Genomic DNA, 45,624 nt, shown 5'->3' with positions numbered 1-45,624 from the left:
CCCCCCCCCCCCCCCCCCCCCCCCCCCCCCCCCCCCCCCCCCCCCCCCCCCCCCCCCCCCCCCCCCCCCCCCGCTCCTACAGGAGGCGGGTTGGTCTGAGGTGCAAGCCATCCTCGACAGCCTGCGCGACGTGGTCGCGCCAAGGCTGGACGCCTGCGGTCCGGCGGAAATGCGCGGATTGCTCGATGCGCTTGGCGGTCGCTTCGTCCCGGCCGGTCCCAGCGGCGCGCCCAGTCGCGGTCGTCTTGACGTGCTGCCCACCGGGCGCAACTTCTATTCGGTGGATGTACGCAACCTGCCGACCACCACGGCGTGGCGCATCGGGTTCCAGTCGGCCAACCTTATTCTCGAACGGCACCTGCAAGACCACGGCGATCATTTGCGCCAGCTCGGCTTGTCGGTGTGGGGTACCGCAACCATGCGCACCGGTGGCGATGACATCGCCCAGGCGATGGCGCTGATGGGCGTGCGCCCGGTCTGGGCCACCGGTAGCCAGCGGGTCGATGATTTCGAGATTCTGCCGTTGAGTTTGCTCGACCGCCCGCGGGTGGACGTGACCTTGCGTGTGTCCGGTTTCTTCCGTGATGCCTTCGCCAATCTGATTCGTTTGTTCGACGCGGCGGTGCAAGCGGTGGCCGATCTCGATGAGCCGGACGACCTGAACCCGTTGGCGGCCAAGGTACGCGCCGAGCGTGCAGCCTTGCTGCAGGCGGGGCTCGATGAAGACACAGCGCGACGTCAGGCCGGCTGGCGGATATTCGGGGCCAAACCCGGTGCCTACGGCGCGGGTGTGCAGGGCGCCATCGACGGTCGCCTGTGGCAGAGCCGCGAGGACCTGGCCGAGGTCTACCTCAACTGGGGTGGCTACGCTTACGGCGGTTCCGACGAAGGCACCGCCGCCCGGGAACAGTTCAGCCAGCGCCTGAGCCAGGTACAGGCGGTGCTGCAAAACCAGGATAACCGCGAGCACGATCTGCTCGACTCCAACGATTACTACCAGTTCCAGGGCGGCATGCTCGCGGCGGTGGAAAGCCTGAAAGGCGAGGCGGCGGCCAGCTATCATGGCGACCACAGCCAGCCGGACCTGCCGAAGATTCGCACCTTGAAGGAAGAGCTGAACCGTGTGATCCGCTCCCGGGCGGCCAACCCGAAGTGGCTCGAAGGCGTTAAACGTCACGGCTACAAAGGTGCGTTCGAAATGGCTGCGACGGTCGACAACCTTTTCGCCTTCGACGCCACCACGCAGTTGATCGACGATCACCAGTACGCGTTGCTGGCCGATGCCTATTTGCTCGATCCGGGCACCCGGGATTTTGTCCGCGAACACAATCCCCATGCCTTGCGCGATATGACCGAACGCATGCTCGAGGCGCAACAACGGGGAATGTGGAAGGAGCCCGGCGAGTACCGCGAGGCGCTGGAGAATCTTTTGCTGGATATAGAAGAAGATGGCTGACGCACTTAAACCTGTGGGAGCGAGCTTGCTCGCGATGACATGCGTTCAGTCGACAAAAATGTTGCCTGACATTCCGCCATCGCGAGCAAGCTCGCTCCCACAGGGATTGGGGTGCCTGTGAAGATTACCGACCATGACCGAGATAGAACAATGACCGACACCCCGCATTTCCCGCTCTGCGCCGTGGTCGGCGCCGACGATTTGAAGCTGGCCCTGTGCCTGACCGCCATCGACCCGAAAATCGGCGGCGTCCTGATCGAAGGCCCGCGGGGCATGGCCAAGTCGACGCTGGCCCGCGGTCTGGCGGATCTGCTGGCCAGCGGTCAGTTCGTCACCTTGCCGCTGGGCGCCACTGAGGAGCGGCTGGTCGGCACCCTCGATCTCGATGCGGCACTGGGCGAAGGTCGCGCACAGTTTTCCCCCGGCGTACTGGCCAAGGCTGACGGTGGCGTGCTCTATGTCGACGAGGTCAATCTGTTGTCCGATCATCTCGTTGACCTGCTGCTCGATGTGGCCGCCAGCGGCACCAATCTGGTGGAGCGTGACGGCATTTCCCATAGGCATTCGGCAAAATTCGTGCTGATTGGCACCATGAACCCGGAAGAGGGAGAACTGCGTCCGCAATTGCTTGACCGTTTCGGTTTGAACGTCGCCCTCGGTGGTCACACCGCGCCGGTCGAGCGTGGTCAGATCATCCGTCGTCGCCTGGATTTCGACGCCGACCCGCAAGGTTTCTGCGCCGAATGGGAATCCGCACAGGCGACTCTGCGTGACCGTTGCCAGAACGCACGCAATGCACTGGCAAGCATTCCCCTCGACGACCAGGCGCTGGCACACATCACCGAACGTTGCTTCGCCGCTGGCGTCGATGGTTTGCGCGCCGATCTGGTCTGGCTGCGCGCTGCCCGGGCTCACGCTGCCTGGCGCGGGGCGAACGCCATCGCCGAGGAAGATATCGACGCAGTCGCCGAGTTCGCCTTGCGCCATCGCCGTCGCGAACATTGCGCACCGACGCCTCAGTCATCCCAGGCGACGCAACACTCGGTGCCGCAGCACGCCAACCCGGGCGAAGGGCAGGGCCAGTGGGGCGAGTTGCCTGCCCAGCCGCTGGCGGTCGGTGCACGACGTGAAGTGCCGAGCTGGCCAAAAAAGCCCTAGGCATTCGCCCACGCTCCGATGCGGGGGCGAATGCCAGACCCCGAGCCGGGCGGCTGGACCACGGCAAACAGGGTAAGCGTCATACGGCCCGTAGCGGCTCGGTCAACTGGCCTGGCACATTGCTCAATGGCCGACCGCGTCAGCGCGACGACCTGTTGTTTCAGCTGCGCACTCGCTCGCCCCACGAACTGTGGCTGGTGATCGTTGATGCCTCTGCATCGACCCGCCGTCATCAGGCATTGAGCGATGCCAAGGGCTTGCTGGCGCAGTTGTTCGACGATGCCTATCGCCAGCGTGCGCGTCTGGCGCTGCTCACAGCCAGCGGTGCTACACCGAAGTGGCAGGTGCAGGGATTGAAGGCCTCGACCGGGTTGCGCCATTGGCTCGATGGCCTTGGCGCCGGGGGCGGCACGCCGTTACTGGCCGCGTTGGGCGAAGCGGGGCGATGGCTTGGTGCACGGCAAAAGCGTTTTCCGGCAGAGCAGCAGCGGTTGTTGCTGGTGACCGATGGACGGCTGAAGGACTGGCCGTTGTTGCCCGTGCTGGAGTGCCCGGGGGTGCTGATCGACATCGAGCGCGGGCCGATCCGGCTCGGGCGCAGCAGGGTGTTGGCGACGCAGTTGCAGGCCGAGTATCGGCACATTGACGAGCTGCTTCCTGGCTGAAGTTTACTTTGTCTGCACGGGCCTCATCGCGAGCAATCTCGCTCCCACATTGGTCCGGGTGAACACAAAGTCTGTGAACACCGAATGATCCCTGTGGGAGCGAGCTTGCTCGCGAAAGCGGTGGGTCAGCCACCACCAACTTCGGATTACTTGCCCATCGCCTGCCGATACTGCCGGGTGCGCTTGCCAATGTATAACCGGTCGAGAATCAACGCCCACAACGCCGAGACTTCAGGCCGGGTTTTGCGTCCACGGCTCAAGCGATGCAGCTGGAATTTGACCACCGCCATGCTCGCCAGCGCCGCCAGGGGCTTGCGCTTCCAGCGGATCGGCGGCAGTTGCGGATGGCTGTCCTGGCCTTCGCGCCAGTGCTTGACCAGGTGTGGTTCCACAGCGAGCGCGGTGCCGATGCCGGCCATGGCAAGGCCGCTGTCGAGGACCTGTTCGACGATTGCCAGACGCCGGATCCCGCCGGTCACCATCACCGGCATCCGCGCCACGCTGGCCAGTTCGCCGGCCATTTCCAGAAAGTACGCCTCCCGCGCCAGGGTTCGGCCGTCGCGTGCCTCGCCTTGCATGGCAGGTGCTTCGTAACTGCCACCGGAGAGTTCCAGCAGGTCGATCGGTTGTTCGTTGAGCCACTGGATCACTTGCCGCGCATCATCGGCATCGAAACCACCGCGCTGGAAATCTGCTGAGTTGAGTTTTACCGACACACAAAATTGCGGCGACACCGCTTGGCGAACCGCCTCGACGACGGACAACAGCAGTCGCGCACGATTTTCCAGGGATCCGCCCCATTGATCGGTGCGCCGATTGGTCAGCGGCGAAAGGAACTGGCTGATCAGGTAGCCGTGGGCGGCGTGGATCTGCACGCCGGTAAAACCGGCTTTCTCGGCCAGTGCGGCGCTGGTGGCGAAGCGTCGGATCACCTCCTGGATGTCGTCCGCGTTCATGGGTTTGGGTTCGGCGAACATCTTCGAGAACGGGCCCAGATCCAGCGCAACCGCCGACGGCGCCAGAGCTTGCTGGCCAAGGTTGGCCATGGTCTGGCGGCCAGGATGGTTGAGCTGCACCCAGAAATGCGCACCGCCGGCCCGACCGACGCTGGCCCACTGGCGGAAGCGCTCCAGGTGACGCTCGTCTTCCAGCGCTACACCGCCGGGACCGGTCATGGCGCGACGGTCGATCATTACATTGCCGGTCAGCAACAAGCCGGCCTCGCCCTCGGCCCAGGCCTGATACAGGCGAAGCAGTGCCTTGTCGGGTACTTGATCGGTATTGGCGAGGTTCTCTTCCATCGCGGCTTTGGCAATGCGATTGCCGATGGTCTGGCCGTTGGGCAAATTCAACGCTTGAAAGGGCGACATGCTTGGCTCCTCGTAGTGATGAGCAGAGGCTAACCTTAAAGTTAACTTTAATGTCAAGCAGATAAATTGGGCTGCAATGAAGATCGGTGAATTGGCGCAGTTGAGCGGGTTGACCGCATCGCGGATGACCCATGGCAAGGCGCAGTTGCCGGGCTGGATCGACACCCTCCAGGCCCGGCCCGAAGGGGATTTTTACTATTGAGCGGGCAAAACAGTTTGAGTGACAGGGTAGGCAAAAGACTCAGTGTTATCGATAGTCGCAAAAACGGTTTGCTCCTCTCCCGGCCTTATGGGAGCAGAAACGTTTCGTAAGAAGCTGATGTATCGGTCTGGCCTCCAGCGGGTTGTACTTAAACCCATGAAAGACGGGAGCAAGGTAGCCCCAGTATAAAATTCCCCAGGTAAAACAGAGAAAATGGTGGTAACGGAGGTTTTGATTGGAAAAAAGATCGCGCCGGGATAAGTGCCACATAACGGATAGTTCGGAGCTCCTTGTGAACATTTTGACGGTGGCTCCTGGCCGACTACCAGTTTGGTGGGCGGTGAACTTACACCCGTTACCACAACCGAAAATGAAATGCCCTTGCCTGGCAGGTTTTGCAGATTCAATTGTGACATCGTGAAGTTACCGTTAGACAGCGTGGATACCTGCTTCAAAATGACGTCATCGCTGGTTTTCGCCGTTACCATGAACGGGCCTGTAGCCGTGGTCCCAACGATCGTGCCCGAGATGGATGTGGCACTTTTTGAAAGCGGTGTCGTAATGCAAACTTCAGGGCCATTCTGGCCGATGTACTTTCCATTGACCAAGCTGCTGCACTCTTCGCTGACCGTGGAAACAGTCGCGTCCGGATCAATATTGCAACCCGTTAAACCCATCCCCAGCGTCGCGCAAACAAATAAAGTTCTCGCCGTATTCATGTTCGATCCCCTTTGGTTTCGATAGTCAGATGCGGCGCCAGTATTTCCTTGCCTACTCAGAAGCGTCTACTGTCATATTTGACAGTAGCAAGCAGATTGGTCGGGTTTAAACAGATCTTTTTTCGATGGCACACATCGCTCGGTTTGCGATGAGGAGGCGCTTTGCAGTAGGTGGGATAGATAGCTTTATTGATGAAATGTGTAGCGATCCTTCCCGGTATGTTTTGACTCATACAAGGCCGCATCGGCCTTGATCAGCGCCTGGTTCAGTGTGTCACCGTCGAGCACCCGGGCCAGGCCGATACTGATGGTCACCGGGTGTCGAGTGGGTTGCTCGCGTACCACCCGACACAGGTCGCCGGCCAGCGTCTCGACGTCTTCGCGGCTAACCCCGGCCAGGTAAATCGCGAACTCCTCGCCACCCAATCGCGCATATTCGTGGTGGGCCGTCACCGACTTGATGTCCTGCGCGATGCGCTTGAGCACCTCATCGCCAATGTCGTGGCCGTAGACGTCGTTGACCTTCTTGAAGTTGTCGATGTCGATCATCGCCAGGTAGTGGTCGTTTTCCCGGGGCACGCTGTTCAACTGCAGGCTTGCGCGGGTCATGAACGAACGGCGATTGGGGATTTCGGTGAGGGTGTCGATGTAGGCCTGGTCCAGCAGCAGCCTGGACATGATGAAGTTGTTGAGCTTGGCCTTGTGCAGCGTCAGGAAGCTGTAGAGGGTCAGGCCGCAGATAAATGTCGTGTAACTGAGGGCCATCACGCCCCCCAGTTCAAACTGTTCGATACCGGTGTTGTAGAAGGGATTGAGAAACCACCAGGTCACCAACTGCGCGGCAAAGAATGACCAGCGGCTCAGCGGCAACACCGAGGCTGTGAACAGGGTGGTCGAAGCCGCCAGCAACAGCCAGGCCGGTTGGTGGTCGTTTCCCAGGCCTTCGATGAGCAGCCGCGTGCCGAAGGCAATGGTGAGCACAAACAGCAGGTTGAGTTTCTGGAAGTGCCGGGCGTCGCGGATAAACAGCAGAATGATGACGAGAATGGTGAAGACACCGAAGAACACCAGCGAACGCCAGGTGAATGGCTGCCCGCCGATGAAACTCAGGATCAGGTCGTAAGCAACCCAGACCACGATGCTGGCGATGTAGATCAGTACGCAAAATGTGTGCAGCCGATCGAATTCATGTTGGAGGAACTCGGCCTTGAGCTCAGCCGGCGCCGATTTTTTCAGCACTTCGTCTTCAATGGTTTTGTACATCGCCGACCTTGCCCTTGTGCTGGTTGTCGAGAATCACCTTGCCCCAGGGTCGGTAGCGCAGGGAGAAAACCGATGTCGGGTGGCAACCCGGTGAAGAGGTTTGTGGCGGCATCGGTTCGGCACGGAAGGGTTGTCCGGCAGCGCTGACTTGCCGGAAGGCTTCCCTGACGATGCCGATGGAGCAGGGCAGCGCATTGGCGTAGCCATTGCGAATCAATGGTGGCAAGCGTCCGGTGCCGGCACCGTCTTGCCACCACACCTGGATTCCGGCGTTCGCCAATTCCCCCAGCCATTGGCCATTCACTTGTGGCGCGAGTTTGCCGACGTTGAACACGCTGATGTGCAATGGCGCGTCGAGCTTGCCGGAAAAATCCTTGAGCTGGCGTTGCAATCTTTGTCGGCGATCCAGTGCCAGAAAGTGCAGGTCATCCAGTTCCATGGGCAGATACCAGCCGCTTACGGGGAGTTTCCAGTCCTTGCGCAGTTTCTGCTGCCGGGCCAGCGACTGCCCCAGTTGCGTCTGCCAGTACGTTGCCAGCCCGGCACTGTCAAGCTCATTGATACGCTGGTAATAGGCCGGGTCCATGTACAGGCCCAGCACCAGTTTCAGGCCTTGGGCCTGGGCCTGTTTCAGGCTGCGGGCAAGCCAGCCGTCGGCACCGCCGAAGTCCGAATCGCCGTAGGCCGTCCACTGTACGATCACCGTGTGCACGCCCTGGCGGGCGCTGTCCTGCCAGATCCGCTGCCATTGCGCCTGGCTCAGGTTGGCATCGACATTGAGCGGTTGATAGAAAATCCGTTCGTCGGCATGGGTCGCCGCGGCGCCCAGCAACAGGCACAAAGCCAAAAGAAGTCGCTTCATCAGAAATTCAACTCCACGCCCACCAGCACGCCGTTGCCGCCTTCATACAGATTGCCACCCAACGCTTGTTGATACTCGGTGCGCACCGTCAAGTGCGCGCGATAGGCGTTGTAGACATCGTCGTCGAACCACCATTGCCAACGCAGGCCCAGACCGGTGCGCAGATCCTGGCGCCAGTCGTTGCTCGGGTCCTGGGTCGCGAATTCGAGAAAGCCGTACGGCATGATCGTTTGTGCGCCGTTGAACGGAAGTTTCCAGGTGTGCCCTTGCTGGAAGCGCGACAACCATTGATGGTCGCCGGCCTTGGTCCACCACGCCGCGTCGAGGTAGAGGAAACGCTCCTCCCAATCGCTTTCATCGACCCGCCAATCGTTGCGGAATCGACCCTGATCAAGGAACGACGCGGTTGTCCGCAGCAGGTAGTCGGTGGTGGTGTGGCCATCATCGCGGTGATCCTCGGCCTGATCGGACACCTTGTCGGGGACCAGCATCTGGCCGAGGCTCAGGCCATGGTTGTCCTGATCATCGAACTGGCTTTGTTTGTAGATTTCGCCATAGAAGTTGATGTTGGCGGTGCCCCAGGGCTTGTAGCGCAGGCCGACGCCGGTACCCAGGGATTCGGCATAGCTCGACCTGCCCACGCCGCCAAGCAACACGCGGCCATAGACCGACAGCGTGCTGCCGGCGCGGCTGGGTTCATCGCCCAGTGCGTGGTCCCACATGGCCAGTTGCACGTTCTGTGAACTGGAGCGTCGCTGTGTGCCGATGCTGTCGTCGGGACGCAGGATGTCGTTGGTCGATATCCCGGCCGGTGACCAGGTGCTGGCGATGGTGACTGTGTCGCGACGGGACAGGCTTTCGTGGGCGCGACGCTGGCGATAGCGGCGCGCTTCCATGCTGCCATCCTCGTCATCGGCGGCCACCGGGTTCTGCTCCAGATCGATCACCCGGCGCAGTTCCTTGCGCGCCGAAGCGCTGTCTTCGACCTCGTCATAACGCCAGGCCAGGGTTTCGCCGAGGCGATAGTCTTCCGGGAAATCCTGGGTGGCGCGTTGCAGATACGGGATGGAACCGGCGCGTGCTGCCTTGGTCTCGGCACCGGCCAGGCGCACGCCGTAGTCGGCCCGATAACGGGGATTGTCCGGTTCGCGGCGCGCCGCTTCGGCAAGCCATTCGGTACTTTGTTGCAGGTCGCCGGCCTTTTGCGCCGTGACCGAGGCCGCATAGTAATGCTCGGCATCCGGTACCAGCTGCAGGGCGGACCGCTGGCGTTGCAGCGCGAGGGTGTGATCGCCCTGGGCATCGGCAATCGCCGCGCCCAAGGTCCACTCATTGGCACCACGGGTGCGGCTTAGTTGCCAGTAGCGTTCAGCTGTTTGCGTGTCGCCGATATTCAGGGCGCCGCGGCTGGCGGTGAGGTGGGCATTGTCGCTGAGTTCGGCATCTGGAATGCTGCGCCAGATGGCCAGGGCACCGGCCGAGTCTCCGGCCGCCTCCAGGGCGTAGGCGAGTGGCAGGCGAGTGTTCTGGTCACCCATTTTTTCGGCGGTCTGGTAATACACCACTGCTTCGCCGGGGCGCTCGGGCATTGCACAACGGCCGAGGGCGCGGTAGTCGCCCGCAGCTTGCGGGAGATCACCGATGGCCTGTTGAACCGCGCCGCACTGGCCGTTTTCCGCCAGTTGCGCCAGCAGTTGCCCGCGAGTGGCGGGGTCGACGCGCTTGAGCAGCGAAACAATGCGTTGCTGTTGTGCCGCGGTCGGTGTCGACGCGGCATACAACCCCGCCAACCTTTGCAGCAGGGGCGTCGGCAGCTTGCCGCCGTGGCGGTCGAAGGCGCTCTCGAGCAACTGTTGCGCATGTTCACGATGGCCGGCATTCAGCGCCAGGTAGGTAGCCTGGTTGAGCGAATCGAGGTTGCCGGTCTGCTGGTAATGCCGCTCCCAGAATGCCGCCGCTTCGGTATCGTGATCCGATGCCTGGAGCAGTTCAGCGCGGCGTTTGACCACGTCGGCGGTCTGCGGCTGGCTGGCGAGGTAGGCCATGACTTTGTCGCTGCGGCCTTCCTCCTGCCAGACGTCGAGCAGGTGTTCGCGGCGTCGCGTGTCCCAAGGCTCCGGTAGACGGGTCGTTTGCAGCAGGTCGGTGGCTTGCAGGCGCTGGGCGAGGACCAGCCAGGCCTGCGGGTTTTCTTCGGGTTGGCAACTTTTCAATTGGCTCAGCGCAGCTTGCGGATCACGACGCGACAGCCAGTCGGCGGTCTCCAGGCATGGCCGCTGCAACTCACCACTCAAGCGTTGTACCGTGGCGCTGTCGCCGGTTTGCCGCGCCAGTTCCCACAGACGCTGGCGTTGCGCCGGGTCGGCAAGATCGGCAGGCGGCAGCGATTGCATCCAGCGCTGCGCCTGCTGGACCTGGCCCATGGCAATCGCCCGGTCGACCATGGCCAGCCGGGTCTTGCGCGCGGCTTCCGGGCTTGGCGCTGTTTGCAGCAGTTGCTGCAAGGATTGCTCGTCGAGGCGTTGCACGTAGGCGTTGGCCAGGCGTTGCCAGCTTTGGGCATCGAGTTGTTGGTTAGCGGCCAGTGGCGCCAGTTCCTTGATGGTGCCATCCCAATCGCGCAGTTGCTCGGACCAGTTGGCCCGGGCCTGTTGCAGCGCTTGCTCATCACCCTTGGGTGGCAGTTGCGCCAGCCAGTCATGGGCCGAGGCCGCGCCGCCGCGCTTGGCCAGGCTCGCGCTGTAGGCCTGCCACAGGCGCACGCGATGCTCCAGATTGCTGGAGGCTATCCATTGCTCCACCTGTTTTCTGTCCGGCGGATCCTGTTCGATCCAGGCCAGGCGCAAGTTGAGCAGGCTATCGCTGTTGGACGGGGTATCCGGCAGCGCTTGCAGGGCATCTTCGTAGCGTTGCTGCTTGACCAGCGATTGCACCAGTAACGCCCGTGCTTCATCGTTTTGCGGCACTTTGCTCAGCAGGTGGCGCATCAGCCGTTCGACTTCCTTCCAGTTGCCGTTTTTCGCTTCGCGGTAACTGCGGTCCATATAGGGGTAACTGCGGAACTGATCGAAATCGGTCAAGGGTTCGGCTTGCACCCACGCCGTCGTGTTCAGACAGAGCAACAGGCTACCGGCCATCAAGGTCTGACGATGGACAGGCTTCATGCGGCCTCCCGGGCAATGCAGTACGCTGCGTGCTGCTCGCTCGTCTGATCGACCAGGGCCTGCTCGAGGATTTCCTGTGTGATCATGCCGCGTTCAATCAAGTGTTCACCGAGAGACATTTTTTCCGCATCGAAATCGATCAGCGCCTGATTGAACAGGGTTGGCGGCACCATGCCGCGTACTTGCAACAGATTGCCCAGCAACACTTGGTGATGGCTGACGCGCTCAATCAGGTCTTCGTCGTCCTGATTTTGCTCAAGCACCTCAAGCATCTGATGCACTTCCTCGCTTTGACGAGGGCTGGCGTACCAGTAGCGGATCCCCAGCGTCACCCGGCCTTGTGGTGCAAGGCGGCAACGCACCGGGCGTTTCAGTTGACGGCTGATGGCGCCCAGGGACACCTGGCTCACCGGACCTTCGGAGGCCAGCACCAGGGTTTCGTTCTCCTCGGCGACCGGCAACACGCCGTAGTGTGTAGCGATTTTGCGCGGCACGGCGTCGATCAGGCGTTTGTCGAGCTTGAACGGATTGAGTGGCGCCCATTCCAGGTCCAGTTGTTCGGCCAGGGCCTGCACCAGTTGCGTGGTGTCGATGTGCCCGCGCAGCAGCAGTTCCTGACCCAGGCGTCGGCGTACCGGGTTGGTGATCGCGGCTTCGAGTTGATCTTCAGACAGCAGGCCTTTTTCCACCAGGCGATGGCCCAGCGGGGTGCGCTGGGCTTCAGCCAGGGCCGGAAACTCATGGGTGGTCTTGTCCCAGGCGACGCGACGGGAATCGCCCATTTCCATCACCTGGCGCAACGCCCGAACGTTGGCGAAAAAATTCACGAAATTGCTCCACACCATCCGGGGCGCCGACAGCAGTCCTTCGCCGAGTCCGTAAAAACGGGTGACAAACCAACCGCGCTGGAATAGCCGGTTGAGCAGCATGAAGCCATTGAGCCACAGCAGGCCCGCCAACAACGTGCTGTCAGAGAGGATCGACGGGAACCGCCAGGCGGTCGGCGCGATCACGGTGACCAGCCACATCGCCAGCAACACCACCAGCAGTATGTTCACCAGGAAGCTCAACAGGTACGCAATCAGGCCACGGCGGTCGCGCCACAGAAAATAATTGAGCAGGCCTTTGCTGCTCCAGCCCAGATTCTTGGTGCCCTGGAACACGATGCCGACGATCCAGCGCGACTTCTGCCGGATCGCGTACTGCAAGTCCCGGGGAAAGTGCTCGCGCACACAGATCACCTGGGAAAAGGCGCGGTCCATGCCGAACACCCATGGTTGTTCCAGTGCCAGTTTCGGGTCGGTCACCGAATAACGGGCAAAGATGCACTTCATGCCTTTTTGCTTGAGGCGGAAACCGATGTCGTAGTCTTCGGTGAGGCTCTGCACGTCGAAGGCGATACCGTCACCGTCTTCGAGCAGGGCACTGATGGCCTTACGGCTGAAACAGGTGCCGACCCCGGCGCTGGGCACTTGCCCGGTCAGTGCTTCACGCACGATGACGTCCTTGCCATGGTTCTCGGCGAACTCGTCGACGTAGTGCCCGGCAGTGAAGCCATGCCATTCCGGCGCGTAGGGATAGACCGGAATCTGGATCAGGTCCTTGGCCGGCAGCAGGTAGTTGAACAGGCGCAACTCCATGGGTGAAATCACGTCCTCGGCATCGTGCAGGATGAAGCCGGCGAACTGGATCTTTGCATCGTTTTCAAAGCGCAGGATGGCGTCGATCACGTTGTTCAGGCAGTCAGCCTTGCTGGTAGGACCGGGACGGGCGCACACCACTTTGTGCACGTTGGGATAATGCAGGCACACCGCATCGACGTCGGCCTGGGTCTCGGCGTCGTTGGGGTAGGTGCCGACGAAAATCTGATAGTTCTCGTAGTCGATGGTCGAGGCGGCCAGGCGCGCCATTTCACCGACCACGCCGACTTCGTTCCACGCCGGCACCATGATCGCCAGGGGTTTTTCGCCGATGGAATACAGCCGTTGCTCATCGGCTCGGTCGAATTTTTCATAGATCCGCCAGCGCCGGATCAGCTTGCGGGTCCAGTACACCAGGTCGATGAACAGGTCATCGAGGCCGAGTATGAACATCAGCAGGGCCAGGGTAATCGCGAGGTATTTGAGACCGAACAACACATAGGCAAAGAAGTCGACAAACACCAGGCTCATACGGCTTTACCCGCCGTGCGGTGTTTGAGCCAGATGCCGAGGCGATTGGCGATGCGTTCGCTGGCGTGTCCGTCGCCATAGGGGCTATGGACCCGGCTCATTCGCTGGAAGGTGGCTTCATCATCGAACAACAGGCTCGATTCCCTGACGATGCGGTCGGTGTCGGTGCCCACCAGCACCACGGTTCCGCCTTCGAGCGCCGATGGCCGCTCCGTGACATCGCGCAGCACCAGAAGCGGCTTGCCAATGGCTGGTGCTTCCTCCTGGATGCCACCGGAATCGGTGAGAATGAAATAGGCGCGGTCCATCAGCCAGACGAAATGCTGGTAATCCTGCGGTGCCACCAGATAGATATTGGGTTTGTCCGAGAGGACGCTGTAGACCGCCTTTTGCACCTGCGGATTGAGGTGCACCGGGTAGACGAATTGCGCATCGGGATAACGTTCGGCAAGGGTGGCCAGAGCCAGGCAGATGTTGCGAAAGCCGCCGCCGAAATTCTCCCGGCGATGCCCGGTGATCAGCACCATGCGCCTGTTGTCGTCGAGCACCGCCAGCGGCGAGTCGGCGGCCGGGTGCCAGTGGATTTCCTGCTGGTGTTTGCGCATCCATACCAGCGCATCGATCACCGTGTTACCGGTGACCTCGATGTTGGCCTTGGACACACCTTCGCGCAGCAGGTTGTCCTGGCTGATGGTGGTCGGCGCGAAATGCAGGTCGGCGATGACACCGGTCAGGTGCCGGTTGGCTTCCTCAGGCCAGGGTGCACGCAAGTTACCGGTACGCAAACCTGCCTCGACGTGGCCGATGGGTATCTGGCGATTGAAGGCGGCGAGGGCGGCAATGAAGCTGGTGGTGGTGTCGCCGTGTACCAGCACGATATCCGGATGCACCCGCTCGTAGGCTTTGTCGAGATGCCCCAGCAATTGTTCGGAGAGACCGTTGAGGGTCTGGCCCTGGGTCATCACCTGCAAGTCTTCATCGACCGTCAGCTCGAACGAGTCGAGGACCTGCTTGAGCATTTCCCGGTGCTGGCCTGTGGAGCAGATGTTCAGGGTTATACCTGGCCAATTGCGCAGGACCCGTGCCAGGGGGGCCATCTTGATGGCCTCCGGACGCGTACCGAAAACCATCATGACTTTAAATGACATCAACCCTCCTGGGACCGCGCACGCCGAACACGTCGCGGCTGCTAAAACCGGTAATTTCCTGAACATAGAATAAAGCAGTCGGGTGGGCGGTTGTCCAATGAAGCTGCTCTGAGTCGCGGGTGTTGCTTCGAGTGGGGTCATGTGCACCCAATTGAGAACCAGATACCCGTCCCTCTGATTCAAAACAAATTTCAATCCCTCTCACATTCCCTCCACATCCTGTGGCACACTTTCTGCCGCTTATTCCGTTATTGCACAATTAATTCCGCTATAGCGGAACAATAACTTCCAGTCAGGAGAAACACCCATGAGCATTACTCGTTACGGCACCGGCAGCACCGCCGGCGGCGGTCAGCCTCGTCCATTCGCCCGCGCTGTCGAAGCCGATGGCTGGCTGCACGTGTCCGGCCAGGTGCCGGCGCTGGATGGCGAGATCATTGTCGGTGGTATCGTCGAGCAGACTCACCAGACCATGAAGAACCTGATCGCTATCCTTGAAGAGGCCGGTTATGGCCTCGAAGACGTGGTGCGCACTGGCGTGTGGCTGGAAGACCCGCGGGATTTCTGGAGCTTCAACAAGGTGTTCTCCGAGTACTTCAAGCCTGAACATGCCCCGGCGCGGGCCTGCGTGCAGGCGAACATGATGGTCGACTGCAAGGTCGAGATCGACTGCATTGCGTACAAGAAAAAGGCTTGAACCGAGTCGCGCCCATCGCGGGCAAGCCACGCTCCCACAGGTTTGTGTGCTGCCACAGATTGCAGACACACCACCATTCCCTGTGGGAGCGGGCTTGCCCGCGAAGGCGGCCTAACGGTGAGCGCGGCACACTGGGTAAACTCCAGGCGACCATGAATGGGAACCACTGAAATGACCGAAGACACCATCAAGCGCCGGGCACGCGGGCTGGACCGGGCGTTCGATATCCTCGATTTCCTCAAGGAGATCGGCCAGCCCCTGCGTCCGAACGACATCGCCAGCGGCATCGGCAGCCCCAAATCCACGGTCTACGAACTGGTGGCCTCGCTGCTGGAACGACGCATCCTGGAGCCGGTGGGCAAGGATGGTCATGTCTACCTCGGTCGCCAGTTGTACTTTCTCGGGCAGGCACACCTGCGACATTTCGACCTGACTCGCGAGGCCGATCACGCCTTGCAGGAAATCGTCAGCCAGACCCGTGAAACGGCGCAGATGTGCCTGCTCAACGGGCGCAAGTACACCGTTGCGCTGATGAAGGAGGGGGAGCGGCATTTCCGCATTTCCTCGGACATCGGTGAAAACGCGCCCATCCCCTGGACCGCATCCGGGCGCTTGCTGCTGGCGCACCTGAGCGACCAGGCAATCGTCGACCTGATCGACCACGACGACTTCATCCTGCCCAACGGCGAACGCTTGGAACTTGCGCAGTTTCTCAAGGAAATCCGTCAGGCCGGAATCGATGGTTTCTTTTCCTTCGATAGCGTCGCCGACACCTTTACCCATTGCTTCGCCGCACCGGTCAAAGACCCCAACGGCGTGGCCATCGCGACCCTGTGCATCGTCGCCCCCCGGGCCGATGCCAAGAACAACTACAACGACTACCGCCGGGTGCTGATCGAAAGCGCCAATAGCCTGGCCCGTCGCATCAACGAATAACAGCGGCTGCCTGCGGCCGCGTGAACGAGGAGTTCGACCATGTCTTCTGCCCCCAATACCGCCGCCGTGGAAAAAGGCACCGCACCCAAGGGTGCCAGCCTGGTGCGTGACGTCAGCCTGCCTGCGCTGGTACTGCACCGCGAGGCGCTGGAACACAACATTCGCTGGATGCAGGCGTTCGTCAGCGACAGCGGAGCGGAACTCGCGCCCCATGGCAAAACCAGCATGACCCCGGCGCTGTTCCGGCGCCAACTGGACGCCGGTGCCTGGGGCATCACCCTGGCCAGTGCCACCCAAACCCGTGCGGCCTACGCTCATGGTGTGCGCCGGGTGCTGATGGCCAACCAGTTGGTCGGTACGCCGAACATGGCGCTGATTGCCGACCTGCTGGCCGACCCGACGTTCGACTTCTATTGCATGGTCGATCACCCGGACAACGTCGCCGACCTCGGTGCCTATTTCGCCTCCCGTGGCGTGCGTTTGAACGTCATGATCGAATACGGCGTTGTCGGTGGTCGCTGCGGTTGCCGCAGCGAGCAGCAAGTGCTCGACCTGGCCAAGGCCATCGCCGCGCAACCGGCGCTGGCCCTGACCGGGATCGAAGGCTACGAAGGGGTGATCCACGGCGATCACGCGGTGACCGGTATCCGCGATTTCGCCGCGTCACTGGTGCGCCTGGCGGTGCAGTTGCAGGACAGCGGTGCCTTCGCCATCCCCAAGCCGATCATCACCGCGTCGGGTTCGGCCTGGTATGACCTGATTGCCGAGTCGTTTGAAGCGCAGAACGCCGCCGGGCGTTTCCTCAGTGTTCTGCGTCCCGGCAGTTACGTGGCCCATGATCATGGCATCTACAAGGAAGCGCAGTGCTGCGTGCTCGACCGTCGCAGCGACCTGCACGAAGGCCTGCGTCCGGCGCTGGAGGTGTGGGCGCACGTGCAGTCGCTGCCGGAGCCGGGGTTTGCGGTGATTGCCCTGGGCAAGCGCGACGTGGCCTACGACGCCGGTTTGCCGGTGCCATTGCTGCGTTACAAGGCGGGCGCCGTGCCGGCCAAAGGCGATGATGTGAGCGTCTGCAAGGTGACTGCGGTGATGGACCAGCATGCGTTCATGACCGTGCCACCGGGGGTTGATCTGCGGGTGGGCGACATCATTTCGTTTGGCACTTCGCACCCGTGCCTGACGTTCGACAAGTGGCGTGTCGGTTGCCTGGTGGATGAGCAACTGAACGTCATCGAGACGATGGAAACCTGTTTCTAAGGGTTTGAGATCGAGTTGCGGCCATCGCGAGCAAGCTCGCTCCCACATTGGATCTATGGCGTTTACAAAATCCCTGTGGGAGCGAGCTTGCTCGCGATGGCGGCCGACCAGACAACACCGAAATACCAGAGACCCCACAACAATGAACACCATCAACACCCTGGGCCCCAACACTCCACGCATCGCCCTGATCGGCGAGTGCATGATCGAGTTGCAGCATCGCGCCGACGGCAGCCTGCAACAGAGCTTCGGCGGCGACACATTGAACACGGCCGTGTACCTGTCCCGGGAACTGGGAGAGGACGGCTCCGTGGACTACGTCACCGCCCTGGGCGATGACAGTTTCAGCGACGCGATGTGCCAGAGTTGGGCGGCGGAAAATATCGGGCTCGCCATGGTCCAGCGTCTGCCCGGACGCCTGCCGGGTTTGTATTGCATCCAGACTGACACCGCCGGTGAGCGACGCTTTCTGTACTGGCGCAACGAAGCGGCCGTCCGCGATTGCTTCACCACCCCGGCCGCCGCGCCGATTCTCACCGCGCTGCCGGATTATGATGTGCTGTACTTCAGCGGCATCACCCTGGCGGTACTCGGAGCGCAAGGTCGGGAAAAACTGCTGGAAACCCTGATCGAAGCCCGCCAGCGCGATGCGCGGATCGTGTTCGACAACAACTACCGGCCACGGCTGTGGGCATCGGTCGAAGACGCCCGGGCGGCATATCGCAGTGTGCTGGCGTATGTCGACCTGGCGTTGCTGACGGTGGATGACGAACAGGCGTTGTTTGGTTATGCCGATGGTGACGCGGTGTTTGCCGCGTATGAGCAGATCGGTACGCCGGAAGTGGTGCTCAAGCGCGGCGCACAAGCGTGCCTGATTCGTTGTGATGGAGAGTCGTTCGAAGTGCCCGCGCAGAAGGTCGAGCGGGTGGTGGACACCACGGCGGCGGGGGATTCGTTCAGCGCGGCGTATCTGGCTTCGCGACTCAAGGGCGGCAGCCCTTCGCAAGCCGCCGAGGCCGGGCATCGGTTGGCGAGCCGGGTGATTCAGGTGCCGGGGGCGCTGATTCCCAGAGATTGAAATGCATTAACTGGGGCGAGGGGGGCTTTGTGGCGAGGGGGCTTGCCCCCGTTGGGCTGCGAAGCAGCCCCAAACCCTGTCTACCGGATTTATCTGACATGCCGAGTGCAGCGAACTCACGAGTGCTGCGCACTCGAACGGGGGCAAGCCCCCTCGCCACAGGGGCCTGACCAGCCACTCAATCCCGGTAAAACACCTGCACCAGGTGATACCCGAACTTGCTCTTGATCGGCCCATGCACCACCCGCAGCGGTTTCTTGAAGATCACCGCATCAATCACGCCGACCATCTGTCCCGGCCGCACTTCACCGAGATCGCCGCCGCGCTTGCCCGATGGGCAGGTCGAATACTTCTTGGCCAGCACGTCGAACGCTTCGCCCTTGGCGATGCGTTGTTTGAGCTGCTCGGCTTCTTCCGAGGTTTTCACCAGAATATGGCGGGCTTGAGCTTTCATTGGCGGTACCTTGCAACGGTGGTGGCTATGTGGGCGGCAGTGGGGGCGCGCGATTATGCCTCAACTCAGTCCGATTGACTGATCATCGTGCGAATCTTGTTGGCCAGCAGATCGATGGAAAACGGCTTGGCTACCATGTCCATGCCCTCTTCGAGAAAACCCTGGCGCTCGGCGGCGATCTCGGCGTAACCGGTCATGAACAGCACTTTCAGTTCGGGACGATGCTGACGGGCGATTTCCGCCAGTTGGCGGCCGTTCATGCCCGGCAACCCGACGTCCGTCACCAGCAGGTCCACCCGCAGGTCCGACTCCAGCAGCGGCAGGGCGCCCTTGGCATCTTCGGCTTCATGGGCGCGGTAACCGAGCTCATTGAGCAGGTCCAATACCAGCATGCGCACCGCCGCATCGTCCTCGACCAGCATCACGGTTTCGCCGGCAATGGCCGCCGGTGCCTCGCCGATGACGGGCGACAAAACTTTTTCCGACTCGGTCGAATGCAGGCGCGGCAGGTACAAGCGCACGCTGGTGCCCCGTCCCGGCAGGCTGAACAGACTGACGTGGCCCCCCGATTGCTGGGCGAAACCGTAAATCATCGACAAGCCCAAACCGGTGCCCTGGCCGATGGGCTTGGTGGTGAAGAAGGGGTCGAATGCCTTGGCCAGCACCGAGGGCGTCATGCCGGTGCCGTTGTCGCTGACGGCAATCATCACGTAGTCACCGGCCTTGACCGGTTCCAGGGTCGTCATGTCACTGCCGTCGAGGTACACGTTGGCCGTTTCGATCTGCAACTCGCCGCCATCGGGCATGGCGTCCCGGGCGTTGATCACCAGGTTGAGCAGGGCGTTTTCCAGTTGGCTGACATCGGTGTTGACCCGCCAGATGTTCTCGGCCAGTTGCAGGTCGAGCTCGATATGGTCGCCCTTGGTGCGCCTGAACAAGTCTTCCAGAGAGTGGATCAGCTCGTTGGGGTTGAGCGGCTTGCGATTGAGTGATTGGCGGCGGGAGAACGCCAGCAAGCGATGGGTGAGGGCGGCGGCGCGGTTGGCCGAGGACACGGCCGCTTCGGTGAATCGACCGATCTCGCTGGCGCGGCCGTCGGCAATGTAGCGTTGCATCAGGTCGAGGCTGCCGATGATGCCGGTGAGCATGTTGTTGAAGTCATGGGCGATGCCGCCGGTAAGCTGGCCGACCGCTTCCATTTTCTGCGCATGGCGCAAGGCGTCTTCGGCACGTTCGCGCTCGAACATCTCGTTTTGCAGGCGCTCGTTGGCTTCGGCCAGTTGGCGGGTGCGGGCGGCAACCCGTTCTTCAAGGGTTTCGTTGAGGTTACGCAGGGCTTCTTCGGTCTTTTTGCGCTCGGTTTCGTCGATCACGAAGATGTAGAAACCGTTCACGGCGCCATCCGCGCCGTGGCGTGGCAGGTAATTCATCAAGGCCTGACGGATGCTGCCGTCGCGGTGTGGCGTGCTGATGCTGAAACAGCAGGGCCGGCCGGACAGCGCCTCCTTGATGTGCGGAGCGCGCAGCGCATAGGCTTCTTCGCCGAGCACCTCAAGAATGGTTCGCCCGTAAAGCTCTTGCGGCGTCAGCCCGTACCAGTCGAGGTACGCCGCATTGTTCAGGCGAAAGCGTTCTTCGCGGTCGACGTAGCTGATCAGGACCGGCATGGCGTTGATGATCAGTTGCAGCTCGGTCTGGCTCTGGCGCAGGGCCTGTTCGGTGTGTTTGCGCTCGGTCAGGTCCAGGGCGGCGCCGAGGAAGCGCACTGGCCGGCCATGGTGATCCTTGTAGCAGCGACCGCGGGCAAATACCCAGCGCATCTGGCCGTCGGTTTGCAGCAGGCGATACTCCTCGGCGTATTCGGTGCCATGGGTGATGCAATGCTTGATGCTGCGGGCGATCAGGGCGCGGTCTTCGGGGTGTACGCCGTGCAGGTATTCACTGATCGGCAATTGACTGGCCATGGCCGGGTCGATGCCATGCAGTTGGGCAAAATGCGCATCGGCGATGAAGCGGTCCTCGCTGATGTCCCAGTCCCAGGTACCGACCGCATCGGTGGCGGCGAGGGCCAGTTGCAGGCGTTCCTCGGTTTCACGCTGGGCCTTGAGGCTGGCCGCCGAGCGCTGTTCGAGTTCGAGGGCGATGCGCCGGCGTTCGTTGGTTTCGATGGCGGTGACCAGGATCCCGGACACCCGGGCACCTTCGTCGCGGATCGGGCTGTAGGTCAGGTCGAGCCAGAAGTCAGACTCCCGGTCCCCGCGTTGCAGGGTAAAGCGCTGCTCGCTGTAGCTGCGCACCTGACCTTGCAGGACGGCGCTGTAGATCGGGTCGGTGAAGTCTTGCAACTCTGGCCAGATCAGGTGTGTCGGTTGTCCGAAAGCGTGCGGATGTTTGCTCCCGGCGAGCAGGGCGAAGCCGTCGTTGTAGATTTGCGTCAGTTGCGGGCCCCATAACAGCAGCATCGGCATCGGTGAATGAATGACGATGTCCACGGCGGTTCGCAGGCTTTGTGGCCAAGTGCTGGCAGCGCCCAGCGGGCTGCTTGCCCAGTCGATTCGGGCGATCAAGGCCTGGGCATCGCTGGCGGTTGGTATTGCGTTCATCAAGGAGTCCTGCACATGAGTCGCTTTGGCTGGGACTATTCTTGCACAGGTGATAGGTGCAGGTTGATTCGAAGGCTTGAGCGGTTACTGTGGGAGCGAGCAAGCTCGCGATGGCGTCGGGTCACGTTGCATTGATGTCAACTGACACTCCGCTATCGCGAGCAAGCTCGCTCCCACAGGTAATCCCATTTCAATCCATCAGTTCGGGCCGGTCACGAAATTGCTCCAGTGCCTCGGGATTGGCCAAGGCATCAGTGTTCTTCACTTTCTGCCCATGCACCACATTGCGCACCGCCAGCTCAACGACCTTGCCGCTGATGGTCCGGGGAATGTCCGTCACTGCCACAATCTTCGCCGGCACATGACGCGGCGTGGTATTGGCGCGAATCACCTGGCGGATCTGCTGTTGCAGGGCCTCGTCCAGTTCGAGCCCGTCGCGCAAGCGCACGAACAGCACCACCCGCACGTCGTCCTGCCACTGCTGACCGATCGCCACGCAGTCGAGCACCTGGGGGACTTTCTCCACCTGGCGATAGATTTCCGCCGTGCCGATGCGCACGCCGCCGGGGTTGAGCACGGCATCGGAGCGACCGTGGATCATCATTGCGCCATGGGGCAGTTGTTCGGCGTAATCACCTTGGGCCCAGACGCAGGGGAACAGGCTGAAATAGGATTTGTGCAGTTTTTCGCCATCAGGATCGTTCCACAGGCCAATGGGCATCGCCGGGAAATGCCGGGTGCAGACCAGTTCGCCTTTTTCACCGATCACCGGGTGGCCTTCGTCGTTCCACACTTCAACGGCCATGCCCAGGCTCTTGCCCATGATTTCGCCGCGCCGCACGGGCGACATCGGGTTGCCGTTGACGAAGCACGAGACGATGTCGGTGCCGCCGGACATCGAAGCCAGGCACACGTCAGCCTTGAAGTCGCGATAGACGAAGTCGTAACTGTGCGGCGACAGTGCCGAGCCGGTGCAAAGCAACGTCTTGAGGCTGCCCAGATCATGACTTTCACGGGGCTTGATACCGCTGCTTTCCAGGGTAGCGAGGTATTTGGGGCTGGTGCCGAAGACGCTGATGCGTTCGTCGTCGATCAGGTCGATCAAGCGTTGTGGCTCGGGCTGGAACGGTGAGCCATCGTACAGCACCACGGAGCTGCCGGTGGCCAGTGCCGACACCAACCAGTTCCACATCATCCAGCCGCAGGTGGTGTAGTAGAACAGCCGTTCACCGGGGCCTAGATCGCCATGCAGGCCGTGTTCCTTGACGTGTTGCAGCAACACGCCGCCGGTGCTGTGGATGATGCATTTGGGCACGCCGGTGGTGCCGCTGGAGTAGAGGATGTACAGCGGATGGGCGAAGGGCACGGGGACGAAATCCGGCTCGCCGCCGGGTTCGTAGAAATCGTCCCACAGCGTCACGTTGGCCTGGGTGTGGAATTCTTCGATGTGCGCCTGTGGCCGGGCGTAAGGCACGACGATCAGCTGTTGCAGCGAAGGCAGACGCTGGAGGATCTCGTTGACCTTGGCGGTCTGGTCGATCTCCTTGCCGGCATAGCGGTAGCCGGCGCAGGTCACCAGTACTTTCGGTTCGATCTGACCGAAACGGTCAACCACCCCTTGGGTGCCGAAGTCCGGTGAGGAGCAGGACCAGATAGCGCCAAGGCTGGTGGTGGCGAGCATGGCCACCAGTGTCTGCCAGGTGTTGGGCATGCACGCGGCGACCCGGTCACCCACACCGACGCCGGCGGCGATCAAGCCATTCTGAAAACCGGCGACCTGCTCGGCGAGTTCAGCCCAGGTCAAATGTTCACGCTGACCGTTTTCGCCGACGGCTATCACGGCGATCGCATCGTCGCGACGCTGTAGCAGGTGTTCGGCAAAGTTCAGCGTTGCACCGGGGAACCATTGGGCGCTGGGCATCCGGGGGCCTTCGAGCAGCACGGCGTCGGGCTGATCGTGGAAGCGGATGTCGAAGAAATCGACGATGGCCTGCCAGAAGTCCGGGCGTTGATCGATGGACCACTGGTGCAGGGCAGGGTAGTCGTCGATCTTGAGGTGGTGTCGCTGATTGATGAAGCGGCGAAAGGCTTCCATGCGGGTCTTGCCAATGCGTTTGGCGTCGGGTTGCCAGAGGATGTCGGACATGGTTTGCCTCTTCTTTTTTATGCCTTCACACAGGCTGATGTGGCGCCGGCTTTTGTGGCGAGGGAGCTTGTGTGGCGAGGGGGCTTGCCCCCGTTCGGCTGCGAAGCAGTCGTGAATCAGACAACCTGAATCGTCTGTGAGTTTTTGGGGCGGCTTCGCCACCCAACGGGGGCAAGCCCCCTCGCCACAAGGGTCTATCAGCCAGTCACTGCGCCAACCACCCACCATCAACATTCCACGCCGCGCCCCGCACCTGGCTGCCGGCTTCGCTGCACAGGAACAGCACCAGTTCACCCAGTTGCGGCGGTGTCACGAATTCCAGCGATGGCTGCTTTTCAGCGAGCAAATCGTGCTGCGCCTGCTGCGGGTCAACTCCACTGGCGGCACGATCATCAATCTGCTTTTGCACCAGCGGCGTCAATACCCAGCCTGGGCAGATCGCGTTGCAGGTGACTTGGGTGGTTGCGGTTTCCAGCGCGACCACTTTGGTCAAGCCGATCACCCCATGCTTGGCGGCGACATAGGCAGCCTTGCCCACCGAACCGACCAGGCCATGCACCGAGGCAATGTTGATCACCCGGCCCCAGCCCTTGGCGCGCATGCCCGGCAGGCTCAAGCGGGTGCTGTGGAACACCGACGACAGGTTGATGGCGATGATCGAATCCCAACGCTCCACCGGAAACTCATCCACCGCTGCCACGTGTTGAATGCCAGCGTTGTTGACCAGAATGTCGACGCCGCCGAACTCGCGCTCGGCGTAGGCGATCATGTCGGCAATTTGCGCCGGATCGCTGACATCGGCCGGGTGATGGCCGACCTTGCCGCCAAACTGTTGCACCTGGGCGATCACTTGGGAGGCATCGCCAAAGCCATTGAGGATCAGGTTGGCCCCGGCCTTGGCCAGGCTGAGGGCGATCCCCAGGCCGATGCCGCTGGTGGAGCCGGTGACCAGTGCGGTCTTGCCCGAAAGAGTCGTCATGAATACCTCACACAATGCCAGTGGCGTAGAAAGTGCCGATCACCACGAAAACCGCCAGGGTCTTGATCAGCGTAATACAGAAAATATCTTTGTAAGCTTCGCGGTGGGTCAGCCCGGTGACCGCCAGCAGGGTAATCACCGCGCCATTGTGCGGCAGGGTGTCCATGCCGCCGCTGGCCATCGCGGCGACCCGGTGCAGCACTTCCAGCGGAATGTTCGCCGCATGGGCTGCGCTGATGAACTGCTCGGACATCGCCGCCAGCGCGATGCTCATGCCGCCCGAGGCGGAACCGGTGATGCCGGCCAGCAGGGTCACGGTAATCGCTTCGTTGACCAGTGGGTTGGGAATGCTCTTGAGCCAGTCGGCCAGTACCAGGAAACCCGGCAGGGACGCGATCACCGCGCCGAAACCGTATTCCGAGGCCGTATTCATCGCCGCCAGCAAGGCACCGCTGACCGCACTTTTACTGCCTTCGGCCAGCTTGCGGCTGATCGCCTTGTAGCCGAACACCAGCACCATGAGGATGCCGACCAGCAAGGCTGCCTGTACCGCCCAGATCGCCGTGAGCTTGGCGATTTCCGTGGTCACCGGCGTGGCCATGCCCGGCAGCGCGAGGCTGTGGGTCTTGCCGTACACCTGTGGAATCCAGTGGGTGAACAGCAGGTTCATGATGCCCACCGCCAGCAGTGGCGACAGCGCCAGCCACGGGTTGGGCAGCTTCAGGTCGGCGGCGGTTTCCGGCTCGTTGCGCAGGTCCGAACCATAGCCTTCACCGGTACGCTGGGCCTTGTTGCGCTGGCGCTGGAGAAACAGCATGCCGGCGCAGAACACGAAGATCGTGCCGATCACGCCCAGCCACGGCGCCGCCCAGGCGGTGGTGTTGAAGAAGGTGCTGGGGATGATGTTCTGGATCTGTGGCGTGCCGGGCAGGGCGTCCATGGTGAACGAGAAGGCGCCCAGCGCAATGGTCGCCGGGATCAGTCGCTTGGGGATGTTGCTCTGGCGGAACATTTCAGCGGCAAACGGATAGACCGCGAACACCACCACAAACAACGATACGCCGCCGTAGGTCAGCAAGGCGCAGACCAGCACGATCACCAGCATCGCCTGGCGGGTGCCGAGCAGGCGAATGGCTGCAGCGACGATGGAGCGCGAGAAACCGGACAGTTCGATCAGCTTGCCGAACACCGCGCCGAGCAGGAACACCGGGAAATACAGCTTGATGAAGCCGACCATTTTTTCCATGAACACCCCGGTGAAAGCGGGGGCGACGGCAGACGGGTCAGTCAGCAGGACAGCGCCGAGGGCGGCAATCGGGGCAAAAAGGATAACGCTGTAGCCACGGTAGGCAGCCAGCATCAGCAGCGCGAGGGCTGCCAAGGCAATGATCACACTCATGGTGTGTCTCCTGGGTTGTTATTTTTGTTGGGTGAAGCCTGGTGGGAGAGGCGTATAGCGAGTTTTGTGCCATCTTGTTAAGTTGTTGAAATATAAGAATATATTTTATTTATGAGGGTTGAGTTCGAATGCTTTATCTCTAATTAGAGACTTTTGGCGGTGGTGCTGGCCTCATCGCGAGCAAGCTCGCTCCCACAGTGGGACGGAGTAGTTCAGTAGAACGCGGTCTACTGTAGGAGCGAGCTTGCTCGCGATGGTTTGTCTAGCAATTGAGACTAATGTCTCTTTATTGAGACTCTGCAATCCCCAGTGCCGCCATTTTCTTGTACAGCGTCGACCGCCCAAGCCCCAGCCGTGCCGCTGCATCAGGCACCTTGCCCCCGCATTGCGCGAGGGTGGTTTCGATCAATTGCCGGTCAAATCGCTCCCGCGCCACACTGAACGTCTCTTGGGCAAGCGGTTCGATGGTCAAGGGCGCCACGCGTTCCACCGGTATGAATGTACCGATCGCCCCGCGGATGTCCGCCACCGTCAGGCGCAAATCATCACTGAGCAGCGCGGCCCGCTCCAACACATTGCGCAGCTCCCGGATGTTCCCCGGCCAGGCGTGTTGCCCCAGCAGTTCCAGGGCTTCGTGGTGCAATTCATGCTGGCTGCGCAGTTCCTCGAGAATGGCCTCACTGAGCGCCGGCACGTCATCGAGGCGGTCACGCAGGGGCGGAACCTGGATCGGCAGCACGTTGAGCCGGTAGTACAAGTCGGCGCGGAATTCGCCGCGCTTGATCGCGGCTTCCAGGTCCGTAGAGGTCGCGGCGATCACCCGCACATCGCTCTGGATCACTTCGTTGGAGCCCACCGGCTCGAATTCCTTTTCCTGCAGCACACGCAGCAGTTTGCTTTGCAGGGGCAGCGGCATGTCGCCGATTTCGTCGAGGAACAGCGTGCCGCCCTGAGCGATCTGCAATTTGCCGGCGCGGCCCTTGCGGTCGGCACCGGTAAACGCACCGGGGGCAGTGCCGAAGAATTCGGCCTCCAGCAGCGATTCGGGAATCGCCGCGCTGTTGATACTGACAAACGCCTTGTGCGCGCGGGGCGAGGCGTTGTGGATCGCCTGGGCCAGCAACTCCTTGCCGGTGCCGGTCTCGCCGAGCAGCAATACCGGCGATTCGGTGCTCGCACTGCGCCGGGCGCGGCGTTTGACTTCCAGGCTGGCGGCGCTGGTGCCGATGAAGTGGGCGAAGTTGTATCTGGTCTGCCGCGCCCGCAGCAGCGAGCGGGTGGAGGCCAGTTCTTCCTGCATGCTCATGTAGCGCTTGAGCATCGGCGACAGGCTACGCAACTCGTCGAACAGGGCGAAACCGATGGCGCCGATGACTACGCCGGCATCGTCGTGAATCGGCAGGCGCATGACCACCAGCGGTTCTTTGGAGGTGTCTTGCATATCCAGCAGAATCGGCCGGCCGGTGCGCACCACCTCACGCAGCAGGCTGCCGGGGATCACGCTTTCGCAGGGCTTGCCGATCGCGACTTCGGCCGATGGCAGGCCGAAGCGCCGGGCATAGCGCTCATTCATCCAGACGATGTTGGCATCGCGGTCGACAATCACCGTGCCCTCGCTTGATTGTTCGATGATTTCGAACAGCGAACGGATCGCCAGCAAGCGAACGCGCTGGTAGTCCTTGAGGCTTTCGGTGGTGTTCATGGGGGGCTGATCCTGATTGTGTATTGCCTGTGGTGGCCTCATCGCGAGCAAGCTCGCTCCCACAGTTGATCTGTGTCGTTCACAAATCCCCTGTGGGAGCGAGCTTGCTCCGGGCGGCGTTCCGACGATGGCCGCGATGCGGTCTAACGGCCAGATTATGCCTGCCCCAACATCGCCGCCGCCAATAGCTCCTTGGTGTACGGATGCTGCGGTGAGTCAAACACCTCATGGCTGGCGCCGCGTTCCACCACTTTTCCGTCCTTGATCACGATCATGTCGTGGGCCAGGGCGCGCACCACTGCCAGATCATGACTGATGAACAGATAGGTCAATCCGTACTTTTCCTGAAGCTGACGGAGCAGGGCGACCACTTGTTTTTGCACCGTGCGGTCCAGCGCCGAGGTTGGTTCGTCGAGCAGGATCAGTGCCGGTTTCAGCACCAGCGCCCGGGCGATGGCGATACGTTGACGCTGCCCGCCAGAGAACTCGTGGGGATAGCGATGGCGACTTTGGGGGTCAAGGCCGACTTCGTTCAGTGCCCGGATCACTTCGGCATTGCACTCTTCAGTGCTCAACTGGCTGTGCACTTCCAGGCCTTCGCTGATGATCTGTGCGACCGACATCCGCGGGCTGAGGCTGCCGAAAGGGTCCTGGAACACCACCTGCATCTTTTTGCGCCACGGCCGTAGCTGTTTTTGCGTCAGGCCGTCCAGCGCCTGGCCTTGAAAGCGAATACCGCCTTCGGAGTCGAGCAAACGCAGGATCGCCTGGCCAAGGGTGGACTTTCCCGAACCGGACTCGCCGACGATACCCAGGGTCTTGCCGCGTTGGATATTCAGGCTGATGCCATCCACTGCACGCAGCCAGGTCTTGCGCTGAAACAGGCCACCACCGACAGGAAACCGCACCTGCAGGTTGTCCACCTCCAGTACGTTTTCGCGCTCGTCCCGGGGCAAGGCTTCGCCCTCGGGTTCGGCGTGCAGCAGTATGCAGCTATAAGGGTGCCTGGGTTCGGTGAACAGGGTTTCGCACGGCGCCTGCTCGACGATTTCCCCGGCCTTCATCACGCACACGCGCTGGGCGATGCTGCGCACCAGATTGAGGTCATGGCTGATCAGTAGCAGCGACATGCCCAGCCGCTGTTGCAGGGATTTGAGCAGCAGCAGGATTTTGCGCTGCACCGTCACATCCAGCGCGGTGGTCGGTTCGTCGGCAATCAGCAGTTCCGGTTCACACGCCAGGGCCATGGCGATCATCACCCGCTGGCGCTGTCCGCCAGACAATTGATGGGGATAGGCCTTGAGGCGCTCTTCGGGTTTCTGGATGCCTACCAGATGCAACAATTCGAGGATCCGCGCTTGCGCCGCCTTGCCCGCCAGGCCTTTGTGCACCAGCAAGGTTTCACCGATCTGTTTTTCGATGCTGTGCAGCGGGTTGAGGGAGGTCATCGGTTCCTGGAAGATCATCGCGATGCGATTGCCGCGCAGTTTGCGCAACTTGCCGGCATCGGCGCCCACCAGTTCCTGGCCGCGATAGCGGATGCTGCCTGTCGTCTCGGTATCGGTTTGCGGCAGCAGTTGCAGGATTGAGTGGGCCGTCACCGACTTGCCCGAGCCCGATTCGCCCACCAGCGCCAGGCATTCGCCGGGGCGGATGTCCAGGCACAGATTGCGCACCACGGTCTGGCCACTGAAGGCCACGCTGAGGTCACGGATTTCGATCAGGTTGGTCATATCAACATCCGCATCAAGATCGAGGGTCAAGACCGAGGATCAAAAGCGTCGCGCAGTGCTTCGCCAATGAACACCAGTAAAGAAAGAATCAGCGCCAGGGTGAAGAACGCCGTCAGTCCCAGCCATGGCGCTTGCAGGTTCTGCTTGCCCTGGCCAATCAGTTCACCCAGGGAAGCGCTGCCCGCGGGCATGCCGAAGCCGAGGAAGTCCAGCGCCGTCAGGGTGGAAATCGCCCCGGTCAGAATGAACGGCAAGTAGCTCAAGGTCGCGTTCATGGCGTTGGGCAGAATGTGCCGCACGATGACTTTGCGGTCGGTCAGGCCCAGCGCGCGCGCGGCCTTGACGTATTCCAGGTTGCGCCCGCGCAGGAACTCGGCGCGCACCACGTCCACCAGGGCCAGCCATGAAAACAGCGCCATGATTCCCAGCAGCCACCAGAAATTCGGTTCGACGAAGCCCGACAGGATGATCAGCAGGTACAGCACCGGCAACCCGGACCACACCTCCAGCAGACGCTGGCCGAGCAAATCCACCCAGCCGCCGTAATAGCCTTGCAGGGCTCCGGCCGCGATGCCGATCAGGGCGCTGACAAAGGTCAGCATCAAGGCAAACAGGATCGACACCCGGGCACCGAAGATCACCCGGGCCAGAACGTCCCGTGCCTGGTCGTCGGTGCCCAGCCAATTGACGCTGGAGGGTGGGCTGGGGGCAGGCTTGTTCAGGTCGTAGTTGGGGGTGTCGTCACTGAACGGAATCGGTGGAAACAGCAACCAGCCGCCATCCTTCTTGATCAGTTTCTGCACGTAGTCGCTGCGGTAGTCGGCCTGGAACGGCAGTTGCCCGCCGAAGGCCTGTTCGGTGTGGCGCTTGAAGACCGGGAAGTACCACTGGCCTTGATAGCTGACCACTAACGGTTTGTCGTTGGCGATCAGTTCGCCGCCCAGGGTCATCAGGAACAGGCCGACAAACAACCAGAGCGACCACCAGCCCCGACGGTTTTTCTTGAAGCGCTCGAAGCGGCGACGCGCCAGCGGTGAAAGCTTGAGCATCAGGCGTTCCTCGCAGCGAAGTCGATACGCGGGTCGACCAGGGTGTAGCAGAGGTCGCCGACCAGTTTTATCAGAAGGCCAAACAGGGTGAAGATGAACAGCGAGCCGAACACCACCGGATAGTCCCGGGACACTGCCGCTTCGTAGCTCATGCGGCCGAGGCCGTCGAGGGAGAAGATCACCTCGATCAGCAGGGAACCGGCAAAAAACACACTGATGAACGCCTGGGGAATGCCCGACACCACCAGCAGCATGGCGTTGCGGAACACGTGCCCGTAGAGCACCCGTCGTTCACTCAAGCCCTTGGCCCTGGCGGTGACTACGTACTGGCGGGTGATTTCATTGAGGAACGAGTTCTTGGTCAGGATGGTTAGCGTGGCGAATCCGCCGATCACCAGGGCAGTCACGGGCAACACCAGATGCCAGAAGTAGTCGGCCACCTTGCCAAGGGTCGACAGCGATTCGAAGTTGTCCGAGACCAGCCCGCGGACCGGAAACCAGTTCAGCGAAGTGCCACCGGCAAAGATCACGATCAGAAACATCGCAAACAGGAACGCCGGCATGGCATAGCCAATGATGATCGCGGTACTGCTCCAGATGTCGAATTGGCTGCCATGGTGCACGGCCTTGCGGATGCCCAGGGGAATCGACACCAGGTAGGTGATCAGCGTCGCCCAGAGCCCGAGGGAAATGGTCACGGGCATTTTTTCGAGGATCAGGTCGGTGACGGTGGCGCCGCGGAAGAAACTCTTGCCAAAGTCCAGGCGCGCGTAGCTGGTGAGCATTAGCCAGAGGCGTTCGTGGGCCGGTTTGTCGAAGCCGTACTGTTTTTCAATGTCCTTGATCAGCTGCGGGTCGAGCCCGCGACTGGCACGGGACTTGCCGCTCACGGACTCGCCGGAACCGCCGCCGACCGCGGCGCCGCCAATGCCTTGCAGGTGCGCGATGGCCTGTTCGACTGGCCCGCCCGGCGCGGCCTGGACGATGACAAAGTTGACCAGGAGAATAATCACCAGCGTCGGAATGATCAGCAGCAGGCGCCGCAATATGTAAGCCCACATCAGTGCGGCCCTCCGGGTTTGCCTCGGCTGATACGCTCGGCCGTCATCTGTTGGTTGGTCAATGGCGTGGTGCTCATCTCCCACCAACTCTCGATGGCTTCGTCATTACTCGCTTGCACGTTCGGGATGCCGAAGCGGTTCCACCACACCGTTGAGGTGCCCGGCGGGTAATAGTTGGGAATCCAGTAGTAATTCCATTGCAGCACCCGGTCCAGGGCATGGGCGTAATGCAACATGTCAGCCTGGGTATTGGCGCGGATCAGCCCGGTGATCAGGGTGTCCACCGCCGGGTTCTTCAGCACCATGTAGTTGTTGGAGCCAGGGTCGGTGGCCGCCTCCGAACCGAAGTAATTGACCAGTTCGCCCCCCGGAGAGGTGGTGACCGGGTAGCCGGTGACGATCATGTCGTAGTCGCGGCTCATCAGGCGATTGACGTACTGGGACGAGTCGATGCGGCGGATGTTCAGGTCGATGCCGATCTGTTTCAGCGTGCGTTTATAGGGCAACAGGAGGCGGTCCATGCCGTTTTGACTGACCAGGAACGTGAAGCTCAGCGGTTCGCCGTGGGCATTGACCAGTTGGTCGCCATCGGGTTTCCAGCCGGCCTGTTCGAGCAAGTCCAGGGCCTGCAACTGCTTGTCACGAATCACGCCGCTGCCATCGGTCTTCGGCGCCTCGAACACTTTGGTGAAGACTTCGTCGGGAATCTGCCCGCGCAGCGGTTCGAGAATCGCCAACTCACCGGCATCCGGCAGTTGCCGGGCCGCGAGATCGGTATTGGAAAAAAAGCTCTGCTGGCGGATGTACATGTCGCGCATCATCTGCCGGTTGCTCCACTCGAAGTCCCACAGCATCACCAGCGCCTGGCGCACGCGACGGTCCTGGAACAGGGGCTTTTGCAGATTGAACACAAAACCCTGGGCCGGTTGCGGCGCCTCGGTGGCGAGGTGGGCTTTTTGCAGGCGACCATCGCTCAGGGCCGGGCTTTCGTAGCCGATGGAGTAAGCGGTGGCGGAAAATTCCCGGTTGTAGTCATAGGCGCCCCCGCGCAGGACCTGGCGCGCCACGTCGGTATCGCCGAAGTACTCGATGCTGAAATGATCGAAGTTGTACAGGCCACGGCTGACCGGCAGATCCTTGCCCCACCAGTCGGGATTGCGTTCGAACGTGATGCTGCGCCCCGAATCGATCTTGCCTACTTTGTAGGGGCCGCTGCCCAACGGCGCTTCATAGCCGCCGCCACCGGCGAAATCGCGGCTCTTCCACCAGTGTTCGGGAAACACCGGCAAGGTTGCGATATCGAGGGGCAGGGTGCGATTTTCGTTGTTCTTGAAATCAAAGCGGATGGTCAGTGGCGATTCCACTTCGACGCTTTTGACGTCGGCGAATTGGGTTCGGTAGCGCAGGCTGCCCTGGGTCATCAGCAGGTCGAAGGTGTAGCGCACGTCTTGGGCGGTAATCGGTTTGCCATCGGCAAAACGCGCCTTGGGGTTGAGGTAAAAGCGCAGGGACAGGCCGTCCTCTGAACGCTCCATCTTCTCAGCCACCAGACCGTAAACGGTATAAGGCTCGTCCAGCGAGCGTTGGGCCAGTGGCGAGTAGATCAAGCCGTCAATCTGTGTAACGCCGATGCCTTTGTCGATGTAAGGCAAAACATGATCGAACTGACCGATTTCGATCGCCGATCGCCGCATCGTGCCACCCTTGGGGGCCTGCGGGTTGGTGTAGGCGAAATGACTGAAGCCGGGAGGGTATTTCGCCGGTTCGCCGTACACGGTCATTGCCGGTTGCGGTGCCGCATGCACGCCCCAGGCACCCATCAGCAGGGCCACGGCCGTGAACAGCAAAGTAGGGAAAGCCAGTCGCATTGTCAGCCTTAGAACCGGGAGGTCGTTAACGACAATTTGTACGCTAGCGGCGCGTCCCTCGCCAGCCGTATTGCGCGTTGAAAACACAACGGCCCACCAATAGGCGGGCCGTTGAGTGAATAGCTCAAGCGTCGATCAGTCCTGACGGCTGGTCACTTCCAGAAGGTGGAAACCGAACTGGGTCTTGACCGGGCCCTGGACCACGTTGAGCGGTGCGCTGAAGACCACGGTGTCGAATTCCTTGACCATCTGGCCCGGACCGAACGAACCCAGGTCACCGCCCTGGCGGCTGGAAGGGCAGGTGGAGTTTGCCTTGGCAACTTCGGCGAAATCGGCGCCAGCCTCGATTTGGGCCTTGAGTTCGTTGCACTTGGTTTCGGAGGCAACAAGGATGTGACGGGCAGTGGCTTTAGCCATGGGAAAATACTCCTTTCAATACTCGATAAAGTGCTGAGCCTACCGGATTCAGTGAGCTATTTCTCCTCAAAGTTCCGTTCCACGCAGGATCCGCGGCAGTCGCACCTCAGAGGCCGGCGTCCCTCAAGCGCCTGGCGTGCTGGACATACAGTTCAATCGGGTTGACACCTTTACGCAGTTGACCGGCTGGCTGGCCAATGGTGTCCAGATGATCCAGTGAATAGTCGGACCGGATAACCGTTCCCAGATGGGAGCTGAAACGACCGACCAAACCGTCGTTCTGCTCGCTTTCCGTGACGAAATAACCGGAAAGGGCTCGACAGAAGACGTTGAACGGATCGAGCGCAAAAAGCCCTTCTTGGAGTGCATTCGGCGGCAGCACGCCGCTCCACGAGTAGTAATGAACACCGTTGACCCGTTCGCACCCCTTGCCACCCCAGGTGGCAGGCAGTCCTTGTGGGTATTTGTCGTTGAATGCGCCTACGCCTTCGGTGGTCAGCGCGTTGAGGGCGGCAATGGCGTTCCGCGGTAGATACTGATTGTCGCTTAATGCCGCGAGGAAGTCGGCGAACAGGGTCACCACTGTCTCGGCCACATGTTCCGGCAGGCAGCCCGGTGTCAATGCCTTGCGCAGGAAGTCGGCCAGTTCCGAACCATGGTTCGGCCCGCTGACAGAAGTGACCGATGCCACGCTGTGTGGCGCAATCGCCGCGGCATAACGTGCGGTCAGTGCGCCCTGGCTATGACCTATGAGGTTGACTTTGTGTGCACCGGTTCCTTCCAGTACCCGCTCGATCTGTGCGAGCAATTGGTCTCCGCGTACCTCGTTGTCATGGATGGCCGACAAGTGGGGAACGAACACCCTGGCTCCGGCGTTCCTCAGCGCCTGTCTGATGTCGTGAAAGAGCTCGAACTTGCCGATTCTTTCGAAGCCGAAAAGGCCGTGGACCAGCAGTATTGGGTAACAAGTGCTTGCATTCCTTTGCATGTTCATACCTTTACGCAGAAGTTCATTGGGACTGCATGGCGCTTCACTCTAAAACACTCGAGGTTGGCGCGATGTATGAAAAGTCCGGCGAAACTTGCGGAAAACGGAATAGAACAAGTGCGAATACCCAAGAGTGGCTGAAGCCTTGGTCGGAATCGTTTGAGGACTTTTCGCTGCAATCAGCTTGCTGCTGATCAAAGACCTACTTTGCATGTATCGACTTTCCGAGTGGGTCAGCGTTTGAGGCCGACATCGCGATTGATTGCCATGGGGTTAAATAACCGTCCAGAGCCGGCCACCTGTCCGGTGTCTATTCCAGGGAATGGAGCGAATGAATGACTGCTTATGAACCCGATACCTTGAATCTCGTGCAGCAACCATTACCACCTCCCATGCTGGAGCAGGCGCAAAACGGTGTTCTGAACCCTTCTGACAAAAAAGCCGTCATCAGGGTCCAGCCGTATCCAGGCATGACCTGCGGCGACAAATTACTATTGAGTTGGGCGGGGCTGGATGCCGATGGCTTCGCCTGCAAGCATCAGGTGGCGCGTTTTGTCAGTGAGGAACGGGTCGGCGAGGACATCATCTTTGCCGTAGGTAGTGCACATATCGCGGCGCTTGAGGGTGGCTCACTGGAAATCGGTTACTCACTCACGAGCACCCGATTTGCCGAGCCCGTGCATTCCCATCGTCTGCAGCTGAGTGTCGGTGACGTGCAATGCGACCTGTTGCCCGCGACGGTGAACGATGCGGTGGGTACAACGCTTGATCCGGATAGGGTGAAAGAAGGGGCGATCGTTACGATCAAACCCTATGCGCGCATGGCGGCGGGCGACTGGGTGTTGCTGACCTGGGCGGGCGTTTCGGTCGACTCAAGTTTCAGTGATGCACTCAAGGTCGAGTCCTTCGCGGTGGGGGACGAACTGTCGTTCTGGGTCAGTCCGGAGTGCATTACGCTGAATTTGGGCTCCTCAGTGTCCGTCGATTATTGCGTCAAGCAAGCAGGGCAGGGGCCTCGCTATTCTGAAGTAACGGCACTGATGATTGGCATCCTGGAGCGCCGACCACTGCAAGCACCCACTGTGCTGGAAGCCGACGAAGGTTGGGTGGACCTGCATGATGCGCAGGATGGCGTGACCGTCGTCATCGAGAACGCCAGCGCTGAAAAAGGAGAACGGATTTACCTGGAGTGCGACGGGGAGAAACTCAATCACCATGACGACCGCGAAATAACCAGGGACACCGTTGGCGAGCCGTTGGTGTTCATCGTTCCCTACCCGTTCTGGAGGGAACATCGAGATTCGGCGATCCGTGTTTCCTATTCAGTCGAGCGCCTTGACGGCACCCGACAGCAATCGGGGGTGACGCTGGTTCAAGTGCAGTCCCTGATGGGACATTGATTGCCATTTGCCCTCCAGTCTTTCCATGAAGACCGGAGGGCAGACGGATGATGTCGATTATCAGGCGTTGTTTGACGCTCGCAGCCGATCTGCCGCTTCAAGCAACAACTGTTCTGTCCCGGCCCAACCGAGGCAACCATCGGTCACCGACACACCGTATTTCAATGACGAACTCAATGGCTGGCAGCCTTCGAACAAATGGCTCTCGATCATCATGCCGATCAGCGAACGATCACCTTGCAGGCGTTGTTCAAGCACATCGTTGAAAACGGCTGGCTGGCGCAACGGGTCTTTGCCACTGTTGGCATGACTGCAATCGACCATGATTCGAGCCGGAATCCTGAGCCTGGTCAGGTCGCTGTTCACCTGGGCGATGCTGGCGCTGTCGTAGTTCGGGCCGCGATGGCCGCCGCGCAGTACCAGGTGCGTGTCCGCATTACCCGGGGTTTGAATGATCGCCGGATGTCCCTGGCTATCGACACCGAAATGGCGATGGGGATGGGCGGCGGAGCGCATGGCATCGCTGGCGACGCCAACACCGCCGTCCGTCCCGTTCTTGAACCCTACCGGCATGCCCAGGCCGCTGGCCATTTCCCGATGGATCTGCGACTCCGTGGTCCGGGCGCCAATTGCGACCCAGCTCAACAGATCATCGAAGTAGCCGGCCGCCATCGGTTGCAGCAGTTCAGTGGCAACGGGCAGGCCTAGGTGGAGCATTTCGCGCATCAACTCGCGGGACAGCGTCAGGCCGGCGGCCATGTCATCGCTGCCATCGAGGTGCGGGTCGTAGGCCAGGCCTTTCCAGCCAACCGTGGTACGGGGTTTTTCGACGTAGGCACGCATCACCAGCAGCATTTCGTCGCTGACTTCGGCGGCGAGGCGGGCAAGGTTGCCAGCGTATTCGAGGGCTGATTCGGGATCGTGTATCGAGCAGGGGCCGACGATGACCAGCAGGCGGGAATCTTCACCGTTGAGGATCGCGCGAACCGCCTGGCGGTGGGCGGTGACTTGCCGGGTCAGGGCGTTGCCGAGGGGCAATTGCTGTTTGAGTTGCAATGAGCTGGGCAGGCGCAGGGTCAGCGCTTCATTGGCAGGGCTCAAGGTGGACAGCGGCAGTGCAGAGACGGACGAGTTCATATTCAAGGCTTCCTGGACTGGTGGCGGGTTCGTGCCCGCGCGCTCGGCCCTACTGGGGTGTTCGACAATTGGCCGGATTGGCTGTGTGTGTGTGCTTGCCACCTGTGGGTGACCGATCGGAGGCGGCAGGCTGTCCCGAGCGGAGGGTGGTAAATCGCCAGGCGGTAAAACTGTCGTAACGGTAATAAGTGGCGTAGTTCATGTTCTTAATCCTCTGAATGTCTGGTGTGTCGCTAAAAGTGTTGGGGCCGAAAAAACAAAACCCCCGGTCGGGAGGCCGACCGGGGGTTGAGAATTCTCTGGTGGCGACCCGTTTAAAGTGGGCGCCGTGTGGGTATCAGGCGCGCCAGTGGCTAAACCAATACCCAAAATAAAAGCTGACCGGAGCACAACCGTCGTTCACCCGGGCAGCAGCAACCGAGCGCGGGGCGCTGGCGGTACCAAGCTGTAAGAGGGCGTTGAACATGGTCTGTCTCCGATGGATGGGTCGAGCTTACTAGAGGCCGGTACGCAGATTCAATCAGAAAATGCTATCGGCCAACGTCGTCCCTTTCTATCGCTTGAGTACCCCGAAGGATGTGACACACTCTGCGCTTCAATAAAAAACATATCGTCACAAGGACGCACCTGACCCTCGCCGTGGAGCTGGAATGATGGAACGCCAATGGCGTCCGGCAACACCGGATGACCTGGAATTTGCCCGCGAACTGACCCGTAGGGGCATGCTGCGTTACTACATTGAGCATGACCTGTTGTGGCTGGACGAAGCGTTTGACGTGGCCTGGGCCGGGCGGGACAACCGCTTGATCGCATGGGGCGACAAAGTGCTGGGTTATGTCAGCCTGAGCCGTGACGCCAGGGCCTTGTATATCCGTGAATTGCATATCGTCGAAGCGTTTCGTGGGCAGGGCGCTGGGTCCTGGGCGATCGATCAGGTACTGGTTCTGGTACGCCAGGAGCGGCGCCCGGCGTTGCGCCTGACGGTTTTCGAAAACAACCCGGCGCAAGCGTTGTACGAGCGTAAGGGATTGAGGGTGGTGGGCAAGGACGAATGTTTCCTGAGGATGCAGCTGGATATCCCCGGCCTGGATCGCTGCAACACGCTTGCGGCAAGCCTTTCAAGATGAATTGAAACTTTTAATCTGACGCTTTCCGCTAGGTCTGCCAGATGCTTTTTGCTAAGGTGTCTGACAACCCAATAAGACCAAATCGCGAGGTGTCTGCTTGATTAGGGTGCTAGTAGTCGATGACCATGATCTCGTTCGTACAGGCATTACACGAATGCTGGCTGACATCGATGGCCTGCAAGTAGTCGGCCAGGCCGAGTCGGGTGAGGAATCCCTGATCAAGGCGCGCGAGCTGAAACCCGATGTGGTGTTGATGGACGTCAAGATGCCGGGTATCGGCGGTCTTGAAGCCACTCGAAAATTATTGCGCAGTCATCCGGATATCAAGGTCGTCGCGGTGACCGTGTGTGAAGAGGACCCGTTTCCTACGCGGCTGTTGCAGGCCGGTGCGGCAGGTTACCTGACCAAGGGGGCAGGTTTGCCGGAAATGGTCCAGGCCATTCGCCTGGTGTTTGCCGGGCAACGCTACATCAGTCCGCAAATTGCCCAGCAATTGGCGATCAAGTCCTTCCAGCCGACCAACGATTCGCCTTTCGATGCCTTGTCGGAGCGGGAAATCCAGATCGCGCTGATGATCGTCGGCTGCCAGAAAGTACAGATCATTTCCGATAAACTGTGCCTGTCCCCGAAAACCGTGAACACCTACCGTTACCGCATCTTCGAAAAGCTTTCGATCAGCAGTGATGTCGAGTTGACGCTGTTGGCGGTTCGTCATGGCATGGTCGACGCCAGCCTCTGAAAATGAACGACACCTTTGATCCGAGCGCCTTTCTGTCGACCGTTAGCGGGCGCCCAGGTGTGTACCGCATGTTCGACAGCGAAGCGCGGTTGCTCTACGTCGGCAAGGCGAAGAACCTCAAGAATCGCCTGTCGAGCTACTTTCGCAAGACCGGGCTTGCCCCCAAGACCGCCGCGCTGGTAGCGCGTATCGCCCAGGTCGAGACGACGATCACCGCCAACGAAACCGAAGCCTTGCTGCTTGAGCAGACGCTGATCAAGGAATGGCGTCCGCCCTATAACATCCTGCTGCGCGACGATAAATCCTACCCCTACGTCTTTCTCTCCGACGGAGAGTTTCCGCGCCTGAGCATTCATCGCGGCGCGAAAAAGGCCAAGGGCAAGTATTTCGGGCCTTATCCGAGTGCCGGCGCGATCCGCGAAAGCCTGAGCCTGCTGCAAAAGACGTTTTTCGTTCGGCAATGCGAAGACAGTTACTACAAGAACCGCACGCGCCCTTGCCTGCAATACCAGATCAAGCGCTGCAAGGCGCCCTGTGTCGGGCTGGTGGAGCCGCAGGTGTACGCCGAGGATGTCCGCCATTCGGTGATGTTTCTTGAAGGGCGCAGCAATGCACTGACTGACGAGTTGTCCGCCGGGATGGAAGAGGCGGCGATCAATCTCGAATTCGAACGAGCAGCCGAGTTGCGGGACCAGATTGCGTTACTGCGCCGGGTCCAGGATCAACAGAGCATGGAGGGCGGGACCGGCGACGTCGATGTGATTGCCGCCTTCGTCAACCCGGGCGGCGCCTGTGTTCACTTGATCAGCGTGCGGGGCGGGCGGGTACTGGGAAGCAAGAACTTCTTCCCTCAAGTCGGTATTGAAGAAGACGTTTCCGAAGTCATGGCTGCATTTCTAGGCCAGTACTTCATCAGCAGTCCTGAACGCGACTTGCCAAGCGAACTGATCGTCAATGTGGTCCACGATGACTTTCCCACGCTGATCGCCGCCATCGACGAGTTGCGCGGTCGTGAACTGACCATCAGCCATCGCGTGCGGGGCACGCGGGCGCGCTGGCAGCAATTGGCGGTGACCAATGCCGAGCAGGCACTGAGTGCGCGCCTGGCGAATCGTCAGCACATTACGGCGCGCTTCGATGCGCTGGCCGAGGTGCTGAAGCTGGATGAACCTCCACAGCGCCTTGAGTGCTACGACATCAGTCACTCCAGCGGCGAGGCGACGGTGGCGTCCTGCGTGGTCTTCGGTCCCGAAGGTCCGATCAAGGCCGATTACCGCCGGTACAACATTGAGGGCGTTACGGCCGGCGATGATTACGCGGCGATGCATCAGGCGCTGACCCGACGCTTCAGCAAACTGAAGGACGGGGAGGGCAAGCTGCCGGATATCCTGCTGGTGGACGGCGGTAAAGGTCAGTTGTCCATGGCCCGTGACGTGCTCGATGAACTGGCCGTGCCTGACCTGATTCTGCTGGGCGTGGCAAAAGGTGCGACGCGCAAGGCCGGTTTCGAAACCCTGTACCTGAACGACGCTGCACATGAGTTCACCTTGCGCGGGGATTCGCCCGCGCTGCACCTGATCCAGCAGATTCGCGACGAAGCCCACCGGTTTGCCATTACCGGGCACCGCGCCCGACGTGGAAAAACCCGTCGGACGTCTACACTGGAAGGCGTCGCCGGCGTCGGACCCACACGTCGGCGTGATTTGTTGAAACATTTTGGTGGATTGCAGGAGCTGTCTCGTGCAAGCATCGAAGAAATTGCCAAAGCCCCCGGGATCAGTAAAAAGCTCGCAGAGTTGATTTATGCAAATCTGCACAGCGAGTAGAATGCCCCCTCACCTCGCAGCCAGTTGTGCCGATGAATATCCCTAATCTGATTACCGTTCTACGCGTTCTGCTCATACCGATCTTCATTTTGCTGTTCTACCTGCCTTACCAGTGGAGCTACATGGCCTCCGCTTCGGTCTTCGCATTTGCTGCCGCGACCGACTGGCTGGACGGGTATCTGGCCCGCCGGCTGGAACAAAGCACACCGTTCGGGGCTTTCCTCGATCCGGTTGCCGATAAGCTGATGGTTGCGGTTGCATTGGTCCTGTTGGTGCAGGAACACGGAAACCTGTGGCTCACGCTGCCGGCTGCCGTGATCATCGGTCGCGAGATTGTCGTCTCGGCACTGCGCGAGTGGATGGCCGAACTGGGCGCTCGTGCCCACGTCGCCGTATCGAACCTGGGCAAATGGAAAACCGCCGCGCAAATGTTGGCGCTGGTGATCCTGCTGGCCAATTCCAAGGATTTCAGTTTCTGGGTCTTGCTGGGCTACACCTTGCTGATGGTGTCGGCTGGCCTGACTTTGTGGTCGATGGTCCAGTACCTGCGGGCTGCCTGGCCACATCTGAAGACCGACGTTGAAAAGAAATAAAACTTTTTTGAATCAAAGGGTTGACGGGGCTTCTGGATTCTATAGAATGCGCCACACCAAGACGCGGGAATAGCTCAGTTGGTAGAGCACGACCTTGCCAAGGTCGGGGTCGCGAGTTCGAGTCTCGTTTCCCGCTCCAAGTTTGTACGCATTTGATGTCGCGCTACTGACAACAAATGTTTTGAGGCCGAGTAGCAAAATGGTTATGCAGCGGATTGCAAATCCGCCTACGCCGGTTCGATTCCGACCTCGGCCTCCACTAATAAACAAGCTCCGTAGATCTATGATTTACGGAGCTTTTTTATTTGCAATAGCCTGCAAGATTTAGTCTTGAAAAGGGTATTTGCGAACTTGCTTCACTGGGGCGGGATGTATATATTTCCACCTCTGCTGCACAAGCGTCAGAACTGCCAGAGCGTTATTTGGCAAAAGCTTGACGCTTCACCGCGCTACCGCCCGAATGGCGAAACTGGTAGACGCATGGGACTTAAAATCCCCCGCTCGTAAGGGCGTGCCGGTTCGATTCCGGCTTCGGGCACCATGAATATCAAGGGCTTGCATGGGATACCTCATGCAAGCCCTTATTTCTTTGCTCCGCAAAAATGGATCCCTGCTCCGCAACTCACGACCGCTGGTCATTTCGTAGGCCTCACTTTCATGCCTTTGCGCATGCGAATTTATTGCTCTGTCATGCCCACAGTAGTGTGTCCAAGTTGATCTCGCGCCGCCCGAATATTGCCTGTTGATTCTTCTTTGTCCGTTGCTGCCTTTGCTCTTAAATCGCGCATTTGAAAGTCAGCTTTTTCAATACCGGCGGCTTCGCGGGCATCATCAAATCGTTTTCGAAGCATGCTGGTTGTCATTGGTTGGCCGTTTTCCATAACCACCAGACGAGTAGACCGAATCTTGTAACCAGCCTTGCGCGCCAAGATTCGATCGATCACAACTTTCAGTTCGCCGAAGATCTCGATCCTCCGCTTTGCGCTAGTTTTCCCCTGTTGAATGGCCGACTGGCCGTCGCGGATATCACGCTCGTCCATCTTTAAGGTATCCGCTATACGTTGGGCGGTGAGATAGAACAAATCCAGGGCGTCACGAAGCGGTTGCTCGGCCTGCTCATACACCTTCAGCAGTAGCTCATCCTCGATATAGATGTCCCGTCCCAACTCCTTGTTGCCTTTTACGCCTGAACAAGGGTTAGCCAGGGCTGTGTAACCGCTCTGGCGGGCGAAATTCCATACTGAGCTGAGCAGCGCTTTTTCTCGGTTTGCCCGCATCGGTGCAGTTTTTGAGCGGTACCGCAAACACTGCCGTACATGTGGAGGCTCAATGGCCTCAAGTGGGGCAGGTGGGTCATTGAAGAACACCAGCAATTGCTTCAATTCCCGGGCGTTATCCTTTTGGGTCGCAGGCGCCTTTGTCGGGACTACTTCCTCCATATATAGGTTGGCCACGTAATCGAAAGTGATCACCGTTCTCGCCAGTGCGGCTGAAATCCGGGTTTTCTCTAGCTTCGCGTATTCGAGGATGGCCAGGCCGTAATCGGAGCCAAGCGGAATTTCCCGCCGCGGCTTTGTGCCAGTGTCGTAGTAGTAATAAACAGTCCCACGACGCTGTTTGCGCTTTCTCAGCCGGGCAACACTGTCCGGCTTTATTGGTTTACGCTCCATTTAGAGTGCTTTCCTTGGCTGCCAGGTGGTGGGTAGCGCGGATTGAAGCTGCTTGCTATCTATCAATGCGGATGTGGTCACGCAAGGCCAGCCATTACGTTTGACGGTATGTCGGATGCCATTCTTGCGTAACACAGCCAGTTGACCCGCTTTGGTTCGGGCGGCGGTCAACTCGCACACTTGTTCGTGGGTCAAAAACTCAGTACTGCTCATTGTTTACCTCCTTGGCGACTGACGCTCACGCCTGAAAAATCCAGCACTTCACGATGGGTTGCTTGGTGACGGTGGCGTTGGAGTGCTTGGCCTGGTGGGCGCGCACCGCGCTGTCGGTTGCCTTGGCACCCAGCACTTCACCCAGAGTGGTATTGCTCCAGCTGCACTCGCGTTTGGTTTTGAGCCCTGTCCGCAGATCCGCCGAGCGTGCGCGAATGCTGAGCACGTCGGGTGCGCCGCTGTGCTCGGTTTCGTCGACGGTATAGGTGCCTTTGTCCACCAGGCCGGTATCACTCCAGCCCAGCCACAGTCGCAAAGTGGCGCCCTTGGGTGGAATGGCCAGAAGGCCATCGTGGTCGCTGAGAGTAATGCTGAGCTGGTCGGCCTCGATGCCGCGATTGTCGGTCAGCTCCAGGTTCATCAGCCGCGGACTGATCAACTGCGCTATGTCATTGCCATCGACGGTCAGGCGAAACGCCGGTACCGCATTGGCGGCATCGCGGCGGGCTTGCTCCAGTGCGTTTTTCACATAGCCCGTTACCCGGGCAATCGCGGTATCGATCACAGCAGCCCCCTGAGAATGTTCAAGCCGGCGCCAGTGGCGGCGAGGATGACCCCGCCGATACGCTGGTGCCACGACTGGCAGCGGCGGGGGCTGATCTGACTCGGGTGCACATCATTCAAGGGCGCATCAATGCTCAAGGCGACGGTGACCCGTTCGACCCGGCCAATGACATCGCTTTGTTGAGGGCCACCGCCCACGAAATTGGCGGCGTCTCTCTGTTGATGCTCGATCCGATCGTCAGTGCTGTGAAGGGTGATATGCACAAGGCCAACGACGTGCGGCGCGCGCTGCAGGGTGTGGTGGACTTCGCCGAGCAGAACCTCTGCGCGGTTGTGGGCATTTCGCATTTCGCCAAGGGAGGGGCGGGATCGTCACCGGCTGATCGGGTAATCGGTTCACAGGCATTCTCGGCGCTGGCGCGTACGGTGCTGGTGGCCGACAAGCAGGAAGACTCCGACCAACGAGTGCTGGCGCGGGCGAAATCGAACATCGGCACCGATGAAGGTGGCGTCTCCTACACCATCGAGCCTTGCGGCATTGGTGGCGGGATTGAGGCCACGCGTGACCTGAAGATCGGCGACCTGGAAAGCGGGGCGCCGGAGCTGCGCGCCGACTCGCGCTACAACCGCGACAACGCCTACATCACCCAGTATTACGCGTTGTCCAGCGACCTCTTCGCGGTGATGATCAAGACCGCGCCGGAAGGCTGCCTGAACTACAAGACCCTGGTGCTCGCCGATCGCCTGGCCTGGGAGCTGCAACAGTACCCGGGCGTGCAGGCCACCGCGTCCTTGGTCAACGCGGTGCGCCAGATCACCGCCGGCACCTACGAAGGCAACCCCAAGCTCAACAGCATCCAGCGCAACCAGGACGTGCTGAACTACGCCGCCCAGCAAGCCTCGGTCAATGCCCCGGAGTTGTTCAACACCGAGTGCTCGCTGATGCCGGTGATCGCTTACCTCAAGGATCACAAGGCCGAAACCCTCGATGCGGTGGTGGCGATCGCCGACCAGTTCGCCAGGGAAAACAGCAGCGACGATCGCCAGTTCCTGCTCGCCGCCGGCAACGCCGGGATCGAGGCGGCGACCAACATCGTGGTGCGTGAAGCCAATCGCACCATGCTGCTGTACGTCTACCTGGCGGTGACGCTGTTCTGCCTGATCACCTTCCGCAGCTGGCGCGCCACGCTGGTGGCCCTGTTGCCGCTGGTGCTGACCTCGATCCTCTGCGAAGCCTTGATGGTGGCCATGGGTATCGGCGTGAAAGTCGCGACCCTTCCGGTGATCGCCCTCGGGGTGGGCATCGGCGTGGACTACGCCTTGTATCTGCTCAGTGTGCAGTTGCACTTCCAGCGCCAGGGCTTGCCGCTGTCCCAGGCCTACCGCAACGCCGTGTCCTTCACCGGCCGCGTGGTCGGGCTGGTGGGTATCACCCTCGCGGCCGGCGTGGTGTGCTGGGTCTGGTCGCCGATCAAGTTCCAGGCCGACATGGGCATCCTGCTGACCTTCATGTTCGTCTGGAACATGCTCGGCGCGCTGATCCTGATCCCGGCGTTGTCGCATTTTCTGCTTCGCAGTCCAAGGCATGTCTTGTCCAGGTCCCTGACCGCAGCAGCGGAATCTGTCCAAAACAAGCCCATGACGCAATCCGCTGAGGCTGACGTTCCTGTCAGTCAGGGTGATCAAGACACCAACAATTCGAGAGCCATTCCATCATGAGTGATTACAAAGCCCCCCTGCGCGATATGCGCTTCGTCCTCAATGAAGTTTTCGAGGTCGCCAAACTCTGGGCCGAACTGCCTGCACTGGC

At 60.6% G+C, this 45,624-nt stretch carries 35 protein-coding genes, 3 tRNA genes and 4 pseudogenes; 19 read left to right on the top strand and 23 right to left on the bottom strand.

What is annotated here, in order from left to right:
* Window positions 1–79: 79 nt before the first annotated feature.
* The 3 genes and pseudogenes from AC1RP7_RS26795 to AC1RP7_RS26785 form a co-directional block, all read left to right on the top strand.
* A pseudogene (locus AC1RP7_RS26795) lies at window positions 80–1,456 on the top strand (cobaltochelatase subunit CobN); the annotation flags it as partial.
* A 150-nt stretch (window positions 1,457–1,606) separates the two neighbouring features.
* The gene (locus AC1RP7_RS26790; protein WP_493183333.1) at window positions 1,607–2,614 is read left to right on the top strand and encodes a magnesium chelatase ATPase subunit I; all 1,008 of its coding nucleotides are present in this window, start codon (window positions 1,607–1,609) and stop codon (window positions 2,612–2,614) included.
* Window positions 2,615–2,733: 119 nt separating this feature from the next.
* A complete protein-coding gene (locus tag AC1RP7_RS26785) occupies window positions 2,734–3,279 on the top strand; it encodes a vWA domain-containing protein (protein WP_167362867.1) in 546 nt (181 codons plus the stop codon).
* Between the two features lie 146 nt (window positions 3,280–3,425).
* On the opposite strand, the gene AC1RP7_RS26780 is transcribed toward AC1RP7_RS26785, so the two are convergent.
* A complete protein-coding gene (locus tag AC1RP7_RS26780; protein ID WP_493183335.1) occupies window positions 3,426–4,649 on the bottom strand; it encodes an NADH:flavin oxidoreductase/NADH oxidase family protein in 1,224 nt (407 codons plus the stop codon).
* Between the two features lie 76 nt (window positions 4,650–4,725).
* On the opposite strand from AC1RP7_RS26780, the gene AC1RP7_RS26775 reads away from it, so the two are divergent.
* Window positions 4,726–4,851, top strand: a complete 126-nt coding sequence (locus tag AC1RP7_RS26775; protein ID WP_340312135.1) for a hypothetical protein — start codon at window positions 4,726–4,728, stop codon at window positions 4,849–4,851.
* Here the strand turns inward: AC1RP7_RS26775 and AC1RP7_RS26770 are convergent.
* The 6 genes from AC1RP7_RS26770 to wecB all read right to left on the bottom strand — a co-directional run bounded on the left by AC1RP7_RS26770 (window position 4,845) and on the right by wecB (window position 14,178).
* On the bottom strand, window positions 4,845–5,570 hold the full coding sequence (locus AC1RP7_RS26770) for a hypothetical protein (protein ID WP_340312133.1): 726 nt from the start codon (window positions 5,568–5,570) through the stop codon (window positions 4,845–4,847). The two genes, AC1RP7_RS26775 and AC1RP7_RS26770, sit on opposite strands and share 7 nt — an antisense overlap.
* A gap of 186 nt (window positions 5,571–5,756) precedes the next feature.
* Window positions 5,757–6,833 (bottom strand): GGDEF domain-containing protein, encoded by a 1,077-nt coding sequence (locus AC1RP7_RS26765; RefSeq protein WP_090455636.1) that lies wholly within the window; start codon window positions 6,831–6,833, stop codon window positions 5,757–5,759.
* Window positions 6,817–7,695: a DUF4434 family protein gene (locus AC1RP7_RS26760; RefSeq protein ID WP_218498191.1), complete on the bottom strand. Its 879-nt coding sequence runs from the start codon at window positions 7,693–7,695 to the stop codon at window positions 6,817–6,819. The genes AC1RP7_RS26765 and AC1RP7_RS26760 overlap by 17 nt, the downstream gene beginning before the upstream one ends.
* Complete coding sequence (locus tag AC1RP7_RS26755; RefSeq protein WP_493183338.1) at window positions 7,695–10,859, bottom strand: NfrA family protein; 3,165 nt, start codon at window positions 10,857–10,859, stop codon at window positions 7,695–7,697. Before AC1RP7_RS26755 ends, AC1RP7_RS26760 begins: the two co-directional genes overlap by 1 nt.
* Window positions 10,856–13,030, bottom strand: coding sequence for a cyclic di-3',5'-guanylate-activated glycosyltransferase NfrB (gene nfrB, locus AC1RP7_RS26750; protein WP_218498189.1), 2,175 nt, complete (start codon window positions 13,028–13,030; stop codon window positions 10,856–10,858). The genes AC1RP7_RS26755 and nfrB overlap by 4 nt, the downstream gene beginning before the upstream one ends.
* A complete protein-coding gene (gene wecB, locus AC1RP7_RS26745) occupies window positions 13,027–14,178 on the bottom strand; it encodes a non-hydrolyzing UDP-N-acetylglucosamine 2-epimerase (protein ID WP_057714588.1) in 1,152 nt (383 codons plus the stop codon). The genes nfrB and wecB overlap by 4 nt, the downstream gene beginning before the upstream one ends.
* Before the next feature lie 307 nt (window positions 14,179–14,485).
* Here wecB and AC1RP7_RS26740 point away from each other — a divergent pair, with 307 nt between their 5' ends.
* The 4 genes from AC1RP7_RS26740 to AC1RP7_RS26725 all read left to right on the top strand — a co-directional run bounded on the left by AC1RP7_RS26740 (window position 14,486) and on the right by AC1RP7_RS26725 (window position 18,146).
* Entirely contained in the window at window positions 14,486–14,875 is a 390-nt protein-coding gene (locus AC1RP7_RS26740) for a RidA family protein (RefSeq protein ID WP_057714589.1), read from the top strand.
* A gap of 171 nt (window positions 14,876–15,046) precedes the next feature.
* A complete protein-coding gene (locus AC1RP7_RS26735) occupies window positions 15,047–15,811 on the top strand; it encodes an IclR family transcriptional regulator (RefSeq protein ID WP_057714591.1) in 765 nt (254 codons plus the stop codon).
* 39 nt (window positions 15,812–15,850) lie between these two features.
* A complete protein-coding gene (locus AC1RP7_RS26730; protein WP_493183339.1) occupies window positions 15,851–17,068 on the top strand; it encodes an amino acid deaminase in 1,218 nt (405 codons plus the stop codon).
* A gap of 142 nt (window positions 17,069–17,210) precedes the next feature.
* A complete protein-coding gene (locus tag AC1RP7_RS26725) occupies window positions 17,211–18,146 on the top strand; it encodes a sugar kinase (RefSeq protein WP_493183341.1) in 936 nt (311 codons plus the stop codon).
* 178 nt (window positions 18,147–18,324) lie between these two features.
* Here the strand turns inward: AC1RP7_RS26725 and AC1RP7_RS26720 are convergent, their stop codons facing one another.
* From AC1RP7_RS26720 to AC1RP7_RS26665, 12 genes are all read right to left on the bottom strand, one after another.
* On the bottom strand, window positions 18,325–18,600 hold the full coding sequence (locus tag AC1RP7_RS26720) for a peptidylprolyl isomerase (protein ID WP_007898282.1): 276 nt from the start codon (window positions 18,598–18,600) through the stop codon (window positions 18,325–18,327).
* Window positions 18,601–18,665: 65 nt separating this feature from the next.
* Window positions 18,666–21,203 (bottom strand): PAS domain-containing hybrid sensor histidine kinase/response regulator, encoded by a 2,538-nt coding sequence (locus AC1RP7_RS26715; protein WP_493183342.1) that lies wholly within the window; start codon window positions 21,201–21,203, stop codon window positions 18,666–18,668.
* Between the two features lie 190 nt (window positions 21,204–21,393).
* The gene (locus tag AC1RP7_RS26710) at window positions 21,394–23,349 is read right to left on the bottom strand and encodes an acetoacetate--CoA ligase (RefSeq protein WP_493183344.1); all 1,956 of its coding nucleotides are present in this window, start codon (window positions 23,347–23,349) and stop codon (window positions 21,394–21,396) included.
* A 205-nt stretch (window positions 23,350–23,554) separates the two neighbouring features.
* Window positions 23,555–24,328 (bottom strand): 3-hydroxybutyrate dehydrogenase, encoded by a 774-nt coding sequence (locus AC1RP7_RS26705; protein ID WP_154859795.1) that lies wholly within the window; start codon window positions 24,326–24,328, stop codon window positions 23,555–23,557.
* 7 nt (window positions 24,329–24,335) lie between these two features.
* Window positions 24,336–25,727: a GntP family permease gene (locus tag AC1RP7_RS26700; RefSeq protein ID WP_223501972.1), complete on the bottom strand. Its 1,392-nt coding sequence runs from the start codon at window positions 25,725–25,727 to the stop codon at window positions 24,336–24,338.
* Between the two features lie 286 nt (window positions 25,728–26,013).
* The gene (locus AC1RP7_RS26695) at window positions 26,014–27,429 is read right to left on the bottom strand and encodes a sigma-54 interaction domain-containing protein (protein ID WP_493183347.1); all 1,416 of its coding nucleotides are present in this window, start codon (window positions 27,427–27,429) and stop codon (window positions 26,014–26,016) included.
* A 155-nt stretch (window positions 27,430–27,584) separates the two neighbouring features.
* On the bottom strand, window positions 27,585–29,162 hold the full coding sequence (locus tag AC1RP7_RS26690) for an ABC transporter ATP-binding protein (protein WP_057714606.1): 1,578 nt from the start codon (window positions 29,160–29,162) through the stop codon (window positions 27,585–27,587).
* 26 nt (window positions 29,163–29,188) lie between these two features.
* Window positions 29,189–30,211 (bottom strand): ABC transporter permease, encoded by a 1,023-nt coding sequence (locus AC1RP7_RS26685; RefSeq protein ID WP_057714609.1) that lies wholly within the window; start codon window positions 30,209–30,211, stop codon window positions 29,189–29,191.
* Window positions 30,211–31,272, bottom strand: coding sequence for a microcin C ABC transporter permease YejB (locus tag AC1RP7_RS26680; protein WP_057714611.1), 1,062 nt, complete (start codon window positions 31,270–31,272; stop codon window positions 30,211–30,213). The genes AC1RP7_RS26685 and AC1RP7_RS26680 overlap by 1 nt, the downstream gene beginning before the upstream one ends.
* Window positions 31,272–33,140, bottom strand: coding sequence for an extracellular solute-binding protein (locus tag AC1RP7_RS26675; RefSeq protein WP_493183349.1), 1,869 nt, complete (start codon window positions 33,138–33,140; stop codon window positions 31,272–31,274). Before AC1RP7_RS26675 ends, AC1RP7_RS26680 begins: the two co-directional genes overlap by 1 nt.
* Before the next feature lie 135 nt (window positions 33,141–33,275).
* On the bottom strand, window positions 33,276–33,557 hold the full coding sequence (locus AC1RP7_RS26670; protein WP_493183351.1) for a peptidylprolyl isomerase: 282 nt from the start codon (window positions 33,555–33,557) through the stop codon (window positions 33,276–33,278).
* A gap of 106 nt (window positions 33,558–33,663) precedes the next feature.
* Complete coding sequence (locus AC1RP7_RS26665; RefSeq protein WP_493183352.1) at window positions 33,664–34,545, bottom strand: esterase/lipase family protein; 882 nt, start codon at window positions 34,543–34,545, stop codon at window positions 33,664–33,666.
* Window positions 34,546–34,880: 335 nt separating this feature from the next.
* On the opposite strand from AC1RP7_RS26665, the gene AC1RP7_RS26660 reads away from it, so the two are divergent.
* A complete protein-coding gene (locus AC1RP7_RS26660) occupies window positions 34,881–35,945 on the top strand; it encodes a hypothetical protein (protein ID WP_493183353.1) in 1,065 nt (354 codons plus the stop codon).
* Window positions 35,946–36,005: 60 nt separating this feature from the next.
* Here AC1RP7_RS26660 and AC1RP7_RS26655 read toward each other — a convergent pair whose 3' ends face one another.
* Complete coding sequence (locus tag AC1RP7_RS26655; RefSeq protein WP_340312114.1) at window positions 36,006–37,082, bottom strand: 3-deoxy-7-phosphoheptulonate synthase; 1,077 nt, start codon at window positions 37,080–37,082, stop codon at window positions 36,006–36,008.
* Between the two features lie 653 nt (window positions 37,083–37,735).
* On the opposite strand from AC1RP7_RS26655, the gene AC1RP7_RS26650 reads away from it, so the two are divergent.
* The 7 genes from AC1RP7_RS26650 to AC1RP7_RS26620 all read left to right on the top strand — a co-directional run bounded on the left by AC1RP7_RS26650 (window position 37,736) and on the right by AC1RP7_RS26620 (window position 41,908).
* The gene (locus AC1RP7_RS26650; RefSeq protein WP_493183355.1) at window positions 37,736–38,209 is read left to right on the top strand and encodes a GNAT family N-acetyltransferase; all 474 of its coding nucleotides are present in this window, start codon (window positions 37,736–37,738) and stop codon (window positions 38,207–38,209) included.
* Between the two features lie 97 nt (window positions 38,210–38,306).
* Window positions 38,307–38,948, top strand: a complete 642-nt coding sequence (gene gacA, locus AC1RP7_RS26645) for a response regulator transcription factor GacA (RefSeq protein WP_032829778.1) — start codon at window positions 38,307–38,309, stop codon at window positions 38,946–38,948.
* 2 nt (window positions 38,949–38,950) lie between these two features.
* On the top strand, window positions 38,951–40,774 hold the full coding sequence (gene uvrC / locus AC1RP7_RS26640) for an excinuclease ABC subunit UvrC (protein ID WP_057714618.1): 1,824 nt from the start codon (window positions 38,951–38,953) through the stop codon (window positions 40,772–40,774).
* 32 nt (window positions 40,775–40,806) lie between these two features.
* Complete coding sequence (gene pgsA, locus AC1RP7_RS26635) at window positions 40,807–41,367, top strand: CDP-diacylglycerol--glycerol-3-phosphate 3-phosphatidyltransferase (protein WP_057714620.1); 561 nt, start codon at window positions 40,807–40,809, stop codon at window positions 41,365–41,367.
* Between the two features lie 63 nt (window positions 41,368–41,430).
* Window positions 41,431–41,506, top strand: a tRNA-Gly gene (locus AC1RP7_RS26630).
* Between the two features lie 46 nt (window positions 41,507–41,552).
* Window positions 41,553–41,626, top strand: a tRNA-Cys gene (locus AC1RP7_RS26625).
* A gap of 195 nt (window positions 41,627–41,821) precedes the next feature.
* Window positions 41,822–41,908 (top strand) — tRNA-Leu (locus AC1RP7_RS26620).
* A gap of 136 nt (window positions 41,909–42,044) precedes the next feature.
* Here AC1RP7_RS26620 and AC1RP7_RS26615 read toward each other — a convergent pair.
* The 3 genes and pseudogenes from AC1RP7_RS26615 to AC1RP7_RS26605 all read right to left on the bottom strand — a co-directional run.
* Complete coding sequence (locus AC1RP7_RS26615) at window positions 42,045–43,037, bottom strand: site-specific integrase (RefSeq protein ID WP_493183357.1); 993 nt, start codon at window positions 43,035–43,037, stop codon at window positions 42,045–42,047.
* Entirely contained in the window at window positions 43,038–43,250 is a 213-nt protein-coding gene (locus AC1RP7_RS26610; protein ID WP_493183359.1) for a DUF4224 domain-containing protein, read from the bottom strand. It lies immediately after the preceding gene.
* A 97-nt stretch (window positions 43,251–43,347) separates the two neighbouring features.
* Window positions 43,348–43,815, bottom strand: a pseudogene (locus tag AC1RP7_RS26605) (phage late control D family protein); the annotation flags it as partial.
* Between AC1RP7_RS26605 and AC1RP7_RS26600 the strand changes: the two are divergent.
* The 3 genes and pseudogenes from AC1RP7_RS26600 to AC1RP7_RS26590 form a co-directional block, all read left to right on the top strand.
* Window positions 43,767–44,165: pseudogene (locus AC1RP7_RS26600) on the top strand (AAA family ATPase); the annotation flags it as partial. The pseudogenes AC1RP7_RS26605 and AC1RP7_RS26600 sit on opposite strands and share 49 nt — an antisense overlap.
* A gap of 213 nt (window positions 44,166–44,378) precedes the next feature.
* Window positions 44,379–45,533, top strand: a pseudogene (locus tag AC1RP7_RS26595) (efflux RND transporter permease subunit); the annotation flags it as partial.
* Window positions 45,530–45,624, top strand: a 95-nt coding sequence (locus tag AC1RP7_RS26590) for an acyl-CoA dehydrogenase N-terminal domain-containing protein (RefSeq protein ID WP_493184006.1), incomplete at its 3' end; no start/stop codon positions are given. The pseudogene AC1RP7_RS26595 and the gene AC1RP7_RS26590, both read left to right, overlap by 4 nt.

It is taken from the genome of Pseudomonas sp. GW822-FHT01E03 (assembly GCF_058802985.1).
The sequence above is the reverse complement of the archived record's forward strand: the minus strand, read 5'-3'. Positions and strand labels throughout refer to the sequence as shown.

Excerpts from the sequence above, each read along its gene's own strand:
- AC1RP7_RS26650 (WP_493183355.1), top strand. The coding sequence starts at position 37,736 with ATGGAACGCCAATGGCGTCCGGCAACACCGGATGACCTGGAATTTGCC.
- AC1RP7_RS26725 (WP_493183341.1), top strand. The coding sequence starts at position 17,211 with ATGAACACCATCAACACCCTGGGCCCCAACACTCCACGCATCGCCCTG.
- nfrB (WP_218498189.1), bottom strand. The coding sequence starts at position 13,030 with ATGAGCCTGGTGTTTGTCGACTTCTTTGCCTATGTGTTGTTCGGTCTC.
- wecB (WP_057714588.1), bottom strand. The coding sequence starts at position 14,178 with ATGTCATTTAAAGTCATGATGGTTTTCGGTACGCGTCCGGAGGCCATC.
- AC1RP7_RS26700 (WP_223501972.1), bottom strand. The coding sequence starts at position 25,727 with ATGAGTGTGATCATTGCCTTGGCAGCCCTCGCGCTGCTGATGCTGGCT.
- AC1RP7_RS26680 (WP_057714611.1), bottom strand. The coding sequence starts at position 31,272 with ATGTGGGCTTACATATTGCGGCGCCTGCTGCTGATCATTCCGACGCTG.
- AC1RP7_RS26660 (WP_493183353.1), top strand. The coding sequence starts at position 34,881 with ATGACTGCTTATGAACCCGATACCTTGAATCTCGTGCAGCAACCATTA.
- AC1RP7_RS26675 (WP_493183349.1), bottom strand. The coding sequence starts at position 33,140 with ATGCGACTGGCTTTCCCTACTTTGCTGTTCACGGCCGTGGCCCTGCTG.
- AC1RP7_RS26735 (WP_057714591.1), top strand. The coding sequence starts at position 15,047 with ATGACCGAAGACACCATCAAGCGCCGGGCACGCGGGCTGGACCGGGCG.
- AC1RP7_RS26770 (WP_340312133.1), bottom strand. The coding sequence starts at position 5,570 with ATGAATACGGCGAGAACTTTATTTGTTTGCGCGACGCTGGGGATGGGT.
- AC1RP7_RS26765 (WP_090455636.1), bottom strand. The coding sequence starts at position 6,833 with ATGTACAAAACCATTGAAGACGAAGTGCTGAAAAAATCGGCGCCGGCT.
- pgsA (WP_057714620.1), top strand. The coding sequence starts at position 40,807 with ATGAATATCCCTAATCTGATTACCGTTCTACGCGTTCTGCTCATACCG.
- AC1RP7_RS26720 (WP_007898282.1), bottom strand. The coding sequence starts at position 18,600 with ATGAAAGCTCAAGCCCGCCATATTCTGGTGAAAACCTCGGAAGAAGCC.
- uvrC (WP_057714618.1), top strand. The coding sequence starts at position 38,951 with ATGAACGACACCTTTGATCCGAGCGCCTTTCTGTCGACCGTTAGCGGG.
- AC1RP7_RS26710 (WP_493183344.1), bottom strand. The coding sequence starts at position 23,349 with ATGTCCGACATCCTCTGGCAACCCGACGCCAAACGCATTGGCAAGACC.
- AC1RP7_RS26730 (WP_493183339.1), top strand. The coding sequence starts at position 15,851 with ATGTCTTCTGCCCCCAATACCGCCGCCGTGGAAAAAGGCACCGCACCC.
- AC1RP7_RS26705 (WP_154859795.1), bottom strand. The coding sequence starts at position 24,328 with ATGACGACTCTTTCGGGCAAGACCGCACTGGTCACCGGCTCCACCAGC.
- AC1RP7_RS26775 (WP_340312135.1), top strand. The coding sequence starts at position 4,726 with ATGAAGATCGGTGAATTGGCGCAGTTGAGCGGGTTGACCGCATCGCGG.
- AC1RP7_RS26715 (WP_493183342.1), bottom strand. The coding sequence starts at position 21,203 with ATGAACGCAATACCAACCGCCAGCGATGCCCAGGCCTTGATCGCCCGA.
- AC1RP7_RS26655 (WP_340312114.1), bottom strand. The coding sequence starts at position 37,082 with ATGAACTCGTCCGTCTCTGCACTGCCGCTGTCCACCTTGAGCCCTGCC.
- AC1RP7_RS26670 (WP_493183351.1), bottom strand. The coding sequence starts at position 33,557 with ATGGCTAAAGCCACTGCCCGTCACATCCTTGTTGCCTCCGAAACCAAG.
- AC1RP7_RS26760 (WP_218498191.1), bottom strand. The coding sequence starts at position 7,695 with ATGAAGCGACTTCTTTTGGCTTTGTGCCTGTTGCTGGGCGCCGCGGCG.
- AC1RP7_RS26615 (WP_493183357.1), bottom strand. The coding sequence starts at position 43,037 with ATGGAGCGTAAACCAATAAAGCCGGACAGTGTTGCCCGGCTGAGAAAG.
- AC1RP7_RS26665 (WP_493183352.1), bottom strand. The coding sequence starts at position 34,545 with ATGCAAAGGAATGCAAGCACTTGTTACCCAATACTGCTGGTCCACGGC.
- AC1RP7_RS26690 (WP_057714606.1), bottom strand. The coding sequence starts at position 29,162 with ATGACCAACCTGATCGAAATCCGTGACCTCAGCGTGGCCTTCAGTGGC.
- AC1RP7_RS26780 (WP_493183335.1), bottom strand. The coding sequence starts at position 4,649 with ATGTCGCCCTTTCAAGCGTTGAATTTGCCCAACGGCCAGACCATCGGC.
- AC1RP7_RS26685 (WP_057714609.1), bottom strand. The coding sequence starts at position 30,211 with ATGCTCAAGCTTTCACCGCTGGCGCGTCGCCGCTTCGAGCGCTTCAAG.
- AC1RP7_RS26790 (WP_493183333.1), top strand. The coding sequence starts at position 1,607 with ATGACCGACACCCCGCATTTCCCGCTCTGCGCCGTGGTCGGCGCCGAC.
- AC1RP7_RS26755 (WP_493183338.1), bottom strand. The coding sequence starts at position 10,859 with ATGAAGCCTGTCCATCGTCAGACCTTGATGGCCGGTAGCCTGTTGCTC.
- AC1RP7_RS26740 (WP_057714589.1), top strand. The coding sequence starts at position 14,486 with ATGAGCATTACTCGTTACGGCACCGGCAGCACCGCCGGCGGCGGTCAG.
- AC1RP7_RS26610 (WP_493183359.1), bottom strand. The coding sequence starts at position 43,250 with ATGAGCAGTACTGAGTTTTTGACCCACGAACAAGTGTGCGAGTTGACC.
- AC1RP7_RS26695 (WP_493183347.1), bottom strand. The coding sequence starts at position 27,429 with ATGAACACCACCGAAAGCCTCAAGGACTACCAGCGCGTTCGCTTGCTG.